Genomic DNA, 57,671 nt, shown 5'->3' with positions numbered 1-57,671 from the left:
GTTTTTATGACGTTTGAGGGTTTTCGCTGCATTGCGATTCCCTATTGCTTTGTGTAATCCCGGATGGCGTCCGGGCTGGATTGTCAGGGTTTTCACCTGATCCAATCCTGGCCTGTTGAAATGGCTGGCGTTGCAATTTGCTTTGGGGAGACTTTAATGGCTGAACATCATTCCGGACCGGTGGAAGTGGGCGCTTCCATGGACTATGCCGAGCACGAGAAGACCTATAACGGCTTTCTCAATGCCGCCAAATACGGCACGATGGCGCTGGTCATTTTGATGATCTGCATGGCCGCCGGTTTCTTCACCAAGGCTGGCTTCTTCTTCTCGACGCTGCTCTTCATCGTCCTGAACGTGCTTGGCTTCTTCATTCTCTGATCATGGCTTGATCGATCGCGGCCGGACCGATGTCTGGCCGGGTGAAGCCTGATCGGGACTATTGTTTGGGAGAAAATCGTTGACCAGTTTGGTTTTCGTGGCCCGGGAGGTTGACCCCGGCGAGCCGCGCGTTGCGGCGTCACCTGATACGGTGAAAAAGATGAAGGCGCTCGGTCTCGATGTCGTCATCGAGGCGGGAGCGGGTCTATCCTCCCGTATCCCGGATGCTGACTATGAGAAGATGGGCGCGCGGATCGGCACGGCTGCCGATGCAAAAGCCGCCGACGTCGTTCTGAAGGTTCGTCGTCCGACGGATGGCGAAGTCACCGGTTACAAGTCAGGCGCGGTCGTCATTGCGATCATGGATCCCTATGGCAACGAAGCAGCCATCGAGACCATGGCCAAGGCCGGTCTTTCCAGCTTTGCCATGGAGTTGATGCCGCGCATCACCCGTGCCCAATCGATGGACGTTCTGTCGTCTCAGGCAAACCTCGCCGGTTATCAGGCTGTGATCGATGCGGCTGCCGAATATGACCGCGCCATGCCGATGATGATGACGGCAGCCGGAACCGTTCCCGCTGCCAAGGTTTTTGTCATGGGTGCCGGCGTTGCCGGTCTTCAGGCCATTGCGACCGCGCGCCGTCTCGGCGCCGTGGTCTCGGCTACCGACGTTCGCCCCGCTGCAAAGGAACAGGTTGCCTCGCTCGGCGCCAAGTTCATTGCGGTCGAGGATGAAGAGTTCAAGGCTGCGGAAACCGCAGCCGGTTACGCCAAGCCGATGTCGGCTGAATATCAGGCGAAGCAGGCAGCCTTGGTTGCCGACCATATCGCCAAGCAGGATATCGTCATCACCACGGCGCTCATTCCGGGCCGCCCGGCGCCGCGTCTCGTCAGCCGCGAGATGCTGAAGTCGATGAAGCCCGGATCGGTGGCTGTTGACCTCGCGGTCGAACGCGGCGGCAACATCGAAGGTGTCGTTGCTGGTGAAGTGGTCGATGTCGAGGGTGTCAAGGTCATCGGTCATGCCAATGTGGCCGGCCGCGTTGCTGCTTCCGCGTCGCTGCTTTATGCGAAGAACCTCGTGACCTTCCTGGAAACGATGATTTCCAAGGAAACGAAGGACCTGGCTCTCAAGCTCGACGACGAGCTCATCAAGGCGACAATGCTGACCCATGGCGGCGCTGTCGTGCATCCGAATTTCGGCGGCAGCAAGGAGGCTTGAGATGGCATCGGAAACACTCAACAAGGCGCTTGAAAATCTCGATCAGGCCGTCAGCGCCGTCCAGCAGGCCGTTGCAACCGAACCGTCGATCGCTGATGCCGCACATGCTCTGTCCGGTGGCGTGATCGATCCGTTCGTTTTCCGCCTGGCGATTTTCGTCCTGTCGATCTTCGTCGGCTACTATGTCGTCTGGTCGGTTACGCCTGCGTTGCACACGCCGCTGATGGCTGTGACCAACGCGATCTCGTCGGTGATCGTCGTCGGTGCGCTGCTTGCGGTTGGCCTTTCGGCTGCCGGCTGGGCCACCGGTTTCGGCTTCGTGGCGCTGATCCTCGCTTCGATCAACATCTTTGGCGGCTTCCTGGTCACCCAGCGCATGCTTGCCATGTACAAGAAAAAAGAAAAGTGAGGGCGGCCTAGATGTCAGTCAATCTCGCAGCCTTCCTTTATCTGGTCTCCGGCGTGCTGTTCATCATGGCGCTGCGTGGCCTGTCGCATCCGGCAACCAGCCGCAAGGGCAATACCTACGGCATGGTTGGCATGGCGATCTCGATCGTCACCACGCTGCTGCTTGCCACGCCGTCCGTTCTGGGCTGGGTGCTGATCCTCGGCGGTCTTGCTGTCGGTGGCGGTATCGGTGCGGTCATCGCCCGCAGGATCGCCATGACCTCGATGCCGCAGCTTGTCGCCGGGTTCCATTCGCTCGTCGGTCTTGCTGCCGTGCTCGTCGCAGCCGCCGCACTTTATGCCCCGGCTTCCTTCGGTATCGGCGAAATCGGTTCGATCCATGGTCAGGCGCTCGTCGAAATGTCGCTGGGCGTGGCGATCGGCGCCATCACCTTCACCGGCTCGATCATCGCCTTCCTGAAGCTTGACGGTCGCATGTCCGGCAAGCCGATCATGCTGCCGATGCGGCATGTGATCAATCTTGCGATCGCTATCGCCATCGTGCTGTTGATCGGCGTTCTGGTCGCGACCGAAAGCCACTTCGTCTTCTGGCTGATCGTGCTGCTCTCGCTGGCCTTCGGCGTGCTCCTGATCGTTCCGATCGGTGGCGCCGACATGCCGGTTGTCGTCTCGATGCTCAACTCCTATTCGGGCTGGGCAGCGGCAGGCATCGGCTTCACGCTCGGCAACCTGGCGCTGATCATCACCGGCGCTCTTGTGGGTTCCTCAGGCGCCATCCTCAGCTACATCATGTGCAAAGGCATGAACCGGTCGTTCATCTCGGTCATCCTCGGTGGCTTTGGTGGCGATGCGGCTGCCGCTGGCGGTGCGGACAATTCGGACAAGACGGTCAAGCTCGGCTCTGCCGATGACGCGGCCTATCTGATGGCGAATGCGTCCAAGGTCATCATCGTGCCCGGTTACGGCATGGCCGTTGCCCAGGCCCAGCATGCGCTGCGCGAAATGGGTGACAAGCTCAAGGAAGCCGGCGTCGAGGTCAAGTATGCCATCCATCCGGTGGCAGGCCGCATGCCCGGTCACATGAACGTCCTGCTCGCCGAGGCCAATGTGCCCTACGATGACGTGTTCGAACTGGAAGACATCAATTCCGAGTTCGCACAGGCTGACGTTGCCTATGTTATCGGCGCCAATGACGTGACCAACCCGGCCGCCCGCGACGACAAGTCCTCGCCGATCTATGGCATGCCGATCCTCGACGTCGACAAGGCCAAGACCTGCCTGTTCGTCAAGCGTTCGCTCGGTTCGGGTTATGCCGGCATCGACAACACGCTGTTCTACAAGGACGGCACGATGATGCTGCTCGGCGACGCCAAGAAAGTCACCGAAGAAATCGTCAAGGCCATGGCCCATTGATGCGATAACGATCCGCATAAATCGATAAAGACAGGAGCCCCGTCGGTTTGTCCGGCGGGGCTCTTTCGTTTCAGCCCGCGAAACGCGAGAGCCTGTAGGGTGCGAGCATCGGTTCGTCCTCGCCGGTCAGGATTTCCCGAGCGGCGATCTCGCCAATCGCCGGCGCCAGCGTCACGCCGGAGTGGGTTATCGCGATATACAATCCAGGCCCATTTTCTGCACAGCCGAGAATGGGGAAACCGTCCTTTGGCATCGGCCGATAACCGATGCGGAAATTCCGGTATTCGAGGAGCGCGCCGGGTTTGAGACGACGCAGGAGATCAGCAAACAACGTTCTCGCGGTCTGTTCAGGATCCTCGCCCGGATCGGTGCCGTTGAAGGAGGTCGCGGCAACGATCGATCCATCGGCGGCCTGTCGCATCTCCATGCCGGGGGCGACGATGATGTGATTGAGGAGCGGCGGGGCAGGGTGCGTATCCATCAGCAGGCCGGGAGAAGCCTCCATCGGTATCGTTATGCCGATCGCGGCGGCAAGAGCAGCGGTCTCTGCGCCGGCCGCCAGAACCACCTTATCGGCTTCCTCAATCCCAAGTTCGGTTTCTACCCCGCAAATCCTGCCATCGCGCAGGATCAGACGCTTGACCGACTGATTGCGGGTGACTTTGGCGCCCTTTCGTTCGGCATCGGAAAGAAACGCGAGTGCCGCCTCGTGCGGTTCGATCATGCCCTCCTCGTCGATCTTCAACGCCCAGTCGGGGAGATCGGCAAGGTTCGGTTCGAGCCGGATGATCTCGTCGCGATCGATACGGGCAAGGCCGTAACCCCAACTGCCATGCTCTTCGGCGAAGCGCGTCAGACCTTCCGGTTCGAGATCGTAGCAGATCGATCCGTTCCATTCCGGATGAAGGCCGGGAATGCGTTCGGCCAGGTGTTTCCAGCGGTCCATGGACCGGCGGCGAAGATGGAAGTAGGGCTCGGGATTGCCCCAGTTGGCATTGATCCATGCAAAGGAATTCGGGGTGGCAACGCCACCGGGATCGCGGCAATAGATGCTGGTTTTGGCGCCGGCATCCGCAAGATGCCAGGCAATCGAGGCACCGATGATGCCGCCGCCGATAACGATGATGTGGGGAGAGTTCATTTACATGTCCGCCTGCTATGACAGGCGGACAATAGGAGGCGGCTGCCTGGTGGTCAATTCACCTGAACGGCGCCGCGTGTGCGGGCAACGCCATCGCGGGCCGGCTGGTATTTCGGATCGAGCGACAGGGCGTGCGAATAGGATTTGTAGGCCCGCTTCAGTTCGCCGCGACGTTCATAGATGAGCGCCTGGTTGGCCCAGGACTCCGCCAGTTTGCCATCGAGCTCGATTGCATGGTTGAAATCGGCAAAGGCATTGTCGTCGTCATTGAGGGCGACATAGGAGATACCGCGACCGTTATAGGGTTCGGCGGAGTTCGGCGACAGCGAAATGGCGGTCGAGAAATCCTCGATGGCGCGCTCGTGGTTGCCGCGCCGCTGGAAGATCAGGCCACGACGATGGTAGGCGCGCGGATCGGTCGTATCGAGCCCGATCGCCTTGTTGAAATCGTTCATGGCGGCATCGAGCTGGTTGGCGTGGTAATAGATGTTGCCACGGCCGATATAGGCGACGTCATAACGCGGATTGAGCTGCAGCGCGGTGTTGTAATCCGAGAGCGCATTTTCCGGTTCGCCCATCAGACGATAGATGAAGCCGCGGTTCGCATAGGCTTTGTAGAAGCGGGGATCGAGCTCCAGAGCCTGATTGAAGTCGCCAAGGGCGCGCTTGTATTCGCCGGCGCGACCATAGGCGGAGCCGCGGGTATTGTAGCCTTCAGGGTCACGCGGGTTCGATTCGATCACTGCCGTCAGCGAGGCGATGTTCTCCTCGGTGCCCTGTTCCTTGTTGATGCGAATCGTGTCGGTCGTGTCGGTGGTATTGCAGGCAACGAGAAACGTCGCCATCGCAGCGAAGAGGATGCCGGTCCCAAGCGATCGCAGGGACAGTCCCCGTGCACCCTTTTCGGAGGCGATCAGGCTCTCACCAGTAACTTCGACCATGATTTCAATTCTTTCCGCACGCCGCCTTTCGAAGCAGCACCCCAATTTAAAAAGGCGGTGGCGAAATAAAATCGCCCCCGCCAGCATTCACATCAGATTTCGTCAGAAAGACGGCAGATCAACGAGCGGACGTGCGACCACCGGCAACCAGGCCTTCGCGCTGTGCGCGCTTGCGGGCCAGCTTGCGAACGCGGCGAACAGCTTCAGCCTTCTCGCGAGCCTTCTTCTGCGACGGCTTTTCGTAATAGTCGCGCATCTTCATTTCACGGAAAATGCCCTCGCGCTGCATTTTTTTCTTGAGCGCGCGAAGAGCCTGATCAACATTGTTGTCGCGAACCAATACCTGCACGTGAATCCCGATCCTTATCTTGAGTTGGTTCCCCAGGTCGATGCACAGTTGCCGGCCAGAGAAAAACATAATTCATCGCGCTCAGCCGCAAGAGCCAAGCGATTGGGAGATGCCGATAGCAGATGATGCCCGGCAAGTCCAGACCCTTCGGTGGTTTTTCGTGTGAAATGCATGGTCGGCGTGGGATTGGACCTTCGCCGAAATATGGTGCAAAAGCGTCGCAAAGAAAACGTTGTTCGTGTCGTAAATCTGCGAATTGATGGCATCTACGCCGGCAATTCGCCGCTTGGAACTGGAGTTAAGCGGATGCGCAAATATTCGGTCTTCGCCGTGGCACGGGAAGCCCTGAGGGGGCACACGGGTTGGGAAAAGCAATGGACCTCGCCCGAGCCGCGCAAGGAATATGACGTCATCATCGTTGGTGGTGGCGGACATGGTCTGGGCGCTGCCTATTACCTTGCCAAGGAGCACGGCATCACCAATATCGCGGTGATCGAAAAGGGCTGGCTCGGTGGCGGCAATACGGGCCGCAACACCACGATCATCCGCTCGAACTATCTCTATGAAGAGAGCATGGATATCTATGAACATTCGCTCAAGCTGTGGGAAGGCCTGTCGCAGGAGCTGAACTACAACGTCATGTATTCGCCGCGCGGCGTCATGATGCTGTCGCACAACATCCATGACCAGCAGAGCTTCAAGCGCCACGTCCATGCCAATCGTCTCTATGGCATCGACAACGAGTGGCTGACGCCCGAGCAGGCAAAGGCCTATTGCCCGCCGCTCGATATCTCGGCGACTGCCCGTTATCCGATCAATGGTGCTGCTCTGCAGCGCCGTGGCGGCACTGCGCGCCATGACGCGGTGGCCTGGGGCTATGCGCGTGCGGCATCCGATCGCGGCGTCCATATCATCCAGAATTGCGAAGTGACCGGCATCCGTCGTGGAGCCGATGGCGGCGTGACCGGTGTGGATACGACGCGCGGCTTCATCGGCGCCAAGAAAATCGGTGTGTCTGCCTCCGGCCACAATTCGGTGATCATGCAGATGGCCGGCGTGCGCGTGCCGCTGCATTCGACGCCGCTGCAGGCGCTCGTTTCCGAGCCGCTGAAGCCGATCTTCCCCTGCGTCGTGATGTCGAACACCGTCCATGCCTATATTTCCCAGTCCGACAAGGGCGAACTGGTCATCGGTGCCGGCACGGACCAATACAATTCCTATTCGCAGACCGGCGGCTTGCAGATCATCACTCACACGCTCGATGCCATCTGCGAGATCTTCCCGATCTTCCGGCGCGTGAAGATGATGCGCCAGTGGGGTGGCATCACCGACAACACACCCGACCGTTCGGCGATCCAGTCCAAGACCCCGGTCAAGGGACTCTATGTCAATTGCGGCTGGGGCACGGGCGGCTTCAAGGCGACCCCGGGTTCGGCCAACCTGTTTGCGCATCTCATCGCGCGCGACGAACCGCACAAGCTCGGCGCCGGCCTGACGCTCGACCGATTCCGGTCCGGCCGTCTGATCGACGAAGCGGCTGCCGCGGCCGTGGCGCACTGAAGGCGAGGATTAAACGATGCTTCTCATCTATTGCCCCTACTGCCAGGAAGAGCGCTCGGAGCTCGAGTTCCGTGGCGCCGGCGACGCCCATATCGATCGCCCGCAGAATATTGCGGAGATCTCGGATGAAGCGTTCGAGGAATATTTCTTCCTGCGCGACAATCCGAAGGGCCTGATCTACGAACGCTGGCGGCATATCCATGGCTGCGGCCGCTTCTTCCGGGCCATTCGCCATACCGTAACCGACAAATTCGTAATGACCTACCGGCAGGACGAGCCCAAGCCTGACCAGGCCACCGTCGATGCCCTGATTTCCGCCAAGGGAGGCCAGTCATGAGCGGCGCCAACCGTATTGCCGGCAAGGGCCGGCTGACCCCCGCCAAGACCGCGCGGTTTACCTTCGATGGCCGCTCGCTGTCGGCGCTGGAGGGTGACAGCGTCGCCTCGGCCCTGCTTGCCAATGGCATTCATCTTGCGGCCCGTTCGTTCAAGTACCGTCGTCCGCGCGGCATCCTGACCGCCGGTCCGGAAGAGCCGAATGCGCTGTTCGACATTTCCCGCGATGCCGGCCGCGCCCAACCGAACGTACGGGCGCCGGCGCAGGAAATCTATGACGGCATCAAGGTGAAGTCGCAGAACCGTTGGCCGTCGCTGTCCTTCGATATCGGTGGCATCAACAATTATCTCGCGCCGTTCTTTGCCGCCGGCTTCTACTACAAGACCTTCATGTGGCCGAAACAGGCCTGGAAGTATCTGTTCGAACCGGTGGTACGCGAAGCGGCCGGCCTCGGCGTGGCGCCGAAGGAAACCGATCCGGATCATTACGCCAACCGTTACGCCCATTGCGATGTGCTGGTGGCGGGCGGCGGCATTTCGGGTATTGCGGCAGCACTCGCTGCGGCCGATACCGGTGCGAGCGTCATTCTGGTCGATGAACGTCCGGAACTCGGTGGTGCCCTCTATTATGATACATCGGTGACGATTGACGGCATCGACGGTTTCGAATGGGCCCGCCGCATGACCACCAAGCTCTCGGCAATGCCCAACGTGACGGTGCTGACCCGGACGACGGTGTTCGGCTATTATGCGCAGAACTTCATCGGCCTTGCCGAACGCGTGACCGACCATCTGGCAAGCCCTGACCGTAACGCACCGCGCGAGCGGCTGTGGCAGGTCCGTGCCAAGCGGGTGATCATCGCGACCGGTGCGATCGAACGTCATATGGTGTTCCCGGGCAATGACCGTCCGGGCATCATGCTGGCATCTGCCGCCCGCACCTATCTCAACCATTACGGCGTCGCAGTCGGCTCCAAGATCGGCGTCTATGCTGCCCATGATTCGGCCTACGAGGCTGCCTTCGACCTGCACGCTGCTGGCTGCAAGATCCAGGCGATCGTCGATTATCGCGACAAGCCGGGTGAGGCCGTGCTGGCCAAGGCCCGTTCGCTTGGGATCAACGTCATGGTCGGCCATGCGGTGATCGGCACCAAGGGAAGCCTCCGGGTCTCCTCGATGACGGTTGCACGACGCGGCGCCAAGAGTGGCGAAAAGATTGCTGTCGATGCGATCCTGATGTCGTCGGGCTGGACGCCGTCGGTGCATCTCTTCTCGCAGTCGCGTGGCAAGCTTGCCTTCGATGCCGAACATCAGCGTTTCCTGCCGGGCACCTATGCACAGGATTGCCTGTCTGTGGGCGCCTGCAACGGCACTGACGGGCTGCAGGCTGCGATCGAGGAGGCAATCGGTGCCGGCGAGTTGATGGCAAAGGCCGCCGGCGCTACCGGAAACTGCAATGTCACGATAGCCGCCAGCCAGGCGTTCGAATGGACCGGCGGCATGGTCGGCTCGGCGGACGGTGCCGGACCGGATGACCTGTTCGCCAAGGCGTTCGTTGATTTCCAGCACGATGTCTGCGCCAAGGATATCCGCCTTGCCGTTCGCGAAGGCATGCATTCGATCGAGCATATCAAGCGCTTCACCACCAATGGCATGGCCACTGACCAGGGTAAACTGTCGAATATCCATGGTCTGGCAATTGCTTCTGAAGTGCTCGGCAAGCCGATTCCGGAAGTGGGGCTCACCACTTTCCGCGCACCCTATACGCCGGTGACCTTCGGTACGCTGATCAACCATTCGCGCGGTGCGCTGTTCGATCCGGCCCGCAAGACGCCGATCCATGCCTGGGAAGAAGCGCATGGTGCTGTCTTCGAAGATGTGGGCAACTGGAAGCGTGCCTGGTTCTACCCTAAGCCGGGTGAAGACATGCATCAGGCGGTCAATCGCGAATGCCGCACCGTTCGCGAAGTGGCGGGCATCTTCGATGCCTCCACCCTCGGCAAGATCGAGGTGGTCGGTCCGGATGCCGCGACCTTCATGAACCTCATGTACACAAACGGCTGGGATACGCTGAAGCCCGGTCGTTGCCGCTACGGCATCATGCTGCGCGAAGACGGTTTCGTCTATGATGACGGCGTTGTCGGTCGTCTTGCAGAGGATCGCTTCCACATCACCACCACGACCGGCGGAGCGCCGCGCGTGATGAACCATATGGAAGATTATCTGCAGACGGAGTTCCCGCATCTCAAGGTCTGGCTGACCTCGACCACCGAACAATGGGCGGTGATCGCGGTGCAGGGTCCGAAGGCGCGCGAAATTCTCCAGCCGCTCGTCGAAGGCGTCGATCTGTCGCCGGAAGCACTGCCGCATATGAGCGTTGTCGAAGGCAAGCTTAAGGGCATTCCGATGCGCCTCTTCCGCATGACTTTCGCCGGCGAACTGGGTTTCGAAGTCAACGTGCCTGCCGATTACGGTCAGGCTGCCTGGGAAGCGATCTGGGGTGTGGCCGAGCCGATGGGCGCCTGCGCCTACGGAACGGAAACCATGCACGTGCTGCGCGCCGAGAAGGGCTATATCATCGTCGGTCAGGATACGGACGGAACCGTTACGCCTGACGATGCCGGCCTTTCCTGGGCCGTGGGCAAGAAGAAGACCGATTTCGTCGGTATTCGCGGCATGAAGCGCCCCGATCTGGTGCGTGAAGGCCGCAAGCAGCTCGTCGGCCTCCGGACCAAGGATCCGAAGGAAGTGCTGGAAGAAGGCGCCCAGATCGTTGCCGATCCGAACCAGCCCAAGCCGATGACCATGCTCGGCCATGTGACGTCCAGCTACTGGTCGGAAAATTGCGGCCATTCGATTGCCATGGCCCTGGTGGCCGGCGGCCGCGCCCGCATGGGCCAGACCCTCTATGTGCCGATGCCCGACCGTGTGATCGCGGTCGAGGTTTGCGAAACCGTATTCTTCGACAAGGATGGAGGCCGGATCAATGTCTGATCAAACCCAGGCACTTCGCAAGCCGGCACTGCCCGGCAAGATCGGTGGTTCCGCCACGGTGCGCCTGACGCCCGTGGGACCGGCGGCGCGGGCTTCGCTGCGCGCGCCGCAGGAGGCGCTTTCGGCTCTCTCCGGCGCACTCGCGGTGCAATTGCCGAATGCGCCCAAGACCTCTTCGGCCAGCAATGAGCGGCATGCTCTGTGGATCGGCCCGGACGAATGGTTCCTGATCGGGCCCGACGGTACCGATTTTGTCGGACTTGCGGCGAGCTCTGGCGTGCTGCATTCGGGGGTCGATGTCTCCCATCGCAATGTCGGGATCATCGTCTCTGGCCCCGGTGCCGCAGCAGCCATCAATGCCGGCTGCCCGCTCGACCTCAGCAATGCTTCCTTCCCGGTCGGGGCCTGTGCCCGCACGGTACTCGGCAAGATCGAGATCATTCTCTACAGGACCGAAGACGATACCTACCGTGTCGAATGCTGGCGGTCATTTGCCGAATATTGCTTCGGCCTGCTCGGAGAAGGCGCGATCGACGCGCACTGAAGACTTCTAAAACGCGATAAGGCTGGCGTACTCAGTTGCGCCAGCCTTTCCATTGGACCCAGCGGCCGTGAAAATCGGCGCGTCCGATCTCCTGCTTTTCGCCGGTTGGCCAGATCTGCAATGTCAGTGCAGCGCCAGGCGACTGTCCGTCGGCCTCCATGGCCAGATGGGCGAGGGGATGGGGCTCTGTCGCCTTTTCCCCTGCCGTTTTGATGAGCCTCTCCCCTTCGGCTCGAGCCGCTTCCGGCAGATATTGCCAGGCAATCGAATGATAGATGACATGGACTGTATTTTCCGGGCTTGTCCCGAGCCTTTGGCGCAGAAAATCCAGCGCATCCTGCTTGTCCACGCCTGCCGCCTGTTGCCGCGCGATTGCAAGCGCCTGTCTTGTCCGATCGAGCCGGTCCGTCTGATCTGCCCAGATATAAGAGAGTAGCCTTGTGCACTGGTCTGGATCGTTCGGATCGATCGGGTTGAGATCGCAGCCGGCGCGTTCAACGATGGAGATCGGTGCGACGTCGGGAGGCGGACCGTTCCATTCCGGCGTTATGCGGACCGCGCTGTTGGGATTTCCCCAGGAAAAGCCACCAAACGCGTAGCCATAGCGATCCCAATGGAGATTGAGACCGGCGCTGGCGCCAATCTCGCTCATGCGCAACGGTAAGGGAAACCGTTTGGCAATGGTGAGAAAGCCGGGCAACAAAGCGCCGGATCGCCGCACTTCGTTTGTCTGTGGGGCCGAACGCAATCTTTCGCAGATGAAGCCAGCATGGGTTTCAAACGCCGCAAGAAGGGCGGAGGCCAATGCCTCATCGATACCATCCTCCGACCAATGTGTTTCAGGCGGATAGAGGGCTGCCAGTGCGGGTTCGAGACCTTCCAGCACCAGGGCGTGCAGCGAGCCTGCAAGGCGAAGCGGAACCGAATCGGCTGCACCTGAAGGGTCTCCCGGCCAGTCGAGGACGGTTCGGCCGACTGGTGTTTTCCGATCGAGACGCTCGGCGAACAATCGGCAAAGCGCGCCGGTAAAGGGCGATCCAAGGGCAGAACAGGCGTTCGCCTGCTGGATGAATGCCTGCCGGACGGACTGTTCATCAGCCATGCGCGGATCCTTCGGCGAAGAAACTTCCGTCATCGACCGCCCTGAAGATCGAAACAGAGCGCGGTGCCACCGTCATGCCGCTGCCGATGACGGCATGCCAGCGGCGAGCGCCACCGGGCAGATGGAACATCTTTGCTTCATGCTGGCGGTTGAAGAGAACAGCCAGCAGCACCGCCTCGCAGCTATGACGGTCCTGGCTTCTGAGAATCATGGCCAGATGGCCATTGCCGGGGGCCTCCCAATCCGCGACCGATTTGATGTCCCCATGTGGGGTCAGCCAATGGACATCGCCATTGCCGTTGAGAAATCCGATCTCGGAAAAGACGGAATAGCGCGCACGAATGACAGCCAGCGTTTCGACATGATCAAGAAGATCGACATCGGCATCCTTCCAGTCGAGCCAGGTCAGCGCGTTATCCTGCGCATAGGCATTGTTGTTGCCTTTCTGGGTGCGGCCCATCTCGTCACCGGCGGTGAGCATGATGGTGCCGCGGCTGACGAACAGGGTTGTCAGAAGCGCCTTCACGTCATCGGCGCGGCGGGCCAGAACGCTCGCCTGATGGGTTTCGCCCTCGACGCCGTTGTTCCAGGAATGATTGTCATCATGGCCGTCGCGATTATATTCGCCATTGGCTTCATTGTGCTTGTGTTCGTAGGCGACGAGATCGGCGAGCGTGAAGCCATCATGCGCTGCAATGAAATTGACGGTGCGGGTTCGGCGCGTGCTCGTTGAATGGAAGATATTCGACGAGCCCGACAGAACGGTCGCGAGATCGCCGACCTTGCGTTCGTCGCCGCGCCAGAATTTGCGCATCGTGTCGCGCGCCCAATCGTTCCATTCGAGAAAGACGGGCGGAAACCGGCCGAGCTGGTAGCCGCCGGGGCCGACATCCCAGGGCTCGGCGATCAGAACCCGGTCAGCCAGGACTGGATCATCCTGGAGGGATTGAAGAAGCGGGGCGTCAGCGGAAAAGCCATGGTGGCTGCGACCCAGAATGGGGGCGAGATCGAAGCGGAAACCATCGACGCCGGCATGCAACACGAAATGCCGCAGGCTATCGAGCACGAGATCGCGTACGACCTTGTGATCGCAGGCGAGCGTATTGCCGCAGCCGGTATCATTGATCAGCCCGCCGGGATGGCCGTGCGGGTGGCGATAGTAACTGAGACTATCCAGACCTCGCATGGAGAGGGTCGGTCCGGCATTGTCGCTCTCGCCCGTATGGTTGAAGACGAGATCGAGGATGGTGCCGATGCCATGGGCGTGGAGTGCGGCAACCGTATCGGCAAGTTCGCGGACTCCACCCGGGCAAAGCCGGGGATCGAGCGCCATCAGGGCGACGGGATTGTAACCCCAACTGTTGGAGAGGCCGAGCAGCGGCAGATGACGTTCGTCGATCCATGCGGTGATCGGCATCAGTTCGATGGCACTGACCCCGATCCGTTTGAGATGGGCAATGACGGAAGGGTGGGTGAGTGCTTTCACAGTTCCGCGTTCGCCGGCGGGAATATCAGGATGGCGCATCGTGAAGGCGCGGACATTGATCTCATAGATCAACCCACCCTGGTGAAACAGCGGCGCGCGGTGTGGCAGCGTCTGGCAATCCGTCACCAGAGCTTTCGGCACGAGATCGGCCGTGTCGACGCCATACTCAGACAGGCGAGGGTCATAGTGAAACGGCCGGTCGAGCTCGACCGAATAGGGGTCGACAAGCAGTTTGGCGGGGTCGAACCAGAAACCGCGATCGGGATCGTATGTGCCTTTGGCGCGATATCCATAGCGGCTGCCGGCATGGGCGCCCTCGACGAAGAGGTGCCAGAGGTGGTCGCGACCTTCCTCCATCGGCAGGCGGCAAAGCTCGTTTTTGCCTTGATCTCCGAACAGGCAGAGTTCGATGCTCGTGGCATGGCGCGAGAAGACGGTGAATGTGGTGCCTTCCGGTCTGATGTCGATCCCGGGTTTTCTCGCGGTCATGTGGGGTCCGTCTATCGTTTACGTATGTGGTATCGGCAAATCACAGCCTGAACCAGATCTGCTGAGAAAATATGAAGATGTGGTGCGGGCATGTCAGGCCACAGATTTTCGATAGTTGACGCTAGACCGACTAGTTGGTATGGTCGAGATCAAATCCGGAATGCAAGGATTGCGATGGATGGACGAACGCCTGCCAGCACGCGACAGGATCATCGATGCGGCGATTGCCGCAGTCCGGATGCGCGGCTATGCCGACACAACGGTTGATGAGATCTGTGCTGCCGCAAAGGTGAGCAAGGGAAGCTTCTTTCATCATTTCAGGAACAAGGAAGACCTTGCTCGCGCGGCCATCGATCATTGGAACCGATTTACCGGCGCAATTTTCGAGCAAGCGCCATACCAGCAGGATCCAGACCCTCTCAACCGACTGCTCGGCTATATCGATTTTCGAATGGCAATTCTCGATCGTCCGGTCGAAGAGTTCACCTGCCTGCTGGGGACGCTGGTACAGGAGATCTACCAGACCCATCCGGCGATCCGGACCGATTGCGACGATGGCATGGCCTCTCACATTGCGTTGCTGATGCGGGACATCGAGGCGGCCAAGGCAATCTATGCGCCGCATGCAGATTGGGACGGCGGGAGTATCGGCTATTTCATCCAGTCGGTGCTGCAGGGGTCGTTCATATTCGCCAAGGCGCAAGGGGATGCGGCCGTTGTCCGCTCCAACCTTATACTGCTTCGGCGCTTTATCGAAAGCCTCATGTCCAATCCGGAACATGAGGAAAAGAGGAGGAGAGACTGATGCCCCAGACCATTCGCCTGCACCGTGTGATCAAGGCTCCCCCCGAGCGGGTCTATCGCGCCTTCACAGATGCCGATGCCATGTGCAAATGGCTGCCGCCGCACGGATTTACAGGCCGGTTCGAGCATCTCGATGCGCGGGTCGGCGGCACGTTTCGCATGTCCTTCACAAATTTCACCAATGGGCAAAGCCATGCTTTTGGCGGCACCTATCTCGAACTCGAAGAGGGCAAACGGCTGCGTTACAATGATCGTTTCGATGATCCCAACCTGCCGGGCGAGATCGAGGTGACGGTGGAGTTGACGCCGGTCTTCTGCGGGACGGATCTTAAAATCGTGCAGGCGGGTGTGCCCGATGTCATTCCGGAGGCGGCCTGTTATCTCGGCTGGCAGGAATCGCTCAATCAGCTCGCAACCCTCGTTGAACCGGAAATCAACCAATAGGCCGCTGCGATGCCGTCCAAGATTACGACCGTCGATCAGTATGTCGAGAGCCTGGCCGAGCCGGCACGGTCCTTGATCGCGGAGATCCGTGCAATCCTGCGCCAGGCCGTCCCTACGGCGAAGGAGCGGATCGGTTACGGCATGCCGGTGGTGCAACTACCCACCGGCTATATCTTCTACTACGGTGCCTGGAAGAAGCATATCGGGCTTTATCCGATCTACCCGGGCACCGATGCTTTCGAAGCAGCAATCGCGCCCTATCGCGACAGGACCCACACAGTGCGATTGCCCTTTGACCGCGAAACGATCCAGACCGTCGTGCCGCTCGTCATTGCCGAGCGGCTGCGGGCTTTGCCACCCTCCTGACGCTCAGGTTATGACGCTCGGTTCGGAGCGACCGGTGCGCACCTTGATGCCGGCAATCTCGTCGGCAACCGCGATCAGATCGGCAAGCGCCGACTGTGTCTCGAGGTCATGGCGCGAGGCGTCCGGTTCATAACGTTCGATATAGACGCGCAAGGTCGCACCCGACGTGCCGGTGCCCGAAAGACGGAACACGACGCGGCTACCTCCTTCGAACAGGATGCGGATCCCCTGGTTCTTCGATACCGACTGGTCGACCGGATCGAGATAGGCGAAATCGTCTGCCGCCTGAACCTTCAGATCCCCGAAGCTCTTGCCCGGCAGGCTTGAGAGCTGGTTGCGGAGATTGTCCATCAGGCCATTGGCGGCGTCGCTATCGACTTCCTCGTAATCGTGCCGCGAATAGTAGTTGCGACCGAAAGCCGCCCAATGCTTGGTGACGATGTCTTTGACGCTTTCCTTGCGCACAGCCAGAATGTTGAGCCAGAGCAGAACCGCCCAGAGCCCGTCCTTCTCGCGCACATGGTTGGAGCCGGTTCCTGCCGATTCTTCGCCGCAGATGGTGGCGAGGCCTTCATCGAGAAGGTTACCGAAGAATTTCCAGCCGGTGGGCGTCTCATAGATGCCGATGCCGAGCTTTTCAGCAACGCGATCGGCCGCACCCGAGGTCGGCATCGAGCGGGCGATGCCTGAAAGACCGGAGGCATAACCAGGTGCCAGATGCGCATTGGCGGCCAGCATCGCCACCGAATCCGACGGGGTGACGAAGATGCCCTTGCCGATGATGAGGTTGCGGTCGCCATCACCATCGGAAGCGGCGCCAAAATCCGGTGCATTCGGCCCCATCATCTCGTCATAGAGATGCTTGGCATGAACGAGGTTGGGGTCGGGATGGTGGTGGCCGAAATCCGGCAGGGGAATGAAGTTGCGCACCGAACCTTCTGGCGCGCCCAGGCGGCGTTCGATGATCTCCTTGGCGTAGGGGCCGGTGACGGCGCTCATCGCGTCAAAGGCGATGCGGAAGCCGCCGGCAATATGCTGGCGGATAGCATCGAAATCGAACAGCGTTTCCATAAGTTCGGCATAGTCGGCAACCGGGTCGACGATTTCCACCTGCATGCCGTCCAGCTCGGTCAGACCGACCTGATCGAGATTGATGTCGTCTGCATCGGAGATCTTGTAGCTGTCGATGACCTTCGTGCGGGCATAGATGGCATCGGTGATCTTCTCCGGCGCCGGGCCTCCGTTGCCGATATTGTACTTGATGCCGAAATCCTCGGTCGGTCCGCCAGGATTGTGGCTGGCCGACAGGATGATACCGCCGAACGCACCATGCTTGCGAATGAGGTGGGAGGCTGCCGGGGTCGAGGTGATGCCGCCCTGACCGACCATCACACGGCCGAAGCCGTTGGCGGCAGCCATCTTGATGGCGATCTGGATCACTTCACGGTTGAAATAGCGCCCATCGCCGCCGATTACGAGCAGCTTGCCTTCAAAGTCTTCGAGACTGTCGAAGATCGACTGAATGAAGTTCTCGGCATAGTTCTTCTGCTGGAAATGCGGCACCTTCTTGCGCAGGCCGGACGTGCCTGGCTTCTGGTCGGAATAGGGCGTGGTGGTGACGGTCTTGATCATGGTTCAGGGAACCCTTGCGAGAAGCTTCTGGTAATGGCTGGAATACTGGGTGGCACTGGCCGCCCATGTAACATCGGATTTCATCGCCGCCTTCTGTATCTGCAGCCAGGTCTTCTGGTCGGCAAAGAGGCGGAATGTGCGGCGCAGCGCCTGCATGAAGCCGTGGGCGTTGACCGGAGAAAACTGGACGCCGGTTGCGGCTTTGGCAGCAAGTGCCGCACCATTGGCATCGATGATCGTATCGTTGAGGCCTCCGGTGCGGGCCACGACCGGAATGCAGCCATAGCGCAATCCATAAAGCTGCGTGAGCCCACATGGCTCGAAACGCGACGGAATGAGGATGGCATCTGCGCCGGCCTGCATCAGGTGCGAGAGCGGCTCATCATAGCCGATCCTGACGCTGATACGGCCAGGATGACGTTCTGCCGCCGATGTCAGGCTGTATTCGAGACCGGGATCGCCATTGCCGAGCACGGCCAGCATGCCGCCATGCGCCGCGATGAAATCGGCCGCGCGGGCGATCATGTCGATGCCCTTCTGCCAGGTCAGTCGAGAGATGACGCAGAAGAGAGGCCCACCATTGTCTTCAAGCCCAAAGGCCTTGACGAGCGCCTTGCGGTTTTCGCCTCGGCGCTTGAGATTTCCGGCATTGAACGGAGCCGCAATCAGCGCATCGTTTTCCGGATCCCAGATCTTGTCATCGATGCCGTTGACGATGCCTGCCAGTTCCGAGACGCGTTCGGCGATCAGGCCCTCGAGGCCCATGCCGAACTGCGGATCGAGCAACTCTTCCGCATAGGTCGGGCTGACGGTGGTCAATTGCCAGGCGGTTCGGCAGCCGCCCTTGAGGAAGCCGACATCGCCGTAATATTCGATCCCGTCGACGGCGAAGGCTTCGGGCGGAAGCTGGAGCCCGCCAAACACTGTCGGTGCGAACTGTCCCTGGAAGGCGATGTTATGGATCGTCAACATCGAGGGCGTGGTGGCACCCGCCGGGGAATATTTGAGATAGACGGGTGTCAGCGCCGCCTGCCAGTCATGCGCATGAACGATATCGGGTCGCCAGGACGGATCGGCGCCATTGGCGATTTCGCTCGCCGCCTTGGCAAGCGCGGCAAAGCGGCGCCAGTTGTCGTCATGATCGCGCCCGTCCGGTCCGGCATAGGGGCCGCCGGGCCTGTCATAGAAGGTCGCACAATCGATGACATAGAGATCGAGCCCGGCATGGCGCGCCTTGAGAATGCTGGCAGGCGCGCCGAGCAGATCGGGCAGGTCGGCGATCTTGTGGGCATCCTTGAGCTGGGCGAGAACCGAAGGATAGCCCGGCAGGATCGTTCGCATGGCGATACCGAGTGGCGCCAGTGCGAGTGGCAATGCACCGGCGACATCCGCAAGGCCCCCGGTCTTGATGAGCGGAAAGACTTCGGAGGCGACGGAGAGAATGTTCATGTCAGGACCCTAGTTTGTCGATCATGGCCTGGGTAACCAGGCAGATGCCACTTTCGGTAAGACGGAAACGCTTGGCATCGAGTTCCGGATCCTCACCAACCACCAGACCTTCCGGAATGATGACGCCACGGTCGATCACCGCATTCTTGACCCGGGCATGCCGGTTGATGATGACTTCCGGCAGCACCACCGCATGGTCGAGTTGCGAATAGGAATTGACCCGGCAACCGGTGGACAGAAGCGTGCGGTTGATGGTGGCACCGGAGACGATGCAGTTGCCGGCGATCAGCGACGAGATCGCATGGCCGCGACGACCGTCGACATCGTGAACGAACTTCGCCGGAGGGGTGATTTCGGAATAGGTCCAGATCGGCCAGTTGCCATCGTAAAGGTCGAGTTCGGGCACGATATCGGTGAGATCTATATTGGCCTGCCAGTAGGCATCCACGGTTCCGACGTCGCGCCAATAGGCCTGCTTTTCGCTTTCGGCACGCACACAGGATTCGGCGAACCGATGTGCCACGGCCTTGCCGTTCTTGACGATATGCGGAATGAGGTCCTTGCCGAAATCATGCGTCGAACTGGGATTGATCGCATCTTCCTGCAGAAGGTTGATCAGGAACTTGGTATGGAAGACATAGATCCCCATCGAGGCCAGCGCGAACTCCTCGTTGCCGGGGATGCCGGGCGGATTTTCCGGCTTCTCGACGAAATCGATGATCACATCCTTTTCGTCGACATGCATGACGCCGAAGCCGGTTGCTTCCATGCGCGGCACTTCCAGGCAGCCGATCGTAACATCGGCACCGGAATTGACGTGCTGTTGCAGCATCAACTCATAGTCCATCTTGTAGATGTGGTCGCCAGCGAGAATGACCATATATTCGGTCTTGAGCGGCTCGATGATGTCGATGTTCTGGAACACGGCATCGGCGGTTCCTTCATACCACTGGCTTTCGGAGACACGCTGCGAGGCCGGCAGGATGTCGAAGCTTTCGTTACGCTCGGGGCGGAAGAAGTCCCAGCCACGCTGCAGATGCCGGATGAGCGAATGGGCCTTGTACTGGGTGGCCACGCCGATGCGGCGGATACCGGAGTTAAGCGCATTCGACAGGGCAAAATCGATGATGCGGGTCTTGCCGCCGAAATAGACGGCAGGCTTTGCTCGCCTGTCCGTCAATTCTTTCAGCCGGCTGCCGCGGCCGCCAGCGAGAACATAGGCCATGGCGTCGCGCGCCAGCGGTTGCAGTCTTCTTTCAGCCATTGTCGTCCTCCCTTTTTTGTCAGTCTGCCAGTTCCAGCCAGATGGTGGCAAGCGGCGGTATGATGCAATGTGTCACGATACGTCCCCCATCTTCGCGATAGGCCTGTACTTCACCGGCATTGCCTTTGCCTGATCCTCCATAGACATCGGCATCGGTGTTGAGAATTTCGCGCCAGCGGCCTGTGGCCGGCAATGGCAGCGTATAATAATCACGCACGACGGGCGTGAAGTTGGAGACGATGGCAACCGGCTTTTCCCCCGGAGCCTTGCGGATCCATGCATAGACCGAGTTTTCCTGGTCGTCGGCAACCATCCACTCGAAGCCGTCGCCTTCGCAGTCGCGCGCATGCAGCGAAGGCTTTGAGCGGTAGAGATGGTTGAGATCCTTCACCAGCCGCTGCATGCCCGAGTGATTGGGATAATCGAGCAGATGCCAGTCGAGCGAGCGGGCTTCGGACCATTCCGCCCACTGGGCGAATTCCTGGCCCATGAACAGGAGCTTCTTGCCCGGATAGCCCCACATGAAGCCATAGAAGGCGCGCAGATTGGCGAACTTCTGCCATTCGTCGCCGGCCATCTTGGCGATCAGCGATCCCTTGCCATGCACCACCTCGTCATGGCTGAGCGGCAGCACGAAATTCTCGGAATAGGCATAGAGCAGGCCGAAGGTCAGCTCGTTGTGATGGTGTTTGCGGTATATCGGATCGCGCGCGAAATAGGCGAGCGTGTCGTGCATGAAGCCCATGTTCCACTTGAAGCCGAAGCCAAGGCCGCCTTCATGCACGGGTGCCGATACTTTCGGCCAGGAGGTCGATTCTTCCGCAATCGTCATGATACCCGGATGCGACCCGTAGAGATGGCGGTTCATGTCTTTGAGGAATTCCACCGCATCGAGATTTTCCCGCCCACCATACTTGTTTGGGATCCATTCGCCTTCCTTGCGGGAGTAGTCGAGATAGAGCATCGAGGCGACGGCGTCGACGCGAATGCCGTCGACATGGAACTTCTCGGCCCAATAGAGCGCCGAATTGATGAGGAAGCTTTTTACTTCCGTCCGGCCGAAATTGTAGATGGCCGTGTTCCAGTCCGGATGGAAACCGAGGCGCGGATCCTCATGTTCGTAAAGTGCGGTGCCGTCAAAGCGACGCAGCCCGTGCTGGTCCATCGGAAAGTGCGCCGGCACCCAGTCTAGCAGCACCGAAAGCCCTGCCTTGTGGGCGCCATTGACGAAACGGGCAAACCCTTCCGGCTCGCCGAAACGGGCAGTCGGTGCGAAGAGGCCCGTGGTCTGATAACCCCAGGATGGGTCATAGGGATGTTCGGTGACCGGCAGGAACTCGATATGGGTAAAGCCCATGTCTACACAGTAGGGGATGAGGCGATCAGCCAGTTCGTCCCAACTCAGGAGGGTATCTCCGTCGCCGCGCTGCCATGAACCGGGATGCACCTCGTAGATCGAGATCGGCTGACGGCGGGCATCTACGGAGGACCACCATTCGCGATGGGCCTTGTCGTCCCATTCCTGCTCGATCTCGGATGTGGTCACGGAAGCCGTTTGTGGGCGAAGTTCCGATCGGCGGGCAAAGGGATCGGCCTTCAGTGGCAGCAATGTGCCATCCTTGGCGAGGATCTCGAACTTGTAGGCTTTGCCGGGATCGATGTTGGGGACGAAGATTTCCCAGACGCCGGTGTCGGATCGCAATCGCATCACATGGCGGCGGCCATCCCACTGGTTGAATTCTCCCACCACCGAAACGCGGGCCGCGTTCGGGGCCCAGACGGCGAAATGAAAACCGTCGGCGCCTTCGTGATGGATGGGGTGGGCACCCATGCGATCGAACAGCCGCAGATGCGAGCCCTGGCGGAGATAGTAATCATCCATCGGGCCGAGGACGGGGCCAAATCCGTAAGGATCCAGCACGTCCCAGCTGCCGCCGTCATTGCTGGCATGGTAGCGAAGCGGTTGCCTGCGGTCGATCGCGACCAGACCCTCGAAAAAGCCGGCGCCGTTGCGACGGGGAATGTCCCCGGCCGGGCTTCCGTCGAGCGTGAAGGCCGTGACCGTCTCTGCGCCCGGAATGAAGGTTCGGGCTACAAATCCGTCGCCGAACGGGTGAACACCGAGGACGGCGAAAGGATTGGCATGGACGCCGGAAATCAAGGCGTCCACTTCTTCGTTGAAAATGCGGAAGTCGGCCGGTGCCTTTGCTTCCTTCGTCTTTGCTGGTTTGGATTTTTTGGACAGATCGGGCAAATCGCTGTCCAGCGCCTTGTCATCCTTGCCGGATCCCTTTGTGCGCTCGGACTTGCCCTTGTCTGCCATTATCCCGCCCTCCAGATTTCTTTTGCATATTGCCGGATCGTTCGATCCGACGAGAACCAGCCCATGCGGGCGGTGTTTCTGATGGCTTTTGCGTGCCAGCTCTTCTCATCGGTCCAGATTGCGTCGACCTCGCGCTGAGCTGCGGCGTAGGCGTCGAAATCGGCGGCGACCATGAACCAGTCATGCTGGTAGAGGCCATCGACAAGGCTTGTGAAGCGGCCCGGATCGTCCGGGGAAAACACGCCGGATGCGATGGCGTGCAGCGCCTGCGCCAGTTCGCGGGAATTCTCGATGATGGCGCGCGGATTGTGACCTTCGGCGCGAACCTTAGTCACCTCGTCCGCCGTCATGCCGAAGATCTTGATATTCTCCTCGCCGACCCAGTCGCGCATTTCGACATTGGCGCCATCGAGCGTGCCGATGGTGATCGCGCCATTGAGACCGAATTTCATGTTGCCGGTACCGGATGCTTCCATGCCGGCCGTCGAGATCTGCTCGGAAAGATCGGCAGCCGGAACCAGAATTTCGGCCAGCGACACGTTGTAGTTCGGCACGAACACCACCTTGAGAAGGCCACGCACTGCAGGATCCGAGTTGACCACGCGTGCTACATCGTTGGCAAGCTTAATGATCAGCTTTGCATTGTGGTAGCTCGGCGCCGCCTTGCCAGCGAAGATCTTGATGCGCGGGACCCAATCCATTTCCGGATGCGAGCGCATCTGGTCATAGAGGGCGACGGCTTCGACGATGTTGAGAAGTTGGCGCTTGTATTCGTGGATGCGCTTGATCTGGATGTCGAACATTGCCGAAGGGTCGAGCTTGAGGCCGAGCCGGCTCTGGATCACCTGCGCCAGACGAACCTTGTTGGCGCGCTTGACGGCGGCGAACTGCTTCTGGAATTCCGAATCATCGGCGTAGGCATCGAGCGCCTGCAGCGCCTCGGTATTATCGAGGAAGTCATCGCCGATCGTATCGCGCAGAAGCCTGGTGAGGCCGGGATTGCACTGCATCAGCCAGCGACGCGGCGTAATCCCGTTGGTCTTGTTGTTGATGCGATCAGGATACAGCTTGTGGAGATCGGCAAAGACGGTCTCCTTCATCAGCTCTGTATGAAGGGCGGAAACGCCATTGATCGAATGCGAGCCGATGAAGGCGAGGTTACCCATGCGCAGGCGGCGATCGCCGCTTTCATCGATCAGCGAGATGGCGCGGATCTGCGCATCGTTGAAACCCTTTTCCTTGCGGGCCGACAGCAGGATCTTGGCATTGATGCCGTAAATGATCTGCATATGGCGCGGCAGAAGGCGCTCGAACAGTGGCACCGGCCAGGTTTCGAGCGCTTCGGGCAGAAGCGTGTGGTTGGTGTAGGAAATCGTCCGGCGCGTCAATTCCCAGGCATCGTTGAAATCGAGGCCATGGACGTCGCACAACAGACGCATCAGTTCGGCGACCGAAACGGCCGGATGGGTGTCGTTGAGCTGGATCGCAACCTTGTCCGGCAGGTTTTCCAGCGTGTTGTACTGCTGCATGTGGCGGCGGAGAATGTCCTGCAGCGAAGCCGAGGAGAAGAAAAACTCCTGGCGCAGGCGCAGTTCCTGGCCGGCAGGTGTCGCATCGGCCGGATAGAGAACACGGGCCAGGCTTTCCGCCTTGTTGCTCTCACGCAGCGCCCCGATATGGTCGCCGGCATTGAAGGCATCGAGCAGGATCGGGTCGATCGGCTGCGCGGTCCAGAGGCGCAGCGTGTTGACGCGGTTGCCGCGCCAGCCGACAATCGGCGTATCATAGGCGACGGCGATCACGCGTTCGGCCGGCTTCCAGACATAGCGTGCATCGCCATCCGGTGCGAGCGCCGATTCGACCGTGCCGCCGAAGCCGACTTCGTAAGCGCTTTCGCGACGTTCGAATTCCCAGGGATTGCCATGTGCCAGCCAGGTTTCGGGCAGTTCCACCTGCCATCCATCGGCGATCTGCTGGCGGAAGAGGCCGTGGACATAGCGAATTCCGTATCCGTAGGCCGGAATATCCGTCGTCGCCATCGATTCCATGAAGCAGGCTGCCAGGCGACCGAGGCCGCCATTGCCAAGCGCCGCATCGGGCTCCAGGGCTGCGACGATGTCAAGATCGACACCAAGCGATGCCAGCGCATCGCGAACTTCTTCCATGAGCCCGAGGTTGGAAACGGCGTCCCGCATTAGGCGGCCGATCAGGAATTCCAGCGACAGATAATAGACGCGCTTGCCGCCCGATTCATAGGTCTTGCGGGTCGAAGCCATCCAGCGGTCGATGATGCGATCGCGAATCACCAGAATGGTTGCCGTCAGCCAGTCGTGCGGTTTGGCCGCCTTGGCATCCTTGCCGATACGATAGGTCAGGCGCTCGACGATATCAGCAGCAAGAACTGCCGGATCGGAGCGGCGCGGTTCCGGAAAAGGGATATCATTCTGCGTGTTGGAATTGATCATCTGTCGCCATCCATTCTGCGTTGTTAGGGCCCATGGGAGGTGAGCCCTGCGCCCCCCGGTGAAGATTTGCATCGTTCAATGGCGCTTGCAACGGTTTATTCTGCACTGCGGGAAAAAGCCGATGGCGATCGAAGGCCGGTTTTTCAGCTCCCGGCTCGCCTGTTCTGCGGATCGTTCGGCTTGCTCCCCCCTCAGCAACAATATCTAATTTAAATCGATTTAATGTCAAACGAAAAAAAGCCCGCCGATCGATCATCGGCGGGCCAGGATGTGCCAGGCAGGCGGGGTATTACTGTGTGAGGCGGGTGGCGGTCTGGGTGGCGCGCTCGCCGATATATTCGAAGGCGGCATTGAGATCGTCGGCATTCTCGGCGGCGAAATAATGTGCCGAAGTGGTGGCGCAGTAGCTCAGCAGAGCCTGACCGCGCGACGGCGCCATGAAGGCGACCGAATAGACCTCGATGCCGGCAGTCCGTGCCTTGTCGCACCATTGTTTGGTGGCCGTATCCGCTGACGTATAGTTGTTGTCGCCATCGGTCATGAACACGATGTATTTCGAGGGAACCTGGCCATTGGTGGCGGCATGCGCGCTGTCTTCGCTGGAGGCTGCGAGCGCATTGTAGGCGGTCTTGAAGGCTTCGGTCGAATCCGTGCCGCCGGTGGCCGTCAGCGCGGAAATGTAGCTCTTGGTGTGGGTCTCGCCCCAGGTCAGAGCGATTGGCGACTGCATGGCGGAATTGTAGGAAACGGCCGCCGTGCGGACGAGCACGTTGGACGGATCGGCGCTCGCCAGTTGGGTCATCAGATTGGTCGCGGCCATACGCAGCGCGGTGATCTTGTCGTAATAGGTGTAGCAGGTATAGGTGCGGCGGCCATAACGGCAGGTGTAGCTGCCGGATACGGTGTTGGTATATTCGGCCATAGAGCCGGACCGGTCGAGCACGAGATACATCGACAGGGCATTCTTGCTCTCCGTCGTCGACTGGGTGACGCTCTTGACCGTCAGGCGCGAGCCGCTTTTCCCGAGAAAGGAAGCGAGCGTCGAGTATTTGACATCGTAACAGGTGGTAACCGAGACGTCGTACTTCTTCGATGTGCCGATCGTCGTTGCCTCGTTAACCGTCACATTGGTGCAATCGCCGAAATTGAAAGGCGTTTCCTTCTCTTCCTCGCTGTCGGTATGGTTGGCCATCTGGCCCTTGATGAAATCCACGGCCATCACTTTCGCGTTGGTGACCGTGGTCTGCTTGTTGGCAAGCGCCGCAGCGGCGGCCAGTGCCGCGGCATCGGCGGCGTTTTGCAGGGCCGCCTTGGTTGCGATCATCTTGGACGTGTCGAGGGCGATGCCGGCGGCGGCCAGACCGACCGGGAGCAGGAGCGCGCCCATGATGGAAAAGTTGCCGGCTTTGTTTCGAACAAGGCGGATCAGGCTGGCGGGGAAGCGGGCATCAATCGACATGGCCATGTCTCAACATGTTGGTATTGAACATGAAACAGAGGTTAACAGCCAATTATTGGTTTGAGGTTTCTGACCGGTCGAAAGTTTGAATAAAGTCTTAACGACTCTGTTCCTCAGGCCTTAACCGGCGCGACGTCGACCGATTGCAGCGTCGTATGTCCACCATAACTCTTGAGGATGCCGATCACCGGGGCGACATCGGCATAGTCGCGTCCAAAGCCGGCGCGGATATGGTCGCTGCCCGCCATCATGTTGTTAGTCGGGTCCCACTCCATCCAGCCGGTCGAGCGACCGCACCATACACGCACCCAGGCATGCATGGCATCGGCGCCTTCCAGACGCTCCTTGCCGGGTGGCGGCAGGGTTCTCAAATAGCCGCTGACATATCCAGCCGGTATGCCGAGGGCTCTCAGGGCCAGGATCATGATATGGGCGAAGTCCTGGCAGACACCCTTGCGAATTCGGAATGCCACTGGAGCCGGCGTATCCACCTTGGTGGCGCCAGGCACATAGGTGAATTCCGAGTGAATTCGGGAGCAGATTAGCGTTGCCACTTCCCGCAAGCTCATTTCCGGCGTCACAAGCGAACGCGCCCAGGCCGCAATTTCGGGAGAGGTCGGCAGCCGTGGGCTTTCGGGCAGGAAGTGGTGCGGCGATTCCGGCTCAAGTGTCCAGCAGCCGGAAATCTCCTCCGCGACCTTGTTAAGTGCCGGAGAGAAATCGGCCTGCAGAACCGGGCTCTCGACCTGCACGCGTGCCTGCATGCGGATCTCCATCGTCTCATGCGGAGCGCGATAGTTGATCTCGACGGCTGGATTGCCGAAGAAATCGATGAAATCGCTGCGTTCCTCAGGGGTCGGATGGAAGGAGATGGAGCCTGCGATCATGCGCTGGATCCCGGGCAGGGTCAGTGGCTGCACGCGCACGACATGGCGGGCGCCGGAAACCGGCACCTCGTAGCCATAGCCGATCTTCATCGTCACGTCATAAAGCATGGTTCAGCCTATATAGGTGCGCGACAGAAGATCGGAAAGCCGCTCCATCTCAGCCTCGAGCTGGGTGTATATGTCGCCGGTCATGCCTTCCGGCGTCATCAGCGCCAGATTGGAGTGAAGCCGCATCGCCTCGCGATAGAAGGAGGACATCTGGCCATTGACGATGGCATTCGGCAACTGTTCGACCTGGGTGCGGATCTCGTTGAGCTGGAACAGGATCGAGCGCGGATTGAGCGGATCGAGCGCCAGGAGGTCCGTGACCGTCAGTCGGGCTGTCGCGACATTGTAGCGGCGGCGGTGGGTCATGACACTGTCGCCAATCTCGATCAACATGTCGAGGGCGCCGTCGGGTGCATCCGGGCCGGAAAGATGTCCCAGCAGCCTGGACATGTGCAGACCACGCTCGAGATAACGGCCGATCGACAGGAAGCGCCAGCCGGTGAAGCGGTACATGTTTTCATGCACGAGACCCGCAAAGCCTGCGAGTTTCCGCAACAATACCGTCATTGCCGATGTCGCATCGTCTCCCGGCTGGATCTTGGCGCGGAAATCGCGCGCGGTCTTGGCGAGATCATTGAGCGCCAGCCAGCCATCGGGAGAGAACCGGTCGCGAATGTTCGAGGCCGAGTAGAGGGCGCTCGAGATGTTCATCACCAGGCTCTCCGGCACCGTTTCCTCGGTGTCGATATCGAGGGCGGCGAGATAGGCCGAGACATTGGCAAGCAGCGGCTGGTCGCGATCGGCATATTCGGCGAAACGGCCGTGCCAGGCGCGCAGTATGCGCAGTGCGCCTTCGGCCCGTTCGATGTAACGACCGAGCCAGAACAGGTTGTCGGCGGCACGGCTTGGCAGACTTCCCGGCATGTTGCGGGTGAAGCTTTCTTCCGGTGGCAACAATGTCGACCATTTGACGGGTGTATCGGAAACTATCCAGACGTCGGCGACAGAGCCGCCCTTCTGCATGGCGATTGCCGAGACATCCTCGCCAGCCCCGATGCGGGCGTAGCCGCCGGGCATGATCTGCCAGCCATCACGCGTGCGGGCGGCAAAGACGCGCAAGCTCATCGGCCGCGGCACAAGCTTTCCATCGACGAAGGCCGGCGTCGTCGAGAGCTTGACGATCTCCTGGCCGACCAGACGATCGCCTTCGCTTTCAAGGCGCTTGAGAAACGCCGCCTTCTTCTCCTTGAGTGCCGATGCCGGCAGAGATTCACCACCATCATCGAAGAAGGGCAATCGTGAGAAAGCCGGACCGATGACCATCTTGTCGAGATTGCGGGCAACGTGCTCGCGTTCGGCCTTCTGGCCACACCACCAGGTGGCGACAGATGGAATCTTGAGATCCTCGTCGAGCAGACGGCGACAGATGGCCGGCATGAAGGACAGAAGTGCCCGCGTTTCGAGAAGACCCGATCCGAGCGCATTGACGATCGTGACGGAACCCGACCGCAGCGCCTGGACCATGCCGGGCGTACCAATCTGCGAACTCTGGTTCAATTCCAGCGGGTCGGCGTAGTTTGCATCAAGACGGCGCCAGAGCACGCTGACCGGCTTGAGACCTGCAACCGTGCGGACCATAACCTGGCCGTTGACGACGGCGAGATCCTCGCCTTCCAGCAGCATGAAGCCGAGATAGCGGGCAATGTACGAATGTTCGAAATAGGTCTCGTTGGCCGGACCCGGGGTCAGAACCGCGATCCGATCATCCGTATGGCGCTTGTGCCCCTGCAGGGCATCACGGAAACTTCCAAAGAAGGAAGCGAGCCGATGCACATGCGTTTCCGCATAGATGTCGGAGAAGGCACGCGTGGTGGCCACGCGATTTTCGAGTGCGAAGCCCGCGCCTGACGGTGCCTGGGTCCGGTCTGCCAGAACCCACCATTTGCCATCCGGCCCACGCCCGATCTCGAAGGCGACGAAATGCAGGAAATGACCGCCGGCAGGCTTCAGCCCGGCCACTGGTCGGAGATATTCCGGATTGCCGGCCACCAGCGCCGGCGGCAGGAAGCCCTCCTGCACCAGCCGGTTTTCAGAATAGATATCGGCGGCGATCTTCTCCAGAAGTTCGGCACGCTGTTTGAGCCCGTCAGCAAGGGCGAGCCATTCCTTGTCGGCGATCAGAACCGGCACATGGCTGAGTGGCCAGGACCGTTCCGTGTTCGGCTGGCCGCCATAGGCGCGATAAAAAACGCCGGCATCGCGCAGATAGCGGTCGGCCTTTGCGACACGGCCGGCCAGATCTTCCTCGCTCATGCGGGACAGCGAATGGAGGAAATGCGTCCAGACTTCGCGCACGCTTCCGTCCGGCGCCAACATCTCGTCGGCGGCTCCGGCCAGCGGCTGGTAGCCAAACTGCATCTCCGGCGGGCTCTCCTCGATCGGCTGCCCGCCTGCTTCACTTCCCGCCATTTACACTCCCGGTGGACGTCTGAGGTCGAGGGTCAATGGAAATTCCGGATGCGGCGTCTCGGGCCAAAGCTGGTAGCGTCCGCCCGTATGCCCCCAGGGTTCGAAACGGGCCAGTCGACGTGCCTGCGCTTCATATCCATTGATCGGGAAGGTTTCATAGTTGCGTCCGCCCGGATGGGCAACATGGTAAATGCAGCCGCCAACAGCCTTTCCCGTCCATTTGTCGTAGATATCGAAGGTCAGCGGCGTATTGACCGGCAGAACCGGATGCAAGCCGGATGGCGGCTGCCAGGCCTTGTAGCGGACGCCGGCGACGGCGACCCCACGGGTCTGGGTGTTCTTGAGCGGAACAGCGCGACCATTGCAAGCAACGGTAAAGCGGTCCGGATTGGTGGTTTCAAGCCTGACCTGCAGGCGTTCGATCGAGGAATCGACGAAACGGGCGGTGCCGCCGATCGTCCCCTGTTCACCCGTGACATGCCAGGGCTCGAGAGCCTGACGCAGTTCGAGCCGTGTGCCTTCGAATTCCACCTCGCCATAGAAGGGGAACCGGAATTCCAGCTGTGCCTCAAACCATTCCGGACGGAAATGAAAGCCATGGCTTGCCAGATCGGCGAGCACGTCCATGAAGTCGGCCCAGACATAGTGCGGCAGCATGAAGCGATCATGCAGCGTGGTGCCCCATCGGGTGAAGCTGCCGTCGAGCGGAGACTTCCACATGCGGGCGATCAATGCGCGGACCAGCAACTGCTGCGCCAGGCTCATGCGGGCATCCGGTGGCATCTCGAAACCGCGGAACTCGATCAGGCCGAGACGGCCGGTCGGTCCGTCCGGCGAAAAGAGCTTGTCGATGCAGATTTCCGACCGATGGGTATTGCCCGAGACGTCGACCAGCAAATTGCGGAACAGGCGATCGACCAGCCAGGGCAGGGGCGGCGCGCCGCGACCCGGTGCCGGGACCTGCGCAAGCGCGATCTCGAGTTCATAAAGACCGTCGTGGCGCGCCTCATCGATGCGCGGCGCCTGACTGGTCGGACCAATGAACAGGCCCGAGAAGAGATAGGAGAGCGACGGATGCCGCTGCCAGTGCAGAACCAGACTCTTGAGCAGGTCCGGTCGACGCAGGAACGGACTGTCGTTCGGCGTTGCGCCACCGACCACGACGTGATTGCCACCACCCGTGCCGGTATGCCGGCCATCGATCATGAATTTTTCGGCCCCGAGGCGCGACAGGCGTGCCTCCTCATAGACGGCAGCGGTGATCTCCTTGCAATCCTGCCAGCTGTGGGCCGGATGGATGTTGACCTCGATCACGCTGGGATCGGGTGCGACGCGGATGACATTCAGCCGCTCGTCATGCGGCGGCGTATAGCCTTCGATATGGACAGGCAGCCCGAGGGCGGCTGCGGCACGCTCGGCCGAAGCGAGCAGATCGAGATATTCTTCGAGTGCTGCCGTCGGCGGCATGAAGATGCAGAGGCGGCCGTCGCGCACTTCCACAGAAATCGCCGTGCGGACATGGCCGCCGATTTCCTCGTAGCTCTGCGTCTGTTGACGTTCGCGGGCGATGTCGCTCTGGAAGGAATGTTCCGGCATGACGCGACCCTTTTCGGTCGAGAAGTCCGGCAATGGCGGCTTCTCGATCGTGGGATCCGTCGGGTTGATATAGGGATACCAGGAGGGAGAAATATAGGGCAGCGTATTGAGCGGCAGGCGGAAGCCAACCGGTGAATCGCCGGGGATGAGGTAGAGGCGGCCTCGCCGCGTGCGCCATTTTTCGCTGACCCAGGAGCGGCCGGAAACGCGGGCCTGCCAGGCCTGGACCGGTAGAACGTAGCCGGCTGGCGTCGTCAGGCCATTGGCAAACACCTTGGCGATGCGGTTGCGCTCTTCCGGATCCTTGAGCTTGGAGTTGGCGGGGTCGACATTGTCCGGCAGGTTGCCTTCGCGGATGATCCATTCGGCCGGATCTTCATAGGCCGGAATGACATTGTCGGTTTCGAGATCCAGTTCGACGGCAATTGCCTGCAGGAGCTTCGCCGCATCCTCGTGTGTCACGTCATGGTCGGCGGTTTCCTTGGCGATCAGCGCCTCGTCCTTCCAGACCGGCATGCCATCGCGCCGCCAATAGAGCGAGAAGGTCCAGCGCGGCAGGCTCTCGCCGGGATACCATTTGCCTTGCCCGTAATGGAGGAAGCCGCCGGGCGCGAAACGATCGCGCAGGCGTCGGATGAGGTCGTCGGCGAGGCCGCGCTTCATCGGGCCAACGGCAGCCGTGTTCCATTCTTCGGACTGGTAGTCGTCGATGGACACGAAGGTCGGCTCGCCGCCCATGGTCAGACGGACATCTTCGGCCTCCAGATAGGCATCCACTTGCTCGCCGAGCGCATCGAGATGCTCCCAGCTGTCCTGCGGGAAGGGCTTGGTGATGCGCGGATGTTCGGAAACCCGGAACACCTTCATGTCGAAGTCGAAGGTTGTTTCCGCTTCGCCGAAATAGCCGCCGGAGATCGGAGCGGCATTCTTGTAATGCGGGGTGGCCGCGAGCGGGATATGGCTCTCGCCGGTCAGGAGGCCGGATGTCGGATCGAGCCCGATCCAGCCGGCGCCGGGAATATAGACCTCGCACCAGGCATGCAGATCAGTGAAATCCACCTCCGTGCCCGAGGGTCCATCGAGCGCCTTGATGTCGGGGGCAAGCTGAATGAGGTAGCCGGAGACGAAGCGGGCAGCATAGCCGAGATGGCGCAGGATCTGCACGAGCAGCCAGCCGGAATCGCGGCAGGAACCCTTGCGGGTCGAAAGCGTTTCCTCCGGCGTCTGAACGCCGGGTTCAAGGCGAATGACGTAGCCGATCTCGTTTTGCAGCCGTGCATTGAGCTCAACCACCATGTCGACGGTCTTTTTCTTTTCGCGGTCGATCGTCTTGAGGAAGGCTGCAAGCAGCGGGCCGGGTGTCTCGGGTTTGCGGTAGATCGACAGGTCTTCAGCAAGTTCTTCCGGATAGTCGAACGGCCAGAACTCGGCCGATTCCTCGACGAAGAAATCGAACGGATTGTAGACCGTCATGTCCGCTACGAGATCGACCTCGATCTTGAACTCGCTGACCGGTTCGGGAAAGACGTATCGGGCGAGATAGTTGCCGTATGGATCCTGCTGCAGATTGACGAAATGCGGCGACGGCGAAATGCGAAGCGAATGGCTGAGGACTTTCGTCCGGGAATGCGAGGCCGGCTTCAGTCGAATGATCTGCGGACCGAGAATAACGGGCTTGTCGTACTTGTAATGTGTCAGGTGATAGATGCTGGCCTTGATGGACATGTGATGCGGCTGTTCCCTGCATTTTAGTTGCGGTGAGTTTGTGCAATGCAAACCGGGAAAGCAAGCGGTTTTGACCTTTGGCAGGACAAAAGCGACCCAGCGACGATAAGCAGTCCCCGCATTCTCCGTGGGTTGCCGAGTGTGTATACATTGAAGTGCAAAACCATCGCATCGAATGGCGGAAATACCCCTTCTTTAAGGAAATTCTTGACAGAATGTATACAGCATGTACTTTGAGGCAGCCAAAGGGAGGAGGCCAGGATGGACAAGCCGACATTTCCGCTGAATGCGTGGTATGCTGCAGCCTATGACGTCGAACTGAAGCGGGCGCTGCTTCCGCGGACGATCTGCAACAAGAAGATTGTTCTCTATCGCAAGGAAAACGGAACGCCGGTGGCGCTTGCAGATGCCTGCTGGCACCGGTTGGTGCCGCTGTCGCTCGGCAAGCTCGAAGGCGACAATGTCATTTGCGGCTATCATGGCCTCGAATTCGACGATACCGGCCGCTGCGTCTATATGCCCTCGCAGCATACGATCAATCCGTCGGCCTGCGTGAAGTCCTATCCGGTGGTGCAGAAATACCGGTTCATCTGGGTCTGGCCGGGAGATCCGGCGCTGGCCGATCCGGCGCTCATTCCCGACATGCATTGGAACGACGATCCCGAATGGGCAGCCGATGGCAAGCTGATCGAAGTGAAGTGCGATTACCGCCTCGTCGTCGACAATCTTATGGATCTCACCCACGAGACCTTCGTGCATGGCTCTTCGATCGGCAACCGTGCCGTCGCCGAAGCGCCGTTTGAAGCGACCCACACCGATCGTTATGCGCTGATTACCCGCTGGATGGAAGATATCGATCCGCCGCCATTCTGGAAGAAGCAGTATGGCAAGCCGGGCAAGGTCGATCGCTGGCAGATCATCCGGTTCGAAGCGCCCTGCACGGTTACCATCGATGTCGGTGTTGCCGAGGCCGGGACCGGCGCGCCGCAGGGCGATCGTTCGAAAGGCGTCAACGGCTACGTGCTCAACACGATTACGCCGTCGACCGACAAGACCTGTCTTTACTTCTGGGCATTTGCTCGGAATTACGATCTGCATAACCAGGCCCGGACGCACGAGTTGCGCGAAGGCGTGTCAGGCGTGTTCCGCGAAGACGAGATCGTGCTGGAAGCGCAGCAGCAGGCCATCGACGCCAATCCGGATCACCAGTTCTACAATCTCAACATCGATGCCGGCTCGATGTGGGCGCGAAAGCTGATCGACCGGATGATCGATGCGGAGAACCGTCCGCGGATGCAGGCGGCGGAATAGGGGCGGCCTGATGGAGAGCGGCTCCCCCCGGCAGTCGACGAAAGCGCTTCTCGGCCTGCGTGACCTTGTCCTTAGCGGCGAGGTCGAGCCCGGCGAGCGCCTGTCCGAAGTGGTTCTCGCGACCCGTCTCGACGTGTCGCGAACGCCGCTCAGGGCTGCGCTGCAGCGCCTGGAACAGGAAGGATTGATCGAGGCGATCCCGTCTGGCGGTTTTGCCGTGCGCCGCTTCAGCCGTGCCGATGTGATCGATTCCATCGAACTCCGCGGCGTGCTGGAGGGAACCGCAGCGCGTCTTGCGGCAGAGCGCGGCGTTTCGGCTCCGCGTCTCAAGGCCATGGCTGCAATCGTCGGCAAGCTCGATGCGATCCTGGGGGGCGGTCCGCAAGCGCTCGATTTCGAGCGTTATGAGGAAGTGAATGCCGAGTTTCACAATCTGCTCGCCGAGCTTTCCGGCAGCGATGTGATCCGTCGCGAGATCGGAAGGGTCACGAGCCTGCCCTTTGCGAGCCCGAGCGCCTTCATCAACCAGCAGGTCGATATTCCGGCCTTTCGTCAGTCGCTGGTCGTCGGGCAGGCGCAGCACAAGGCTATTCTATCCGCCATCGAACAGAGGGAAGGCGCTCGCGCCGAAGCACTTGCGCGCGAACATGCGCGCCTGGCGCGGCAGAACCTTGATTTCGTGCTGGAGGAAAAGCCGGACCTCCGGGGGCAGGTTCCGGCTCTGGCGCTTCTGGCAATCTGAAACAGTCAATCGGGGAGGAAACCGATGCGATCGATGCTGATCTGGCAGAAGGCCAGAGTGATCCACATTGAACCGGTGGCGGAGGATGTTCGTGCCGTGACCTTTGCCATCGAAGGCGAGGTTCCGGCCTACGATCCCGGTTCGCACAGCCAGATCCGGGTCAAGATCGGCGCGCTCGATGCCATCCGCACCTATACCGTCGTGCCATCGGAACCCGGCACGCTCCGGATCGCGGTCAAACGCAATCCGAACAGCCGGGGCGGCTCGGCCTATATCTGGTCGCTTGCGATCGGCGACGAAACGGAAATGACCATTCCCGAAAACCGGTTCGAACTGTCCTGGCGGGCCTCGCACTATCTCCTGATCGCCGGTGGCATCGGAGTGACGCCGATCTATGGCATGGCGCGGGTTCTTGCCGAGCGTGGTCAAAGCCTCAGGATGATCTATGGTGCCGCGCAACGGTCGCAGATGGCCTTTGCGGATGAGCTTGCCGCATTGCTCGGTGACCGGATTGAGTTCTTCGTCCAGTCAGAAGGTCGCGCATTCGATCTGGCGGCCGAGATCGCTGCCCTTCCAACAGATGGCGAAGCCTATGTCTGCGGGCCGCTCGGTCTGCTCGAAGCCGTCAAGGCGGCCTGGGCGGAAGCAGGGCGCGTGCCGAGCCGTCTGCGCTATGAAGTGTTCGGCGACAGCGGAAAGTTTTCCGAACTGCCCTTCGAAGTTGAGATCCGCACCACCGGCCAAGTGGTGGGCGTGCGTTCCGATCAAAGCCTGCTTGAAGCTTTGCTGCAGTCCGGCGTCGACATGGTGTTCGACTGTCAGCGTGGAGAATGCGGCCTGTGCGCGGTCGATATCGTCGAGACCCAAGCGCCGGTCGATCATCGCGATGTCTTCTTCTCCGGCAGCGAAAAGCAGGAGAATGCGCGCATGTGCGCATGTGTGTCGCGGCTGGTTGGTGGGCGGGCCGTCATCGATACGGGCTATCGTCCATAGGCCTGTCGGCCCAATCGCAAGCGCCTTCCAATTAGCGCTTGCGCCATCCCGCTCGATCGGTCAATCTGTTCATGATTGAACGTTTGGGAGGATGGAAATGACGACCGAAACCATGCGCGCGCTGGTGCAGCTTCATGATGGCTATTCCGGCCGTCAGGAAGGGCCGCAGATCGACCGGCTCGAACCCTATGTCATGATGCAGGAGATCGCGGTGCCAGAGCCGGGTCCCGGCAAGGTCCTTATCAAGGTGGCGATGGCCGCGATCAATCCGTCCGATCTGCATTTCATCAAGGGCGAGTATGGCCAGCCGCGGCGCAAGGGCGTGCCGGCCGGCTTCGAGGGCGTTGGTACAGTCGCCTCGGGCAACGGTGCCTATGCGGAAAGCCTTGTCGGCAAGCGGGGTCGCCTTCACGGTCGGTCTTGATGGTTCCGGCACCTGGGCGGACTATGCCGTGACCGATGCGGTGAACTGCATTCCGGTGCGGCCAGACATGCGCGATGAGGACGCCGCGGCCCATGTCGTCAATCCGCTGACAGCGATGGCGATGTTCGATCTCGTCGAACAGAGCGGAACCAAGAGTTTCGTGATGACGGCCGGTGCGTCGCAGGTTTCGAAACTGATGCTGTCGCTTGGTCGCGAAGCCGGGATCAAGCCGATCGTGACCGTTCGGCGGTCGGATGTGGCCGATCATCTCAAGGAACTGGGTGCGGCCTATGTTCTGGATGAGACATCGCCGGATTTCATGAAGGAATTTGCGGCGGTCTCGGCGCAGGAAAAACCACGCATGCTGATCGATGCGGTGGCAAACCAGATCTCCGCCGACCTGTTCTTCGCGATGCCGAACCGCACGCAATGGCTCGTCTATGGCAAGCTCGACATGAGCGCAGTTGATATGACGCGGATTGCGACGCTGGTCTTCACCGGCAAGACGATTACCGGCTTCTGGCTGGTCGAATGGTTCCGCACCACGCCGCCGGAGCGTCAGATGGCGGTGATCGCCAAGGTCCAGGAACGGTTCGTTTCCGGTCTCTGGACAACCGAAGTCAGCGATATCGTGCCGCTGGGCGAGGCGATGGCGGCGATGCCCGTGGCGCTCAACCGCCGGGCCGGCAAGGTGATGATCCGGCCCTGAGATGTCCGTTCATCCGAATGTCGGCCAGGGGCGCTGCGGTCCGCGCAGCGTCTCGTAGGCATGCGCCATGCGCAGGACGCCGAGATCATCGTAACGGCGCCCGATGATCTGCAGGCCGATCGGTAGCCCGTTGGCGGTATAGCCGCAATTGACCGAAACGGCCGGCTGGCCGGACATGTTCGCCGAGACCGTGAAGCCGATATGTTCGAAGGGACGTTCCGGATCATGGATCGGCGAGGCCAGTTCTGCCGGGAAGGCCGGCATTGGCGATACCGGTGACAGAATGAAGTCGAAAGGCGCGGTCGCCGCAAGTGCTGCATCGCGCATGGCTTCGATCTGCGAGAAGCCATGGAAGACGTCGGCGCCGGAAAGCGGCTGGCCGCCCTCCGCCCAGGCGAGAATATAGGGAAGAACGCGAGCCCGGCGTTCCGGTTCCAGCCTGGAAAGATCGGACCAGGAGCGGGTGCGCCAGAAGCGGTCGAGCCCGTCCAGCATCGTTCGGGTCAGGAACGGAGCGACCGGCTCGATGATGGCGCCCTCATCGGAAAACGCTTTCGCTGCAGCTTGGATTGCAGCGCGCACCTCCGGTTCCGGATCGGAACCGATACCGGCATCGAGCCAGAGGCCGATGCGTTTGCCGCGCAGCTCGGTTGAGAGATTTGTCCAGGCGAGCGACTGGTAAGGCAGGCTCAACGGATCGCGATCGTCTGGCAGCGACAGCACCGCCATCAGATGGGCGGTATCGGAGACGGTCCGGGTCATGGGACCCGCGACGCGGCCGATATAGGTCGGGTCGATCGGGATGCGGCCGAAGGAGGGTTTGAAGCCAACCAGACCGCACCAGCCCGCGGGTAACCGGATCGAGCCGCCGATGTCGGTTCCGATGTGAAGCGGGCCGTAGCCGGCGGCACCGGCCGCTGCGGCGCCGGCACTCGAACCGCCGGGATTGAGCGCTGTGTTCCAGGGGTTGCGGGCCAGAGCGTGGAAACTCGAAAGGCCGGAGGAGAGCATGCCGTAATCGGGCATGGTGGTCTTGGCAAAGATGATGGCACCGGCTTCCCGGCTGCGCGCTGCCGGCGGTGCATCGCGTTTCGCGGGAGTAAGGGCTGTGGCTGCCGTGCCGAGCGGCACGGGCACGCCTTCCGTCGCGATGTTCTCCTTGATCGTCATCGGGATCCCGTCAAGCGGTCCGACCGGTTCGCCGCGTTGCCAGCGCGCCTCCGATGCTGCGGCTTCCGCAAGGGCTCGTTCCGGCTCGAATGCCCATAGCGCATGAAGGTGCGGTTCACTTACTTCGATACGGGAAATCACATCCGCCATGACATCGCGCGGGGAAAGTGTGCCGGCGCTATAGGCTTCGAGCAATTCCGTTACGGAGCAATCTGCGGGTCTGGTCATGAGAGATCCTTTCATCGCGACGATCTTAGCGATTTTTGTCCGGGACGCTATCAGCCTTGCAGGGAGCTTCCTGTGTGCTGTGCAAATTCGCAGTGGAATGAAATTTCCATATTGCTAGAATTCACGGCAAATTCCGATGACAGGACCCTATCCATGAATGAGTCGAGCGCCCCCGCCACCATTCCGGCATTCGAAGAGCGATTGCTGGAACTTGCTGATCGCCTGCCCAAGCGTCTCAGGCAATGCGCGGAATTCGTGGCGGCGAATCAGGATCGGATCGCAGTATCGACGGTGGCCGAAATGGCCGAAGGTGCAGGGGTGCAGCCATCGGCCTTCATGCGCTTCTGCCAGATCATGGGCTTTACCGGCTTTTCGGAAATGCAGCGGCTGTTTCGCGATTCCTATGTCGGCGGCTGGCCGGATTATACGACCCGTCTCGACCATCTGCGGGAAAAGGGCGGTGAGACCGGTGGCGGCCTGCTTGCCGAATTCGTCGAGGCGGGTCGCGCCTCGCTTGAAGGCCTGCTCAAGACGGTGGATCTCCAGGTTCTCGATGAGGCTGTCGCGACCCTGTCGTTTGCGCGCGTGATCCATGTCATCGGCATGCGGCGTTCCTTTCCGGTTGCGAGCTATCTTTCCTATGCTTTCGAGAAGATGGGCGTTCCGGCCGTGTTGCATAGCGGGCTCGGTCGGCTCGACAATCAGAATGCGATTGTCGAGGGCGATGCGGTTCTTGCCGTCACCTTCTCGCCCTATGCGGTCGAAACCATGGATCTGGTCGAAAAGGCGATGGAACGTCAGATCCCGGCCGTTGTGTTGACCGACAGTACCGTCAACCCGCTGCGCAAGGCAGGCGCGCGCCTGCTGGCGGTTTCGGAAGTGGATTTCGGCGCCTTCCGCTCCCTCTCGGCAACGCTCTGTCTCGCCATCACGCTGGCCGTCGCCATCGGAACGCGGCGTCTTTCTGAATAAAATTATTGGAAAATGAAAAAATAGAATATATAGTCCATATTCAGAATGCGAGCGTCAGTAGCGGCTCTCGGATCGGAGACCTTGCAATGCGACCAAACGCTCCGCAAGGGTGGGGTGGAATATGGAGGAGCCAATGGCGCTCGGCGCAAAGTCACTTGACCTCATCACGATCGGGCGATCCTCTGTCGATCTCTACGGCGTGCAGGTGGGTGGCCGTCTCGAGGACATGGCGTCCTTCAACAAATATATCGGTGGATCGCCGACCAATATTGCTGCCGGTACGGCGCGTCTCGGCTTGAAATCGGCGCTGATTACCCGGGTCGGCGACGAGCATATGGGACGGTTCATCCGCGAGCAATTGCAGCGAGAAGGTGTCGATGTCCGCGGCGTCGTGACAGATCCGGAGCGGCTTACCGCACTGGTTCTGCTCGGCATTCGCGATGACAGGCAGTTTCCGCTGATCTTCTACCGCGAAAACTGCGCGGATATGGCGCTTTGCGAGGACGATATCGATCCTGACCTCATCGCTTCGGCTCGCTGCGTCTGTGCGACCGGAACGCATCTCTCTCATCCGCGAACCGAAGCCGCCGTTCTGAAAGCGCTTCGCCTGGCGCGCGAAACTGGCGCCCGGACGGCGCTCGATATCGACTATCGCCCCAATCTCTGGGGTCTTGCCGGCCATGATGCGGGAGAAAGCCGCTACATCGAATCCACCGCCGTGACGACAAAGCTGCAATCGACGCTATCGCTCTTCGATCTCATCGTCGGCACGGAAGAGGAATTCCATATTGCCGGTGGCACGACCGATACGGTGTCGGCCTTGCGGGCCGTGCGCGCGGTTTCCAAAGCCGTCCTCGTCTGCAAGCGTGGGCCTCTGGGCGCGGTGGTGTTCGAGGGCGAGATCCCAGACAGCCTGGACGATGGCACAACCGGCGAAGGTTTCCCGATCGAGGTTTTCAATGTTCTGGGGGCCGGCGACGGCTTCATGTCCGGGTTGCTCAAGGGCTGGCTGACCGACTGCGACTGGCCGGAAAGCCTGAAATATGCCAATGCTTGCGGCGCCTTTGCCGTATCGCGGCATGGCTGTACGCCGGCCTATCCCAGCTGGGAGGAGTTGCAATACTTTTTCCGCACCGGGATCCGGGATCGCGCCCTGCGCAAGGACCGGGATCTCGAACAGGTTCACTGGTCCACCAATCGAACCATCGACTGGTCCGCCATGCGCGTCTTTGCCTTCGATCATCGAATGCAGCTCGAGGCAATGGCGGAGGAGGCTGGCGCCGATCTCGACCGCATTGGTGCTTTCAAGGAACTTTGCCTCAAGGCGTCTCTTTCGGTATCCAAGGGGCGGCCGGGCTACGGGATCCTGTGTGACAACCGTCTCGGACGCCGGGCGCTTCAGGCAGCCAGCGGATCGGGTCTCTGGATCGGTCGTCCGGTCGAATGGCCGGGATCGCGGCCGCTGACGCTGGAGCCCGAACTCGGGCCTGATTTCGGCGGGCTCGGGGAATGGCCGCTCGAAAATGTCGTCAAGGTTCTCTGTTTCTACCATCCTGATGATCCTGAACCGCTGCGGCTGGAGCAGGAGGCGACGATCGTGCGGCTCTTTCATGCCGCAAGGCGCAACCGTCTGGAAATGCTGCTGGAAGTGATCCCGTCCAAGGTCGGTCCAACCGATGACGATACGGTTTCGCGCATCATCGATCGCTTTTACGCGATTGGTGTTTATCCCGACTGGTGGAAGCTCGAACCGATGAAGACGCTCGGCTCCTGGCGGAAGGCATCGGCAGCGGTTCGCCGCAATGATCCCTATTGCCGTGGTATCGTTGTGCTTGGTCTCGATGCGCCGGAGGATGAGCTCGCGGAAAGCTTCGCGCTTGCGGCACGCTTCGAACTGGTCAAGGGTTTTGCCGTCGGGCGTACCATCTTCGGGGAAACGGCCAGGCGCTGGCTGGCCGGTACAATCGATGATGCGGCAGCGGTGGAAGAAATGGCGAGGCGCTACGAGAATCTCTGTGCGATCTGGAACCGCGTGCGGGGACTGACCGAAGAGGCAGTCAACAGCTGAGACGTCGGCAAGCGGCAGCGCAAAGCGCTTTGTCCGCTGCCGGGAGGAGGAATGAAGTGAAGACGATCCGTTTGACCGCCGCGCAGGCCATGGTGCGTTATCTCGCGAACCAGATGAATGAAGATGGCGAGACGTTCATTGCCGGCGTCTGGGCGATTTTCGGCCATGGCAATGTCGCGGGCATTGGCGAAGCGCTTTACGGCGTGCGCGACCAGCTGCCGACCTGGCGCGGACAGAATGAACAGTCGATGGCGCATGCAGCCATCGCTTATGCCAAGCAGCGCCGCCGCCGCCGCGCCATGGCCGTTACCTCCTCCATCGGTCCGGGCGCATTGAACATGGTCACGGCGGCGGCGCTTGCCCATGTGAACCGGTTGCCGGTGCTTCTGATTCCCGGCGATGTGTTTGCCGATCGCGGTCCCGACCCGGTCCTGCAGCAGATCGAGGATTTCGGCGACGGCACCGTCTCGGCAAATGACTGCTTCAAGCCCGTCAGCCGCTATTTCGATCGCATCATGCGGCCCGAACAGTTGCTGACAGCCTTGCCGCGTGCTTTCCGGACCATGACCGATCCGGCCGATTGCGGACCGGTGACACTGGCCTTCTGTCAGGATGTTCAGGCCGAGGCCTTTGATTTTCCCGAAAGCTTCTTCGCACCCAAGGTCTGGCGAATCCGGCGCCCCGAGCCCGATCAGGCGGAATTCGCGGCGGCGCTGGCGGCACTACGCGCAGCCAAAGCCCCCGTCATCGTTGCCGGCGGCGGCGTTCACTTCTCAGGAGCGACGGAGACCCTGCGTTATTTTGCCGAGAGGCACCGGATTCCGGTGGTCGAGACACAGGCTGGAAAATCCGCTCTGTCGTGGGAGCACGGGTTGAATTTCGGCCCAGTCGGCGTCACGGGTGCGGAAAGCGCAAACGCCGTCTCCGAGAAGGCCGATCTGGTCATCGGGGTCGGTACGCGCTTTCAGGATTTCACGACCGGGTCCTGGGCGCTGTTCAAGAATCCCGACCGGCGCATTCTGGCCATCAATGTTCAAGCCTATGACGGCGCCAAACATGACGCGATCCCTCTGGTGGCGGATGCGAAGATCGCGCTTGAGCGTCTGTCGGACGCCCTGGGTGACCATGCGTTTACCGCACCTGATCCGGCTTTGCGTCAGCAGTGGTTTGCGAGGGCGGATGCCGTAACCGCTGCGCCACAGGATACCAACAGCCTGCCGACCGACATGCAGGTGATCGGCGCCGTTCAGCGTGCCTCGCGTGACAATACCGTCGTCATGTGCGCGGCAGGAACCATGCCCGGTGAGCTGCATCAGCTGTGGAAGGCGAAACTGCCTCTCTCCTACCATATGGAATATGGTTTTTCCTGCATGGGTTACGAGATCGCCGGCGGCCTCGGCATCAAGATGGCGGAACCCGACCGCGATGTGATCGTGATGGTGGGGGACGGCTCCTACATGATGATGAATTCGGAACTGGCAACGGCGGTCGCCATGGGCGTCAAGATCACCGTCGTCATCACCGACAATCGCGGCTACGGCTGCATCAATCGGCTGCAGATGGGGACCGGCGGCGCCGAGTTTAACAATCTCTATGCGCATACCAACCAGGCCAATCCGGTTGCGATCGATTTTGCTGCCCATGCTGCTGCCATGGGAGCCAAGGCAAGCAAGGTTGCCTCAGTCGCCGAACTTGAACGGGCACTGGATGCGGCACGGGAAGCGACCGAGCCGACGGTTATCGTCATCGATACCGATCCCTATCCGACGCCGGATGCCGGCGGTTACTGGTGGGATGTCGCCGTGCCCGAGGTTTCCGAGCGCGCCGAAGTTCGCGATGCGCGCAGCCGTTATGAATCCGCTCTCAAGGAAAGACGTTGACCATGATCCTCTACGGAACCAACCCCATCGCCTGGTCGAATGACGATGATCGCACGCTCGGTGCCCATATCAGCCTCGCACAATGCTTGGATGAAACGGCGCGGATCGGGTTCGACGGGATCGAAAAGGGTCACAAGCTCCCGACCGATGCGGCGGGCCTCAAGGCCGTGCTCGAACCGCGCGGCTTGCGTTTTGTCTCCGGCTGGCATTCGCTCAATCTGCTCGTCAATTCGATCGAGGACGAAAAAAAGGCGATGCAGCCGTTTCTCGATCTTCTGAAGGCGATGGGCTGCAAGGTCATCATCGTCTGTGAAACGTCGAACGCCATCCACGGCAATGATGATGTGGCGCTCGCCGACCGTCCGGTTCTCTCCGATAGCGAATGGGCTTCCTTCGGGGCTGGCGTCGAGGAGTTGGCCGCCTTTTCCGCAAGTCAGGGCATCAGCCTCGTCTATCATCATCACATGGGAACCGTGGTCGAAACGGAAGCAGAGATCGACAAGCTGATGGAGCATACCGGTCCGCACGCGAAGCTTCTGCTCGACACCGGTCATTGCTATTTCGGTGGCGGCAATCCGGAGGCCGTTGCGAAGAAGTACATGCACCGGGTTGGCCATATCCATGCGAAGAATGTGCGTCCGGTCATTGCCGATCAGGTCCGGAGCGAGAAACTGTCCTTCCTCGAAGGCGTTCGGCGAGGCGTGTTCACTGTACCGGGTGACAGCGAAGGCGGTGTCGATTTTGCACCGGTGCTCGCGGTCGCTGCCGAACATGGCTACGAAGGCTGGCTGGTGATCGAGGCCGAACAGGATCCCGACAAGCGCAATCCGTTGGAGTATCAGAGCCTGGGATTGCGCTCGCTCAAGGCAATGGCGAAAGCCGCCGGTCTCGACAAGACAAGTGGCTGACCGGAACGGCAGGGAGATGACCATGACAGGCAAACTTCTGCGCAAACCGACCGGGGGCAGCGGCAAGGTGCATGACATCACGCCGGAAAATGCCGGATGGGGCTATGTCGGTTTCGGGCTCTATCGCCTGAAACCCGGTGAGACGGCCAGTGAAGCGACAGGTTCCACCGAAATCATTCTGGTGCTTGTCGAAGGCAGGGCGGAGATTTCCGCCGACGGTCGCCATTTCGGCGAACTTGGCGAGCGCATGAACGTGTTTGAAAAAACGCCACCGCATTGCGTCTATGTGCCGGCCGGCAGCACATGGTCTGCCGTTGCGACCAGCGAATGCACGCTGGCCGTCTGCAGCGCACCTGCATTGCCGGGTCGTGAAGCGCAAAGGATTGGTCCCGAAGGGATCACCCTCGCAGATCGCGGCAAGGGCGCCAATCTCCGCCATGTCCATGCCATTGCCATGGAGGATCGCGATGTGGCGGACAGTCTGCTGGTGACGGAGGTGTTCACGCCGCAAGGCAACTGGTCGTCCTACCCGCCGCACCGGCATGACGAGGACAATTTCCCCGAGATGACCTATCTCGAGGAAACCTATTATCATCGCCTCAATCCGGCACAGGGTTTCGGCTTCCAACGCGTCTTCACCGAGGATGGAACGCTGGATGAGACGATGGCGGTCAGCGATGGCGATGTGGTGCTGGTGCCAAAGGGTCACCATCCCTGCGGTTCGCCCTATGGCTATGAAATGTATTATCTCAACGTCATGGCCGGGCCCTTGCGCAAATGGCGCTTCCAGAACCATCCCGATCATGACTGGATCTTCCAGCGCGACAAGGGGTGAGAGTTGACGGTTCTCTCAGGGCCGGCCGGTAGATGCGAGGTCGAGCGCGGCCTTGACGCCTGCCGCATAGGTGCGCCCGACCTTGAGGTCCGTTCCATCCATCAGCCTCAACGACCAGCTGCCGTGGCGATCCTGCAGGATCTGACTGACGGCATCGCGTCGCACCAGGCTGCTGCGATGGATGCGAATGAAGCCATGCGGCGCAAGCCGTGCCTCCATGGTCGATAGATTGTCGGAAACGAGGTGCGACTGGCCGCCACAGAACAGCCGCACATAATCGCGTTCGGCCAGCAGGTAATCAACCGTCTCGATGCCGATGCGATGCTGGATGCCGCGGTTCTTGACCCAGAGCGTGCGCGACGGCGCCTGGCTCTGGCCGAGCGACTGCCTGAGATTTGCGATCGTCGACAGGAGTTCGGCGACCTGGTCCTGCCGATTGCGGGCGAGGATGGCCAGACGTGCCCGTTCGATTGCATGCGCCAGACGGGTGGGGTCGACCGGTTTCGTGACATAGTCGATCGCCTCGGTCTCGAAGGCACGCAAGGCATGCTGGTCGAAGGCGGTGATGAAGACCACGGCAGGCGACATAGAACCGAGCCGGTCGATGACCTCGAAGCCGTCGCCGCCCGGCATCTGGATATCCAGCAGCATCAGGTCGGGCTCGAGCCTGTTGGCCTCGGCTACGGCGGAAGCCACATCGACGGCTTCGCCGACAACTTCCACGTCTCTCAGTGCGCGCAAAAGACGGATGATGCGCCGGCGGGCAATCTGCTCGTCGTCAATCACGAGAACCTTAAGAGGAATGTTCGTCGTCATGTGCGAAACGGCATCCTGATCTTGACCCGCACACGCCCTGGCCCCGACCCTTTGCCAACGATGCACTGCGCCGAACTGCCGAAGCGGGTTTCGAGGCGCTTGCGAACATTGGCGAGGCCGAGACCCATTCCGGCCTTTTCATCGTGGTCTTCGCCGGGTACCGAATTCTCGATCCAGACCACGAGCGTTTCGGAGTCTGCCTGTGCGGCTCCGATGATCAGAACCGCCGGGCCCGGCGTGCGCGCAATCCCGTGCTTGATGGCATTTTCGACCAATGGCTGCAGGATCAGGCTCGGGACCAGTGCATCGCCAACATTATCCGCCATTTCCATCTCCACCGTCATTCGATCCGAAAAGCGGGTTTCCTCGATCTTAAGATAGGCGAGTTGCAGATCCACTTCGTCCGCCAGACGCGTGTCGCTCATCGGGTCGAGGGCAAGCGTGCGACGCAGGAAACCGGCGAGCCCGAGCACCATGTCGCGGGCGGGCATCATCTGGCCTTCCTCGACCAGACCGGCGATCGAGTTGAGCGTGTTGAACAGGAAATGCGGATTGACCTGATATTGCAGCGCCCGCATCTGCGCATGCAAGGCTTCCTCGCGCAAAGCCGCAAGCCGTCGTTCGCTCTCCCGCACCTGCGCATTGTACTGGAGTGCCAGATAGAGGCAGGACCATCCGAACAGTTCCGATGTGGTGAAGATGACCACCTGGGCGAAATATTCCGGATTGAACGGCGCGGGTTCCGGCCAGACAAAGAAGATATGCAGCCCCCAGTCGATCAGGCCCGAAATCGGGGCTGCCGCCAATGACAGCACACAGGCAACAATCGCCTTCATACCCAGCGGCCGGTTGCGGAGACGCCAAAGGACGAGGGTGATGATGGCGGCCAAGGCCGCATCGCCGACGATGGCAACCAGCTTGCCGGGAGCGGTCCCTACCGGGTCGAAACCGGCCAGCCCCCAGACGATGCTCGAAACGATGAAGAGCGCCAGCGCGAAGGATGCCGCAAGGATTACCACCTCACGACTGAACGCGGAGCCGGAGAACGGGATCGCGTTGGCAACAGGATGCGTGTCTGTAAAGAGGTGCTTCGTGGTCATGGTCGAATAATCGCTATCCCGCCGGTTGCTGTCGAGCGGCGTTGGTCGGCTTTTTCCGGTCGTTGGTCGAAAAATACGGCCGTTCATCCGCACCTCACCGCCATTCGACGGAAGCAGCTTGCTTGGGTGCCCGGCTCGGGGAAACGTCCGCCCAATCCCGGCGGGGGCGTCAGTCGGCACCCCGACATGTCCAAGAATGTTCAGGAGGCCCGACCCATGGCGACCCTATATGGAACCACAGCAAATAACAGCGTCATCGGCAGCACAAGCTCCGATGTGATCTATGGTTATGCGGAGGGGACCTTCCCGGAAAACGAGTTTGGCAATGACTATCTGCGTGGCGGTGCCGGTAACGATCGGCTCTATGGCGGCGGCGGCAATGATACGCTGGTGGGAGACGAGGGGAGCGATACCCTTTACGGTCACGACGGCGATGACCTGCTGTTGGGTGGCGAGGGCAACGACCAGTTCGATGGCGGTGCCGGCAATGACACGTTCGTCATCACCGACAGCAAGTATGACGGGTTCGACGGCGGCCTCGGCACCGATACGATCAGGCTGGATGACCATATCGCTTATCAGTATCTCGCGTTGCCGCTGACGAAAGCTGTCGAAACGCTGGATCTCAACGGGTTCATTCTTTCAGGATCAGCCTATGGCGATGAATTCGATCTCTCGGGCCTCGTGACATTCAACTATGCGGGAACCGTGATCGATCTTGGCGAAGGCAATGACGAATTCATTGGCTTTGCCGGAGCGGATCATGTCCGCGGCGGCAATGGAAACGACACGCTTGCGGGCGGCGGCGGCAACGATGTCCTGTCCGGTGGCAACGGTTCGGACAGTTTCGATGGCGGGGCCGGCAAGGACCTTTTTCTGATCGATGACGATAACTCCGATACGTTTCTTGGCGGCGACGGGTTCGATCGGGTGCGCCTTGAAGGTGCGAGCGTTCGTTATCGCCTGATCCTCGATGCGGCTGCCGGTGTCGAGCGTCTGGAGCAGGCCGGTTTCGCACTGAACGGGACCAGTTCGGGCGACATATTCGATTTCTCCGGATTGAGCGCGCTGGTTCTCAGTGGTCCGACGATCGATCTCGGTATCGGCAACGACACCTACACGGGTTTTACAGGCAGCGACAAGGTCAACGGCGGCGGCGGCAGTGACACACTTCGCGTCGGCGATGGCAACGATACGCTGATCGGCGGCTCGGGCAGCGACCAGCTCTATGGTGAAGCCGGAAACGACCTGTTTGTCATCGGCGATAGTGCCGATGACAGCTACTGGGGTGGTAGCGGCAGCGACACGATCCGGCTTGGCGAGGCTGCCGTCCGGTCGACCTTCTCGCTCGATACCGATGCCAGCATTGAAAAGCTGGACCTGTCGTCCTTTCGCCTTTCCGGTTCAAGCCTGTCTGACCGGTTCGATCTCAGCGGCATTTCGGTTCTGGATGGCAAGAACCGGCTGATCGATCTCAACGGCGGCAATGATGTGTTCCTTGGTTATGCCGGAGCAGACAAGGTGTTCGGCGATAGTGGCAACGACACGTTGACAACCGGAAACGGTGACGACGTGATTGACGGCGGGACGGGTGCTGACCGGATGAATGGCGGCAAGGGCAACGATATCTATACGGTTGATGACGGCCTGGATCGCGTGATCGAGCTCGGTGGTGCCGGCAATGATACGATCCGCAGTTGGACCACCTATACCTTGGCATCCAATGTCGAAACGATGATCCTGCTCGGGAACGATGGCATCAATGGCAAGGGCAATGGTCTGGCAAATGTGATTTCCGGAAATGCCGGTGCGAACGGTCTCGCCGGTGCCGGTGGCAACGACACAATTTCGGGGCTGGACGGCAATGACCGGCTGGCAGGCGAAATGGGTGCCGACAAGCTTTCAGGAGGGCGCGGCAACGATCTCTTCCTGTTCAAGACAGTTGCTGACAGCACTGTCAGTGCCTTGGGTCGGGACACGATCCTCGATTTCGGCGGCGCCGACCGGATCGACCTCAGTACGATCGATGCGAACAGTGGACAGGGCGGAAACCGCGCCTTCACCTTCATCGGCACAAGGGACTTCTCAGGCGCAGCCGGGCAATTGCGTTTCGAGGCCAAGGGGGCCGACCTGCTCGTTTATGGTGATGTCGATGGCGACGGTTCGGCCGATTTTGCGATCCAACTCAACGGCGTCGAGAGCCTGGTGAGATCGGATTTCATTCTCTGAACGGGCCACGAGTATGGGGGTGAGCGCACAGCCGATGCATCTCGGATGTGCGCTCTTTCTTGAAACGGAGAAGCGAGGTCAGGCTGCGGCCTTGAGGATCGTCTTCAGGCTGTCCTGATCAAGCGGCACCGGATTTCCGCCGGCGCTCGGATCGACGACGCCCATCGCGGCGACCCGGTCGATATCGATCGACGTCAGGCCCATGGCCGACAGGGTATCGGGAATTGAGAGGCGATGGCGCAATTCGATGATCCAGTCCATTACCCCCGTCGCGTCCGGACGCTTGAGTTCGAGGAAGCGGGCCATCAGCGCCAGCTTGTCAGAAATTGCCGGCCGGTTGAAGTCGATCACATAGGGCATCAGAACTGCGTTCAGGAGCCCGTGATGGGCGTCATGCAGGGCCCCCAGCGGATGCGCAAGCGCATGGATGGCGCCGAGACCCTTCTGAAGCGCCACGCAGCCCATGCCTGATGCAATCAGCATCTGTCCGCGCGCTTCGAGGTTCGTGCCGTCCTCGACCGCAATCGGCAGCCATGTCTTGATCAGTCGCAGCGCATTGAGGGCGATCCCTTCCGCCATCGGGTGGAATGTCGGCGCGCTGAAGGCTTCGAGTGCATGCGACAGCGCATCCATGCCGGTGGCCGCCGTGATATGGGCGGGCAGACCGACGGTCATTTCGGGATCCATCAGCACGATGTCCGGCATCATGCGGGGATGAAAAACGATTACCTTCCGCTTTTCGCCCTCATGGGTGATAACCGAAGAGCGGCCAAGTTCCGAACCGGTGCCAGCCGTGGTGGGGATTGCAATCACCGGGACCAGACCGGTCGTGCTTGCCCTTGTCCAGTTGTCGCCGATATCTTCGAGATCCCACATGGACACCGTCTGCCGGGCCATGAAGGCAATGGCCTTGGCGGCATCGAGCGCGCTGCCGCCACCGAGTGCCACGACCAGATCATGGCCACCGGCTTTGAAGGCTTCGACGCCATCGGCAACATTGGTGCCGGTCGGGTTGGGCTTCACGTTGGCGAACAGGCTGGTTGAGAGGCCCGCGGCACGCAGAACGTCAAGGGATGACTGGACCGGAGCGAGATCCTTCAAGCCGGCATCGGTGACGACGAGCGGTCGTGAAGCGCCAAGCTCGCGCACCATGGCGGGGAGTTCCCGAAGGCGGCCATTGCCGAAGCGGACGGCGGTGGGAAAGCTCCAGTTGCTGGATCGCGTAGCGGTATCGACAGGCATGGGATGAACCTTGAATGGTTAGCTGGGAGAATAGGAGGACGACTGGCGTTTGAGGGCGCGCCGGCGGAGAATTTCGGCGGCAACGACCAGCACCAGCGCGGGAACGAGATTGAGGGTCGCCAATGCCGGATAAATAGGCGAGGAGCCGACCGCGATGCCGCTATAGACGAAGACGGGCAGGGTGCGCGCTGTGCCGGCCAGCGAATAGGAAACGTAGAAGTTGCCCCAGGACAGGAGGAAGGCGAAGACGGCGGCCGAAAAGATGCCTGGCCAGAGAAGCGGGAAGGTCACTTCCCTGAACACTTCCCAGCCGCTGGCACCAGCATCGCGCGCCGCATCTTCAAGCGTATCGTCAAAGCCATAGACCTGGACCGCGACGATGACGAGCGCAAAGGGCGTGATATAGACGACATGGCCGATCACGACGGTCACAAGGCCTGTCGAGAAGCCGAGCCAGTTTCCGAGCACCGAAAACCACAACAGCATCACGACACCGAGCAACAGTTGCGGAAAGAGCAGCGGCGCGAAGGTGATTGCCCGGAAGGCAGCCTGAAGCCGGAACCGGTAGCGGATCCAGGCGACTGCACCCGCCGTGCCGAGGGCAGTGGCGAATAGGGTGGAGATGGCCGCGACCACCGCGGAATTGATCACGGCCGGAAAGAAATCCGGCTTGCGGATCAGTTCGCCATACCATTCGAAGGAGAAGCCTTCGATCGGTAGTGTCAGCACCCGACTCGAGGTAAAGGAGAAGGCAACGAGGGTGGCAATCGGCAGGTAGAAGAAGAGCAGCAGCAGAACGACGCTGCCGACGAGTGCCGTATCGATGGCGACATTCTTGAAACGTTGCGACATCAGGCAGCCCTCTTCGTTGTCCGGCTGGCCAGGACCGCCGAGACCGCGAGTACCAGAGTGCCGATGGCGATGAGAACGATGGTCAGGGCTGCCCCGAGCGGCCAGTTGACGCGCGTTTCGAAACTCTGGCGGATCAGCTCTGAGGCGAGCGGCGAGGTTCCTCCACCCAGCACTTTCGGTTCGAGGAAGGCGCCGAGGCTCAGAACGAAAACGAGGACGGCTCCGGAATAGAGACCCGGTTTCGATAGCGGCAGGGTGATCTCGAAGAAGGCGCGCAGGCGTGAAGCACCCGCATCATAGGCAGCTAGGAGCAGGTCGCGATCGATCCGCACCAGCGACAGGTAGATCGTGAACATCGGATAGACGACGAGATTGTAGACCATGCCGATCATAGTGCCGGAGGGCGAGAAGAGCAGATTGAGCATTTCGGGCGCAAATCCCACTTCCATCAGCAGCCAGTTGGCCACGCCGCTCTTGTCGAGCACGAGAATCCAGCCGAACGTCTTGAGCACGGCATCGGTGAGGAAGGCGAAGATGATGAGGATCTGGATCTGCGCATTCCAGGTTTTGAGCCGCGTCGCCAGCGCATAGGCGGCGGGAAAGGCGATGAGCACGCAGAGGATGACGCAGATCAGTGCCATCACCACCGTCCGCCACATGATTGTCCAGTAATGCGGCTTGGAGAAGACTTCCGTCCAGATCTTCAGGTCCCAGGTCCAGTTCAGACGGTAATACTGCGTGGTCTGAAAGGTCAGGACCAGCGTCATCACAAGCGGAATGATGAAGAAGATGATAATCACGATGGCGAGCGGCGCCACCGTTGCGACGAGTAGCGGATCTTTCCAGGATTTGTTCTCGATCTTCATGTTCACTCCGACAAAAGATAGGCGTGAGCGGGATCGAAGCCGATCGTGACGGTATCGCCGACATTGGCGGGAAGAATGATCGAGCCGGGCAGGTCCATGACAAGCGGTGCCGCCATGCCCTGAACGCGGATGCGATACTGGGTAGAAGCACCCTTGATGAAATATTCCTCGACTTCGCCCTTCATCGTCCAGAGCCTTTGGTCCGGTTCGCCGGTGATGAAGCCGATGGTTTCGGGCCGCACCAGAAGGGCGGTGCCGTTTTGGGTGAGGGATGTGGAGACATGTTCGGTGGCCATGGTGGTGGCGTGACCGGACACAAGCGTCGAGGAGACCGATACGCCTTCGGCCCTGTTGCCCACCACCTTGACCGGCAGAAAATTGGTTTCGCCGATGAAGCCGGCCACGAACATGTTGGTGGGGCGATAGTAGATGTCGGCCGGTGTACCGATCTGGACGACATGGCCGGAGCGCATGACGCAGATCCGGTCGGCCAGCATCATGGCCTCCTCGAGATCGTGGGTCACGAGAACGAAGCTGGTGCCGAGTTCGCGGTGTAGTTTCTTCAGTTCCGCCTGCAGCGATTTCTTGAGCTTGGCATCGAGAGCGCTCATCGGCTCATCGAGAAGAAGCACCGATGGCTGAGAGATGAGAGCGCGGGCAAGGGCAACGCGCTGCTGTTCGCCGCCCGAAAGCTGCGTAGGATAGCGATCGAGATATTCCGGCTTGAGATGCATGAGATCGAGCATGCCGCGCACGCGACGATCGATCTCGGATCGATCGACCTTCTGCAATTTCAGCGGAAAGCCGATATTGTCTCCGACCGTCTTGTGGGGAAAGAGCGCCAGCTTCTGGAACACCATGCGGGTTGGCCGCGATGCTGCGGGAACGCCGGCCATGTCCTGCCCCTGGATCTCGAGGCGGCCGCTGGTCGGGTCTTCAAAACCGGCCAGGATCTTCAGAAGCGTTGTCTTGCCGCAACCCGACGGGCCGACGAGGGCGACGAATTCTCCTGCTCCGACCTGAAGCGACACACCATGGAGGGCGCGCGCCGGACCGTAGTCCTTGATGATTTCGACGGCGTCGATGACGGGGCTAACCAAGCTCTCGATTCCTGATTTTTATTCATGGCAATGGGCGGGTCGCGCAAGGCGCGCCCCGCCGTGTGATGTTGGGCCGGCTCAACGCGCGGCGAGTTCTTCCTGCCAGATCGCCAGCATGTCGTCGATGTTCGGTGCCACGGTGTGGAACTGGCTGTTGTCCCAGGCCGTCCACATATAGTCCATCTGCAGCGCCTTTCGCTCCTCTTCGGTGAAGAGGGCCTCGGCCTTCTGGTTCGGCACCAGGTTGCAGGTGGCTTCGGTGATGGCCAGTTTCTTGGCGACATCGGCCGAAACGATGTATTTCAGGAAGTCGGCCGCGACCTGGGAATTCTTGCCATTGTCGATGAGGCCGGTGGCTTCCATCCAGATGATGCCCTGCTTGAGGCCACCCTTGGGCTCGGGAACGATCGACTGGATATAGTCGTGACCCTTCATGCGCAGGGCGGAGGTCGCGTAGGTGCCGCCGCCGATGAGCGCCCGGAACGAACCGTCGATCAGGCCCTTCTGCGCGACCGCAAGGTCGGCAACGATGGCGCGGGTGTTCTTGAAAGCAGCGCGCAGCACTTTGCGCACTTCGTCGAGGGCGGCCTGGTCGAGTTCCTCATAAGGATTGACGCCGGCATAGAGTGCGAGCGGCATGATCGGCCAGTCACCCCAATCGAGCAGGCAAATCTTGTCCTTGTAGGCGCTGTCGAACACGGGAGCGTAGCTGGACCAGGTTTCGAGCTTGTCGAACTTGGTGTTGACGGTCGGGCCGACCCAGCCCCAGCGCGTGGGGAGGCCGGTGGCCTTGCCTTCGAACTGCAGCGGCGCGAAGGGTGAGCGGAACTGCGGATAGAAATCGGCGAACTGGGCGGCGAAGTCGTTCTCGTCGATGAAGCGGCAGAACCCGGCCGGACCCATGCGCTGGATCCAGGGGCTGTCGGATGAAACCAGATCGAAATCGCGGAAGGCGCCGGCGGCAAGCTTGGCAAAACCGCCTGCCGAGTCAGTGATCAGGTCGATCGAGACGGTCGCATCCTTTTCCTTCTGGAACGGTTCGAGGATGTTGGGCGCGTTATAGCCTTCCCAGCACATATAGTTGAGGCTTTCGGCGGCCTGCGCGAAGCGCGGCAGCCCGAGCGCGCTTGCCCCTGCGGCCATGCCCATGGCGCCCATGCCTTTGAGCACCGTGCGGCGGCCCAATCCGCTCCCCATGCTGATATTTTCTGTTCCCTTTGTCATTTTCTTTCCTTCCGTTCTAAGCTGTTTGCATTCTCTTCCGGTCAGACGACGCCGAGATAGCGCCGGATCTCCCACTCGCTCACCTGTTTCTGATAGGCGGAAAACTCGACCCGGCGGCTTTCGACGAAACTGTCGACGAAATCGTCGCCGTAGAGCTTGCGGGCGATCGCGCTCCTTTCAAGCCGGTCGGCCGCTTCCCAGAGGTCGCGGGGGAAGCTCGTCTTCGGATCTTTGGGCGCGAGGTAAAAATTCTCGGCGCTGCTCGGCGGCGGTTGGATCCCTTCGCGTATGCCTTCAAGCCCGGCACCAAGGAGAAGCGACAGCGCCAGATAGGGATTGGTGTCGGCAGAAGGCACACGGAACTCGACGCGCGTCGCTTCCGGCTGATCGTTGATCACGCGCACGGCGGCGGTGCGGTTCTGGACGCCCCAGTTTGCCGATGTCGGCGCCCAGGCGCCCGGCACCAGCCGCTTGTAGGCATTGACGGTGGAAGAGCACATGGCGAGAAGTTCGGGCATGTAGCGCAACAGGCCGCCGATGAAATGCAAGGCGGTCTGGCTGAGGCCGTCCGGATGGGCCGGATCGGCAAAGACGGCCTTGCCGGCCTTGTCGCGCAGGGAAATATGCAGATGTCCCGATTGGCCCGAGAGGTTCGGCGACAATTTGGACATGAAGCTCACGGTCTTGCCGTTGCGGGCAAAATAGGCGCGAGCAAAATTCTTGAACAGGAACGCATCGTCGGGCGATTTCATACCCTTTGCGTAGGTCAGCGGTGCCTCGAAACAACCCGGCCCGAGTTCTGTATGGATGGCATCGAGCCGCACATCCATCCGGTTCATCGTCTGTTCAAGGCCAGCGAGGAGATCGCCGTGGAGCGCCGATGTTTGCAGCGAATAGGTGCGATTGCCCTGCGCGAAGTGCGTCAGGTCGCGATAGTCTTTTGCCCTGAGGCTCTCGGCGGTCTCGTCGAAGACGAAGAACTCGAACTCGAAGGCTGAAAAGACATCGAAACCCAGTTCCGCCGCCTGTGAGATCTGCTCGCGGCAGACATTGCGGGGCGAACGGCGACCGAAATCGCCCTCGAAATCGGCAAGGCAGAGGGCCGCGTTTTCGGCGAAAGGATAGGAGCGTATCGTTTCGGTATCGATCTTCGCCGGGCGGTCGATGAAGGCACCGTCACGGAACGTGTTTTCGGCGATATCCCAGAAATAGAGGACTTCGCAGAAAGGATAGCCGCTCTTTGCGAGCTTGGCTGCCTTTTCGGCGGAAACGAGCTTGTCGCGGAACTCGCCTTCGGGATCGACCACGCCGATGTGAACGGCGCGAGCGCCGAGCGCATCGAGAGCGGATGTGAAATCGTCTGTGTGTTTGTCTTTTGGGGCCATATCATGCATCTCTGTGTCTCTGGACTTTAGGGGCGTCCTGGAGGCATGAAAATATCCCGATGGGGATAGATCGATAGGCGGCAGTTCGGCCCGAAAGGGTCGCTGCCGCGACGTGGAGAAGGTCTGAACGTGGACAAGAATTTCGCGGGCTGGAACCTGGCGGTCGCAGAGGCGGTGACTGCGGTAGGGACACCCTCATTCGCCAGTTTGCTGGAAACGGCACTCCGCACGATCCTGGATTTCGATATCCTGATGGTCTTTGCCTATTCTGGATCGGAGCGACCGCTTTGTCTCTATCACAATATCGATCCCGTTCGGGCTTCAACCGTCATCGACGCCTATGCGTCCGGTCCCTATCTCCTCGATCCCTTCTATGCTGCAGCGATTGATCCGAAAGGTGCAGGCGTTCGACGGTTGCGTGACATGGCGCCGGATCATTTCTATGCGTCGGAATATTACCGGCAACATTATGTGCTCACCGGCATCCGCGACGAGGTCGGCATCGTCTGCAAGCCTTCCAACTGGACCGGCCTGGTGGTGAGCTTCACCCGTCCGGTCTCGTCATTGGCCTTCGGGCGGCGCGATCTGAAAGCAGTGAGAGATGCCGAGCCTTTGCTGCGCCTGCTTTCGGAGCGGCATTGGGCCGGCAAGCGCGGTGCGGATGACGCTGTCGTGACAGGGGACGATCCAGCTCAACGCGACCCGATCAATGCGACGCTCTCGAGCATGACGAATGGCGTTCTGACGCCGCGCGAGATCGAGATAACCGCGCTCATCCTGCGCGGGCATTCCAATGCGGCGATCGCCCAGCGTCTCGGCATCGTGACCGGAACGGTGAAGATCCATCGCAAGAACATTCACCAGAAGCTCGACATTTCGAGCCAGTCGGAACTGTTTGCCCTGTTCATCCGCGCAATCACCAACCGGTTTCCGGTGATGGCGCGGTCGGGTTCGTGACGTCTGGGATTGTTTGGCGAGATGGTGGGCGTGACAGGGATCGAACCTGTGACCCCTTCGGTGTGAACGAAGTGCTCTCCCGCTGAGCTACACGCCCATCTCTTTGAAAAACAACGAAAAACATTGTTCTGCAGCGGAATTCGGCCGGGGATAACAGTTTTTCCGGCTTTATGCAAGTGTCGTCGATAAAAACTGTTATGTGCGTCTCGACTTGATCCCGAGACTAGCCATGGCTTGTGCGCCATGCATGGCTTCGGCCGTGGCACGCAGGATCTGGATTGCGGCGCCCTGTCCTGCCTGCAGGTCTTTCAAGGCCGTAGAGACCGTATCGTCGATCACCATGGCCCGCTTTTCGACGGGGACCGG

At 60.5% G+C, this 57,671-nt stretch carries 47 protein-coding genes and 1 tRNA gene (1 of these 48 cut by a window edge); 23 read left to right on the top strand and 25 right to left on the bottom strand.

All coding sequences use genetic code 11. From position 1 onward, the window contains the following. The first annotated feature begins 156 nt into the window (after positions 1-156). The 4 genes from Q4481_RS15615 to Q4481_RS15600 all read left to right on the top strand — a co-directional run bounded on the left by Q4481_RS15615 (position 157) and on the right by Q4481_RS15600 (position 3,421). Positions 157-378 carry an aa3-type cytochrome c oxidase subunit IV gene (locus Q4481_RS15615; RefSeq protein WP_304377316.1) on the top strand — a complete coding sequence of 74 codons (222 nt, stop codon included), beginning with the start codon at positions 157-159 and terminating at the stop codon, positions 376-378. 79 nt (positions 379-457) lie between these two features. Beyond that, on the top strand, positions 458-1,600 hold the full coding sequence (locus tag Q4481_RS15610; protein WP_304377315.1) for a Re/Si-specific NAD(P)(+) transhydrogenase subunit alpha: 1,143 nt from the start codon (positions 458-460) through the stop codon (positions 1,598-1,600). Between the two features lies 1 nt (position 1,601). After that, positions 1,602-2,009 carry an NAD(P) transhydrogenase subunit alpha part 2 gene (locus tag Q4481_RS15605; protein WP_304377314.1) on the top strand — a complete coding sequence of 136 codons (408 nt, stop codon included), beginning with the start codon at positions 1,602-1,604 and terminating at the stop codon, positions 2,007-2,009. Positions 2,010-2,020: 11 nt separating this feature from the next. Further along, positions 2,021-3,421, top strand: coding sequence for an NAD(P)(+) transhydrogenase (Re/Si-specific) subunit beta (locus tag Q4481_RS15600; RefSeq protein WP_304377313.1), 1,401 nt, complete (start codon positions 2,021-2,023; stop codon positions 3,419-3,421). Between the two features lie 70 nt (positions 3,422-3,491). On the opposite strand, the gene Q4481_RS15595 is transcribed toward Q4481_RS15600, so the two are convergent. The 3 genes from Q4481_RS15595 to rpsU form a co-directional block, all read right to left on the bottom strand. Beyond that, a complete protein-coding gene (locus tag Q4481_RS15595; RefSeq protein WP_304377312.1) occupies positions 3,492-4,562 on the bottom strand; it encodes an NAD(P)/FAD-dependent oxidoreductase in 1,071 nt (356 codons plus the stop codon). A 53-nt stretch (positions 4,563-4,615) separates the two neighbouring features. Next, positions 4,616-5,503: a tetratricopeptide repeat protein gene (locus tag Q4481_RS15590; protein WP_304377311.1), complete on the bottom strand. Its 888-nt coding sequence runs from the start codon at positions 5,501-5,503 to the stop codon at positions 4,616-4,618. Positions 5,504-5,621: 118 nt separating this feature from the next. Then, entirely contained in the window at positions 5,622-5,852 is a 231-nt protein-coding gene (gene rpsU, locus Q4481_RS15585) for a 30S ribosomal protein S21 (protein WP_354542320.1), read from the bottom strand. 306 nt (positions 5,853-6,158) lie between these two features. On the opposite strand from rpsU, the gene Q4481_RS15580 reads away from it, so the two are divergent. From Q4481_RS15580 to Q4481_RS15565, 4 genes are read left to right on the top strand one after another with little or no spacing between them, the layout of a single operon-like run. Next, complete coding sequence (locus Q4481_RS15580; RefSeq protein WP_304377309.1) at positions 6,159-7,412, top strand: sarcosine oxidase subunit beta family protein; 1,254 nt, start codon at positions 6,159-6,161, stop codon at positions 7,410-7,412. Positions 7,413-7,428: 16 nt separating this feature from the next. Further along, positions 7,429-7,749, top strand: a complete 321-nt coding sequence (locus tag Q4481_RS15575; RefSeq protein ID WP_304377308.1) for a sarcosine oxidase subunit delta — start codon at positions 7,429-7,431, stop codon at positions 7,747-7,749. Beyond that, entirely contained in the window at positions 7,746-10,742 is a 2,997-nt protein-coding gene (locus Q4481_RS15570; RefSeq protein ID WP_304377307.1) for a sarcosine oxidase subunit alpha, read from the top strand. The genes Q4481_RS15575 and Q4481_RS15570 overlap by 4 nt, the downstream gene beginning before the upstream one ends. Continuing rightward, on the top strand, positions 10,735-11,286 hold the full coding sequence (locus tag Q4481_RS15565) for a sarcosine oxidase subunit gamma (protein WP_304377306.1): 552 nt from the start codon (positions 10,735-10,737) through the stop codon (positions 11,284-11,286). Before Q4481_RS15570 ends, Q4481_RS15565 begins: the two co-directional genes overlap by 8 nt. Positions 11,287-11,317: 31 nt before the next feature. Here Q4481_RS15565 and Q4481_RS15560 read toward each other — a convergent pair whose 3' ends face one another. Together Q4481_RS15560 and glgX are read right to left on the bottom strand one after the other, a co-directional pair. Further along, entirely contained in the window at positions 11,318-12,388 is a 1,071-nt protein-coding gene (locus tag Q4481_RS15560; protein WP_304377305.1) for a DUF2332 domain-containing protein, read from the bottom strand. Continuing rightward, positions 12,381-14,363: a glycogen debranching protein GlgX gene (gene glgX, locus Q4481_RS15555; protein WP_304377304.1), complete on the bottom strand. Its 1,983-nt coding sequence runs from the start codon at positions 14,361-14,363 to the stop codon at positions 12,381-12,383. Before glgX ends, Q4481_RS15560 begins: the two co-directional genes overlap by 8 nt. 178 nt (positions 14,364-14,541) lie before the next feature. Between glgX and Q4481_RS15550 the strand changes: the two genes are divergently transcribed. From Q4481_RS15550 to Q4481_RS15540, 3 genes are read left to right on the top strand one after another with little or no spacing between them, the layout of a single operon-like run. Beyond that, positions 14,542-15,168 (top strand): TetR/AcrR family transcriptional regulator, encoded by a 627-nt coding sequence (locus Q4481_RS15550; RefSeq protein WP_304377303.1) that lies wholly within the window; start codon positions 14,542-14,544, stop codon positions 15,166-15,168. Then, the gene (locus Q4481_RS15545) at positions 15,168-15,611 is read left to right on the top strand and encodes an SRPBCC family protein (RefSeq protein WP_304377302.1); all 444 of its coding nucleotides are present in this window, start codon (positions 15,168-15,170) and stop codon (positions 15,609-15,611) included. The genes Q4481_RS15550 and Q4481_RS15545 overlap by 1 nt, the downstream gene beginning before the upstream one ends. A 9-nt stretch (positions 15,612-15,620) precedes the next feature. After that, positions 15,621-15,977 (top strand): iron chaperone, encoded by a 357-nt coding sequence (locus tag Q4481_RS15540; protein ID WP_304377301.1) that lies wholly within the window; start codon positions 15,621-15,623, stop codon positions 15,975-15,977. 3 nt (positions 15,978-15,980) lie between these two features. On the opposite strand, the gene Q4481_RS15535 is transcribed toward Q4481_RS15540, so the two are convergent. The 9 genes from Q4481_RS15535 to Q4481_RS15495 form a co-directional block, all read right to left on the bottom strand. After that, entirely contained in the window at positions 15,981-17,609 is a 1,629-nt protein-coding gene (locus Q4481_RS15535; protein ID WP_304377300.1) for an alpha-D-glucose phosphate-specific phosphoglucomutase, read from the bottom strand. Positions 17,610-17,612: 3 nt separating this feature from the next. Beyond that, a complete protein-coding gene (gene glgA, locus Q4481_RS15530; RefSeq protein ID WP_304377299.1) occupies positions 17,613-19,058 on the bottom strand; it encodes a glycogen synthase GlgA in 1,446 nt (481 codons plus the stop codon). A 1-nt stretch (position 19,059) separates the two neighbouring features. Further along, positions 19,060-20,322: a glucose-1-phosphate adenylyltransferase gene (gene glgC, locus Q4481_RS15525; RefSeq protein ID WP_304377298.1), complete on the bottom strand. Its 1,263-nt coding sequence runs from the start codon at positions 20,320-20,322 to the stop codon at positions 19,060-19,062. Positions 20,323-20,341: 19 nt separating this feature from the next. Continuing rightward, complete coding sequence (gene glgB, locus Q4481_RS15520; RefSeq protein WP_304377297.1) at positions 20,342-22,645, bottom strand: 1,4-alpha-glucan branching protein GlgB; 2,304 nt, start codon at positions 22,643-22,645, stop codon at positions 20,342-20,344. Further along, on the bottom strand, positions 22,645-25,110 hold the full coding sequence (locus Q4481_RS15515; protein ID WP_377353159.1) for a glycogen/starch/alpha-glucan phosphorylase: 2,466 nt from the start codon (positions 25,108-25,110) through the stop codon (positions 22,645-22,647). Before Q4481_RS15515 ends, glgB begins: the two co-directional genes overlap by 1 nt. A 289-nt stretch (positions 25,111-25,399) precedes the next feature. Next, a complete protein-coding gene (locus tag Q4481_RS15510) occupies positions 25,400-26,569 on the bottom strand; it encodes a vWA domain-containing protein (RefSeq protein ID WP_304377296.1) in 1,170 nt (389 codons plus the stop codon). A gap of 113 nt (positions 26,570-26,682) precedes the next feature. Beyond that, a complete protein-coding gene (locus Q4481_RS15505) occupies positions 26,683-27,564 on the bottom strand; it encodes a transglutaminase family protein (protein WP_304377295.1) in 882 nt (293 codons plus the stop codon). Between the two features lie 3 nt (positions 27,565-27,567). Then, positions 27,568-29,922, bottom strand: a complete 2,355-nt coding sequence (locus tag Q4481_RS15500; protein ID WP_304377372.1) for a circularly permuted type 2 ATP-grasp protein — start codon at positions 29,920-29,922, stop codon at positions 27,568-27,570. 51 nt (positions 29,923-29,973) lie between these two features. Then, a complete protein-coding gene (locus Q4481_RS15495) occupies positions 29,974-33,294 on the bottom strand; it encodes a transglutaminase family protein (protein ID WP_304377294.1) in 3,321 nt (1,106 codons plus the stop codon). Between the two features lie 261 nt (positions 33,295-33,555). On the opposite strand from Q4481_RS15495, the gene Q4481_RS15490 reads away from it, so the two are divergent. The 5 genes from Q4481_RS15490 (at position 33,556) to Q4481_RS15470 (ending at position 37,473) form a co-directional block, all read left to right on the top strand. Continuing rightward, on the top strand, positions 33,556-34,605 hold the full coding sequence (locus Q4481_RS15490) for an aromatic ring-hydroxylating dioxygenase subunit alpha (RefSeq protein WP_304377293.1): 1,050 nt from the start codon (positions 33,556-33,558) through the stop codon (positions 34,603-34,605). A 10-nt stretch (positions 34,606-34,615) separates the two neighbouring features. Next, positions 34,616-35,347, top strand: coding sequence for a GntR family transcriptional regulator (locus tag Q4481_RS15485; protein ID WP_304377292.1), 732 nt, complete (start codon positions 34,616-34,618; stop codon positions 35,345-35,347). A 24-nt stretch (positions 35,348-35,371) separates the two neighbouring features. Beyond that, the gene (locus Q4481_RS15480; protein WP_304377291.1) at positions 35,372-36,340 is read left to right on the top strand and encodes a PDR/VanB family oxidoreductase; all 969 of its coding nucleotides are present in this window, start codon (positions 35,372-35,374) and stop codon (positions 36,338-36,340) included. 97 nt (positions 36,341-36,437) lie between these two features. Further along, positions 36,438-36,764: an alcohol dehydrogenase catalytic domain-containing protein gene (locus Q4481_RS15475; protein ID WP_304377290.1), complete on the top strand. Its 327-nt coding sequence runs from the start codon at positions 36,438-36,440 to the stop codon at positions 36,762-36,764. Further along, positions 36,715-37,473 (top strand): zinc-binding dehydrogenase, encoded by a 759-nt coding sequence (locus Q4481_RS15470; protein WP_304377289.1) that lies wholly within the window; start codon positions 36,715-36,717, stop codon positions 37,471-37,473. The genes Q4481_RS15475 and Q4481_RS15470 overlap by 50 nt, the downstream gene beginning before the upstream one ends. Positions 37,474-37,482: 9 nt before the next feature. Here the strand turns inward: Q4481_RS15470 and Q4481_RS15465 are convergent, their stop codons facing one another. Continuing rightward, positions 37,483-38,871 carry an amidase gene (locus Q4481_RS15465; protein ID WP_304377288.1) on the bottom strand — a complete coding sequence of 463 codons (1,389 nt, stop codon included), beginning with the start codon at positions 38,869-38,871 and terminating at the stop codon, positions 37,483-37,485. 153 nt (positions 38,872-39,024) lie between these two features. Here Q4481_RS15465 and Q4481_RS15460 point away from each other — a divergent pair, with 153 nt between their 5' ends. The 5 genes from Q4481_RS15460 to iolB all read left to right on the top strand — a co-directional run bounded on the left by Q4481_RS15460 (position 39,025) and on the right by iolB (position 45,534). After that, positions 39,025-39,843, top strand: coding sequence for a MurR/RpiR family transcriptional regulator (locus Q4481_RS15460; RefSeq protein WP_304377287.1), 819 nt, complete (start codon positions 39,025-39,027; stop codon positions 39,841-39,843). A 133-nt stretch (positions 39,844-39,976) separates the two neighbouring features. Beyond that, entirely contained in the window at positions 39,977-41,911 is a 1,935-nt protein-coding gene (locus tag Q4481_RS15455) for a bifunctional 5-dehydro-2-deoxygluconokinase/5-dehydro-2-deoxyphosphogluconate aldolase (protein ID WP_304377286.1), read from the top strand. Between the two features lie 56 nt (positions 41,912-41,967). After that, positions 41,968-43,791, top strand: coding sequence for a 3D-(3,5/4)-trihydroxycyclohexane-1,2-dione acylhydrolase (decyclizing) (gene iolD / locus Q4481_RS15450; RefSeq protein ID WP_304377285.1), 1,824 nt, complete (start codon positions 41,968-41,970; stop codon positions 43,789-43,791). A 2-nt stretch (positions 43,792-43,793) separates the two neighbouring features. Next, positions 43,794-44,699 (top strand): myo-inosose-2 dehydratase, encoded by a 906-nt coding sequence (iolE, locus tag Q4481_RS15445; RefSeq protein ID WP_304377371.1) that lies wholly within the window; start codon positions 43,794-43,796, stop codon positions 44,697-44,699. Positions 44,700-44,721: 22 nt separating this feature from the next. Continuing rightward, the gene (gene iolB, locus Q4481_RS15440; protein WP_304377284.1) at positions 44,722-45,534 is read left to right on the top strand and encodes a 5-deoxy-glucuronate isomerase; all 813 of its coding nucleotides are present in this window, start codon (positions 44,722-44,724) and stop codon (positions 45,532-45,534) included. Between the two features lie 15 nt (positions 45,535-45,549). On the opposite strand, the gene Q4481_RS15435 is transcribed toward iolB, so the two are convergent. Both Q4481_RS15435 and Q4481_RS15430 read right to left on the bottom strand, forming a co-directional pair. After that, a complete protein-coding gene (locus tag Q4481_RS15435; RefSeq protein ID WP_304377283.1) occupies positions 45,550-46,350 on the bottom strand; it encodes a LytR/AlgR family response regulator transcription factor in 801 nt (266 codons plus the stop codon). Then, positions 46,347-47,450 carry a sensor histidine kinase gene (locus tag Q4481_RS15430; RefSeq protein WP_304377282.1) on the bottom strand — a complete coding sequence of 368 codons (1,104 nt, stop codon included), beginning with the start codon at positions 47,448-47,450 and terminating at the stop codon, positions 46,347-46,349. Before Q4481_RS15430 ends, Q4481_RS15435 begins: the two co-directional genes overlap by 4 nt. A gap of 216 nt (positions 47,451-47,666) precedes the next feature. Between Q4481_RS15430 and Q4481_RS15425 the strand changes: the two genes are divergently transcribed. Then, entirely contained in the window at positions 47,667-49,679 is a 2,013-nt protein-coding gene (locus tag Q4481_RS15425; RefSeq protein WP_304377281.1) for a calcium-binding protein, read from the top strand. 78 nt (positions 49,680-49,757) lie between these two features. Here Q4481_RS15425 and Q4481_RS15420 read toward each other — a convergent pair whose 3' ends face one another. The 6 genes from Q4481_RS15420 to Q4481_RS15395 form a co-directional block, all read right to left on the bottom strand. After that, on the bottom strand, positions 49,758-50,921 hold the full coding sequence (locus Q4481_RS15420) for an iron-containing alcohol dehydrogenase (RefSeq protein WP_304377280.1): 1,164 nt from the start codon (positions 50,919-50,921) through the stop codon (positions 49,758-49,760). An 18-nt stretch (positions 50,922-50,939) separates the two neighbouring features. Beyond that, the gene (locus Q4481_RS15415) at positions 50,940-51,773 is read right to left on the bottom strand and encodes an ABC transporter permease (protein WP_304377279.1); all 834 of its coding nucleotides are present in this window, start codon (positions 51,771-51,773) and stop codon (positions 50,940-50,942) included. Then, entirely contained in the window at positions 51,773-52,639 is an 867-nt protein-coding gene (locus tag Q4481_RS15410; protein ID WP_304377278.1) for an ABC transporter permease, read from the bottom strand. The genes Q4481_RS15415 and Q4481_RS15410 overlap by 1 nt, the downstream gene beginning before the upstream one ends. A 2-nt stretch (positions 52,640-52,641) precedes the next feature. Continuing rightward, on the bottom strand, positions 52,642-53,739 hold the full coding sequence (locus Q4481_RS15405) for an ABC transporter ATP-binding protein (protein ID WP_304377277.1): 1,098 nt from the start codon (positions 53,737-53,739) through the stop codon (positions 52,642-52,644). A gap of 78 nt (positions 53,740-53,817) precedes the next feature. Then, positions 53,818-54,963 (bottom strand): ABC transporter substrate-binding protein, encoded by a 1,146-nt coding sequence (locus tag Q4481_RS15400; RefSeq protein ID WP_304377276.1) that lies wholly within the window; start codon positions 54,961-54,963, stop codon positions 53,818-53,820. Positions 54,964-55,004: 41 nt separating this feature from the next. Beyond that, on the bottom strand, positions 55,005-56,348 hold the full coding sequence (locus Q4481_RS15395) for a glutamine synthetase family protein (RefSeq protein ID WP_304377275.1): 1,344 nt from the start codon (positions 56,346-56,348) through the stop codon (positions 55,005-55,007). A gap of 129 nt (positions 56,349-56,477) precedes the next feature. Between Q4481_RS15395 and Q4481_RS15390 the strand changes: the two genes are divergently transcribed. Further along, positions 56,478-57,305: a helix-turn-helix transcriptional regulator gene (locus tag Q4481_RS15390; protein ID WP_304377274.1), complete on the top strand. Its 828-nt coding sequence runs from the start codon at positions 56,478-56,480 to the stop codon at positions 57,303-57,305. Between the two features lie 22 nt (positions 57,306-57,327). Here Q4481_RS15390 and Q4481_RS15385 read toward each other — a convergent pair. Both Q4481_RS15385 and amt read right to left on the bottom strand, forming a co-directional pair. Next, a tRNA-Val gene (locus Q4481_RS15385) sits at positions 57,328-57,402 on the bottom strand. Positions 57,403-57,500: 98 nt separating this feature from the next. Further along, positions 57,501-57,671 carry the 3' portion of an ammonium transporter gene (gene amt, locus Q4481_RS15380; RefSeq protein ID WP_304377273.1) on the bottom strand. The gene runs 3,084 nt beyond the window's last position, so the window shows 171 of its 3,255 coding nt (coding positions 3,085-3,255); its start codon lies beyond the right edge, outside the window; its stop codon occupies positions 57,501-57,503.

The organism is Fluviirhizobium alvei (assembly GCF_030551875.1).
GTDB lineage: Bacteria > Pseudomonadota > Alphaproteobacteria > Rhizobiales > Rhizobiaceae > Rhizobium_E > Rhizobium_E alvei.
The sequence above is the reverse complement of the archived record's forward strand: the minus strand, read 5'-3'. Positions and strand labels throughout refer to the sequence as shown.

Excerpts from the sequence above, each read along its gene's own strand:
- Q4481_RS15485 (WP_304377292.1), top strand. The coding sequence starts at position 34,616 with ATGGAGAGCGGCTCCCCCCGGCAGTCGACGAAAGCGCTTCTCGGCCTG.
- Q4481_RS15430 (WP_304377282.1), bottom strand. The coding sequence starts at position 47,450 with ATGACCACGAAGCACCTCTTTACAGACACGCATCCTGTTGCCAACGCG.
- Q4481_RS15500 (WP_304377372.1), bottom strand. The coding sequence starts at position 29,922 with ATGCAGTTTGGCTACCAGCCGCTGGCCGGAGCCGCCGACGAGATGTTG.
- Q4481_RS15545 (WP_304377302.1), top strand. The coding sequence starts at position 15,168 with ATGCCCCAGACCATTCGCCTGCACCGTGTGATCAAGGCTCCCCCCGAG.
- iolE (WP_304377371.1), top strand. The coding sequence starts at position 43,794 with ATGATCCTCTACGGAACCAACCCCATCGCCTGGTCGAATGACGATGAT.
- Q4481_RS15540 (WP_304377301.1), top strand. The coding sequence starts at position 15,621 with ATGCCGTCCAAGATTACGACCGTCGATCAGTATGTCGAGAGCCTGGCC.
- Q4481_RS15480 (WP_304377291.1), top strand. The coding sequence starts at position 35,372 with ATGCGATCGATGCTGATCTGGCAGAAGGCCAGAGTGATCCACATTGAA.
- Q4481_RS15495 (WP_304377294.1), bottom strand. The coding sequence starts at position 33,294 with ATGTCCATCAAGGCCAGCATCTATCACCTGACACATTACAAGTACGAC.
- Q4481_RS15535 (WP_304377300.1), bottom strand. The coding sequence starts at position 17,609 with ATGATCAAGACCGTCACCACCACGCCCTATTCCGACCAGAAGCCAGGC.
- glgB (WP_304377297.1), bottom strand. The coding sequence starts at position 22,645 with ATGGCAGACAAGGGCAAGTCCGAGCGCACAAAGGGATCCGGCAAGGAT.
- Q4481_RS15515 (WP_377353159.1), bottom strand. The coding sequence starts at position 25,110 with ATGATCAATTCCAACACGCAGAATGATATCCCTTTTCCGGAACCGCGC.
- Q4481_RS15465 (WP_304377288.1), bottom strand. The coding sequence starts at position 38,871 with ATGACCAGACCCGCAGATTGCTCCGTAACGGAATTGCTCGAAGCCTAT.
- Q4481_RS15395 (WP_304377275.1), bottom strand. The coding sequence starts at position 56,348 with ATGGCCCCAAAAGACAAACACACAGACGATTTCACATCCGCTCTCGAT.
- Q4481_RS15550 (WP_304377303.1), top strand. The coding sequence starts at position 14,542 with ATGGACGAACGCCTGCCAGCACGCGACAGGATCATCGATGCGGCGATT.
- Q4481_RS15575 (WP_304377308.1), top strand. The coding sequence starts at position 7,429 with ATGCTTCTCATCTATTGCCCCTACTGCCAGGAAGAGCGCTCGGAGCTC.
- Q4481_RS15460 (WP_304377287.1), top strand. The coding sequence starts at position 39,025 with ATGAATGAGTCGAGCGCCCCCGCCACCATTCCGGCATTCGAAGAGCGA.
- Q4481_RS15435 (WP_304377283.1), bottom strand. The coding sequence starts at position 46,350 with ATGACGACGAACATTCCTCTTAAGGTTCTCGTGATTGACGACGAGCAG.
- Q4481_RS15600 (WP_304377313.1), top strand. The coding sequence starts at position 2,021 with ATGTCAGTCAATCTCGCAGCCTTCCTTTATCTGGTCTCCGGCGTGCTG.
- Q4481_RS15475 (WP_304377290.1), top strand. The coding sequence starts at position 36,438 with ATGACGACCGAAACCATGCGCGCGCTGGTGCAGCTTCATGATGGCTAT.
- Q4481_RS15605 (WP_304377314.1), top strand. The coding sequence starts at position 1,602 with ATGGCATCGGAAACACTCAACAAGGCGCTTGAAAATCTCGATCAGGCC.
- Q4481_RS15565 (WP_304377306.1), top strand. The coding sequence starts at position 10,735 with ATGTCTGATCAAACCCAGGCACTTCGCAAGCCGGCACTGCCCGGCAAG.
- Q4481_RS15410 (WP_304377278.1), bottom strand. The coding sequence starts at position 52,639 with ATGAAGATCGAGAACAAATCCTGGAAAGATCCGCTACTCGTCGCAACG.
- Q4481_RS15595 (WP_304377312.1), bottom strand. The coding sequence starts at position 4,562 with ATGAACTCTCCCCACATCATCGTTATCGGCGGCGGCATCATCGGTGCC.
- Q4481_RS15560 (WP_304377305.1), bottom strand. The coding sequence starts at position 12,388 with ATGGCTGATGAACAGTCCGTCCGGCAGGCATTCATCCAGCAGGCGAAC.
- Q4481_RS15400 (WP_304377276.1), bottom strand. The coding sequence starts at position 54,963 with ATGACAAAGGGAACAGAAAATATCAGCATGGGGAGCGGATTGGGCCGC.
- Q4481_RS15505 (WP_304377295.1), bottom strand. The coding sequence starts at position 27,564 with ATGCTTTATGACGTGACGATGAAGATCGGCTATGGCTACGAGGTGCCG.
- glgC (WP_304377298.1), bottom strand. The coding sequence starts at position 20,322 with ATGGCTGAAAGAAGACTGCAACCGCTGGCGCGCGACGCCATGGCCTAT.
- Q4481_RS15470 (WP_304377289.1), top strand. The coding sequence starts at position 36,715 with ATGCGGAAAGCCTTGTCGGCAAGCGGGGTCGCCTTCACGGTCGGTCTT.
- Q4481_RS15415 (WP_304377279.1), bottom strand. The coding sequence starts at position 51,773 with ATGTCGCAACGTTTCAAGAATGTCGCCATCGATACGGCACTCGTCGGC.
- Q4481_RS15420 (WP_304377280.1), bottom strand. The coding sequence starts at position 50,921 with ATGCCTGTCGATACCGCTACGCGATCCAGCAACTGGAGCTTTCCCACC.
- Q4481_RS15425 (WP_304377281.1), top strand. The coding sequence starts at position 47,667 with ATGGCGACCCTATATGGAACCACAGCAAATAACAGCGTCATCGGCAGC.
- Q4481_RS15615 (WP_304377316.1), top strand. The coding sequence starts at position 157 with ATGGCTGAACATCATTCCGGACCGGTGGAAGTGGGCGCTTCCATGGAC.
- Q4481_RS15455 (WP_304377286.1), top strand. The coding sequence starts at position 39,977 with ATGGCGCTCGGCGCAAAGTCACTTGACCTCATCACGATCGGGCGATCC.
- glgA (WP_304377299.1), bottom strand. The coding sequence starts at position 19,058 with ATGAACATTCTCTCCGTCGCCTCCGAAGTCTTTCCGCTCATCAAGACC.
- Q4481_RS15570 (WP_304377307.1), top strand. The coding sequence starts at position 7,746 with ATGAGCGGCGCCAACCGTATTGCCGGCAAGGGCCGGCTGACCCCCGCC.
- Q4481_RS15510 (WP_304377296.1), bottom strand. The coding sequence starts at position 26,569 with ATGTCGATTGATGCCCGCTTCCCCGCCAGCCTGATCCGCCTTGTTCGA.
- iolB (WP_304377284.1), top strand. The coding sequence starts at position 44,722 with ATGACAGGCAAACTTCTGCGCAAACCGACCGGGGGCAGCGGCAAGGTG.
- glgX (WP_304377304.1), bottom strand. The coding sequence starts at position 14,363 with ATGACCGCGAGAAAACCCGGGATCGACATCAGACCGGAAGGCACCACA.
- Q4481_RS15580 (WP_304377309.1), top strand. The coding sequence starts at position 6,159 with ATGCGCAAATATTCGGTCTTCGCCGTGGCACGGGAAGCCCTGAGGGGG.
- Q4481_RS15590 (WP_304377311.1), bottom strand. The coding sequence starts at position 5,503 with ATGGTCGAAGTTACTGGTGAGAGCCTGATCGCCTCCGAAAAGGGTGCA.
- Q4481_RS15490 (WP_304377293.1), top strand. The coding sequence starts at position 33,556 with ATGGACAAGCCGACATTTCCGCTGAATGCGTGGTATGCTGCAGCCTAT.